The organism is Modestobacter roseus (genome assembly GCF_007994135.1).
Taxonomy (GTDB): Bacteria; Actinomycetota; Actinomycetes; order Mycobacteriales; family Geodermatophilaceae; genus Modestobacter; species Modestobacter roseus.
In genome coordinates, this window is record NZ_VLKF01000001.1 from 4,344,516 (window position 1) to 4,402,186 (window position 57,671).

Below are 57,671 nucleotides of genomic sequence, written 5' to 3' on the forward strand. Positions count from 1 at the left end.
GACGGCGACGGTGGTGACCGCCACGGTCGGCCCCAGGTGGGTGGCGCGGGCCATCGCCGCGGCGGTCGCGAGCGGGCCGGGGCGACGCCCGACGTCCTCCGACTGCACACCGACCACCTCCCTGTCAACCCCCGGCTGACCTCGACCAAGCCCCTGACCTGCACTTTTGTCGGACTCTGCCGAGCCGGACCGCATTCTCCCGTGGTAACCTGGTCAAGGCGAAAGGGGTCACATCCACATGGGCTTCACTGTTGGCGAGACCGTTGTCTACCCGCACCACGGCGCGGCGCTCATCGAGGCGATCGAGCAGCGCACCATCAAGGGCGTCGAGAAGTCGTACCTCGTGCTGAAGGTCGCCCAGGGCGACCTGACCGTCCGCGTGCCGGCCGACAACGCCGAGATCGTCGGAGTCCGCGACGTCGTGGGCCAGGAGGGTCTCAACCGGGTCTTCGAGGTGCTGCGCGCCCCGCACACCGAGGAGCCGACCAACTGGTCGCGCCGGTACAAGGCCAACCTCGAGAAGCTGGCCTCCGGTGACGTGAACAAGGTCGCCGAGGTCGTGCGTGACCTCTGGCGTCGCGACAAGGACCGTGGCCTCTCCGCCGGCGAGAAGCGGATGCTGTCCAAGGCCCGTCAGATCCTGGTCAGCGAGCTGGCGCTCGCCGAGGGCACCAACGAGGACAAGGCCGAGGTCCTCCTCGACGAGGTGCTGGCCTCCTGAGCCAGCTCCACCCCCGCACCACCACGACCACTCCCGTGCACGCTGTCGGCATCGTCGCAGCGGCCGGGAGTGGTCTGCGTCTGGGGGCAGAACTGCCGAAGGCGCTGGTCCCGCTCGGTGGCCGCCCGCTCGTCTGCTGGGCGGTCGACGCGCTCCGTGCGGGTGGGGTCGACGACGTCGTCGTGGCGGTGCCGGACCCGCAGCAGGCCGCCTTCACCGCCGTCCTCCCCGCGGACGTGCAGGTCGTCGTCGGCGGGGACACCCGGACCGCCTCGGTGCGTGCCGCGCTCGCCGCGGCGCGCGAGCAGGTGGACGCCGTGCTGGTGCACGACGCGGCCCGGCCGCTGACCCCGCCCGACGTCGTCGCCCGGGTGCTGGCCGCGCTGGCCGCCGGTGCCCGCGCCGTCGTCCCGGTGCTGCCGGTCGTCGACACCACGGTCGTGGTCGACGACGACGGCGTGGTCGCCGCCGACGTCCCGCGCCCGCCGCTGCGCCGGGTGCAGACGCCGCAGGGATTCGACCGGACCACGCTGGTACGTGCCTACGCGCAGGCCCCCGGGCCGGCCGTGGAGTTCACCGACGACGCCTCCGTGATGCGCGCCGCGGGCATCCCGGTGCACACCGTGGCCGGCGACGAGCGGGCCGCCAAGATCACCGTCGCGCACGACCTGCGGATGGCCGAGCTGCAGCTGCCCGGAGAGAGGAACCGGTGAACCCCGTGGACCTGCCCCGCGTCGGTGTGGGCACCGACGTGCACCCGATCGAGGCCGGTCGCCCGTGCTGGCTGGCCGGGCTCGAGTGGCCCGGCGTCCACGGCTGCGCCGGGCACTCCGACGGCGACGTCGTCGCCCATGCGCTCACCGACGCCGTCCTCTCCGCCGCCGGCCTGGGCGACATCGGCGGCCTGCTCGGCACCGACGACCCGCGCTGGGCCGGTGCCCGGGGCGTGGCGGTGCTCGAGCACGTGCGCGCGGTGCTCACCGAGGCCGGCTGGACGATCGGGAACGCCAGCGTGCAGCTGATCGGGAACACCCCGAAGGCCTCGCCGCGGCGGGCCGAGGCCGAGGCGGTGCTCTCCGCGGCGCTCGGTGCGCCGGTCAGCCTGACCGCCACCACCACCGACGGGCTGGGCCTCACCGGCCGCGGCGAGGGTCGGGCTGCGGTGGCCACCGCGCTCGTGGTCCGGAGCACGTCCGGTGCGGCCGTAGAATCCGCCCGGTGAGCCTCCGCCTGTACGACACGGCCGCGCGAGCCGTGCGCGACTTCACGCCCCTGCGTGCGGGACAGGTCTCCATGTACGTCTGTGGCCTGACCGTGCAGGGCCCGCCGCACATCGGCCACATCCGCTTCGCCGTCGCCTTCGACGTGCTGCGCCGCTGGCTGGAGCACCGGGGCAACGAGGTCACCTACGTCCGCAACGTCACCGACGTCGACGACAAGATCCTCGCCAAGGCGGCCGCGGCCGGCGTCCCGTGGTGGGCCTGGGCGTACGAGAACGAGCGGGCCGCCACCCGCGCCTACGAGGTGCTCGGCACGCTGCCGCCCACCTACGAGCCGCGGGCGACCGGGCACGTGCCGGAGATGGTCGAGCTCATCGAGCGGCTGATCGAGCGCGGGCACGCCTACGACGTCGACGGCGACGTGTACTTCGACGTCCGGTCCTTCGCCGGGTACGGCGAGCTGACCGGCCAGAAGCTCGGCGACCTGCAGCCGGCCGCGGACACCGAGACCGACGAGCGCAAGCGGGACCCCCGTGACTTCGCGCTCTGGAAGTCGGCGAAGGACGGCGACCCGGCCACCGCCTCCTGGCCCACGCCCTGGGGGCGCGGGCGCCCCGGCTGGCACCTGGAGTGCTCGGCGATGGCCGAGAAGTACCTGGGCGCGGAGTTCGACGTGCACGGCGGCGGGCTGGACCTGCGCTTCCCGCACCACGAGAACGAGCGCGCCCAGTCCCAGGCCGCCGGCGACGGGTTCGCCCGGTACTGGCTGCACAACGCCTGGGTGACCATGGGCGGGGAGAAGATGAGCAAGTCGCTGGGCAACACCGCGCTGGTCGACGAGGTCGTCCGGCGGGTGCGCCCGGTGGAGCTGCGCTACTACCTGGTCGCCCCGCACTACCGGTCCACGATCGAGTTCACCGACGCCGCGCTGGCCGACGCCGGGGTCGCCTACCGGCGGATCGAGTCCTTCGTCCGCAAGGCGGCCGAACGGGTGGGCCCGGACTCCGGCAAGCAGGAGCCGGCGCCGGAGTTCGCCGCCGCCATGGACGACGACCTGGGCACCCCCGCCGCCGTCGCGCACCTGCACGAGCAGGTGCGCGCGGGCAACACGGCCCTCGCCGACGGCGACGACGACCGGGTGGCGGAGCTGCTGGGCTCGGTCCGGGCCGGCCTCGCCGTGCTGGGCCTGGACCCGCTCGACCCGCAGTGGGCCGACGCCGGCGACCGGCGACTGGTCGAGGTCACCGACGGCCTCGTCCACCTCGCGCTCGAACAGCGCACCGCGGCCCGCGCCCGCAAGGACTACGCGGCCGCCGACACCATCCGTGACCAGCTCGGCGCCCTGGGCGTGCAGGTCGAGGACACCCCCCAGGGCACGCGATGGGAGCTGACGACCTGATGGCCGGCAACAGCCAACGACGAGGTCGCACGAGCGGCGCGAGCAAGAAGGGCGCCACCGCCGGCACCGGTGGCAAGAACCGCCGTTCACTGGCCGGTCGGGGGGCCACCCCGAAGGCCACCGACCGGCCGCACCACCCGGCGTACAAGGCGGCCAAGGCCGCGGCGGCCCGCCAGGACAACCGGCAGCGGGTCCAGCGCCGCAACGAGGAGGCGCCCGAGCTCCTGCTCGGCCGCAACCCGGTGCTGGAGGCGCTGCGCGCGCAGATCCCGGCGACCGCGCTCTACGTGGTCACCGGCGACTCGCGGGGCGGTGCGGCCACCGACGAGCGGATCGCCGAGTCGGTGCAGCTGGCCGCCGACCGCGGGCTGCCGCTGATGGAGGTGGGCCGTCCGGAGTTCGACCGGATGAGCGACGGGGCGTTGCACCAGGGCATCGGCCTGATGGTGCCGCCCTACGACTACGCGCACCCCGAGGACCTGCTCGACATCGCCCGGGACTCCGGCCGCCCGCCGCTGCTGGTCGCGCTGGACGGGGTGACCGACCCCCGCAACCTGGGCGCGATCATCCGCTCGGCGGCGGCCTTCGACGCGCACGGCGTGGTCATCCCGCAGCGCCGGGCGGTCGGGATGACCGGCTCCGCCTGGCGCACCAGCGCCGGCGCGGCGGCCCGGCTCAAGGTCGCCCGGGCGGTCAACCTGGCCCGCAGCCTCGCCTCCTACCAGGACGCCGGCCTGCAGACCGTGGGCCTGGCCGCCGACGGGGACATGGGCATCCACGAGTACGACGGGCTGGCCGACCCGGTCGCGCTGGTGGTGGGCGCCGAGGGCGCGGGCCTGTCCCGGCTGGTGCGCGAGCGCTGCGACGTCGTCCTCTCCATCCCGATCACCCGGGACACCGAGTCGCTCAACGTCAGCGTCGCCGCCTCCATCGCGCTGTTCGCCGCCGCCACTGCCCGGCGGTCCTGACGGACCGCACCGCGCCCAGGAGCCGTCCCGGCTGAGCTGAGCCGCCCCGTCCTTCGATCGCGGGACCCTCCGGGCCCCACTCCGCACGACCGTGCTGGTGGCGGGCAGGGGGAGTCAGCCCAGCAGCTGGGCCACCGTGTAGATGACCAGGCCGGCGAGGCCGCCGACGACGGTGCCGTTGACCCGGATCCACTGCAGGTCCCGGCCGACCTGCAGCTCGATGCGGCGGCTGGTCTCCTCGGTGTCCCAGCGGGCCACCGTGGTGCCGACCAGGTCCGCCGCGTCGCCGGCGAAGCGCTCCACCACGTAGCCGGCGGCGCGCACCGACTGGCGCTGCACGAGCTCGCGGACCGTCGGGTCGGTCTGCAGCACCCCGGCGCCGGAGCGGATCAGGCCGACCACCCGGGCCCGCAGCTCGGAGTCCGGGTCGGCAGCGGCCGTGACGACGGCGGTCTTCGCCGTCGTCCACAGCGACCCCGACCACGTGCGCACCGCCGGGTGGTCGAGCAGCTCCTCCTTGAACCGCTCCACCCGCGCCGCGGCCGCCGGGTCGGTGCGCAGGCGCGCCACGTACGCCCGCAGCCGGTGGTCGTAGCTGCGCCGCAGCTCGTGCCGCGGGTCGGCGCCGACCTCGGCGAGGAAGCCCTGCAGCAGGTCGAAGACCCGGTCGAACACCCGGTCGTCGACCCAGTCCGGGACCCAGGCCGGGGAGGCGTCACCGAGCCGGGCGCGGAACACCAGCCGGTTGTCGGCCAGGAAGTTCGCCAGCCCGGTCAGCGCCGCCGACAGCACCTCCTGGTGCCGGTCGCCGTCGACCATCAGCTCCAGGCCACGTGCCACCGCAGGAGCGGCGGGGGTCTCCCGGAGCTTGCGGTCGACCAGCGCCGCGACCGCCGGCTGCAGCTCGTCGTCCTTGAGCAGGTCGGTGAGCGCGCCCAGCGCGGCCCCGGCGTCCCCGGCGAGCCGCTCCGCGCGGCCGGGGGAGGCCAGGAAGGCGCCGAGCCGGCCGGGGACGTCGACGGTGGCCAGCCGCTCCTCGACCACCGTGCGGGTCAGGAAGTTCTCCTGCACGAAGGCGCCCAGGCTGGTGCCGATCTGGTCCTTCTTGCGCGGGATGATCGCGGTGTGCGGGATCGGCAGCCGCAGCGGGTGCCGGAACAGGGCGGTCACCGCGAACCAGTCGGCGAGCGCGCCCACCATCGACGCCTCCGCGGTCGCCCGCACGTAGCCGACCCACGCGCCTGCCTCCTCACCCACCAGCACGCAGGCCAGGAAGACGGCGGCGGCGAGGCCGAACAGCCCGGTGGCCAGGCGCTTCATCTTCTGCAGATCGGCCGCCCGTTGCGGGTCGTCCAGCGCCCCGGCGAGGGGGACGGCCAGGGGCGGGGACTGCTGGGGGCCTGGCACCCGCACGAGCCTAGGAGCAACGACGAGGACCCCGCAGCCGCGGGGGCGGCTGCGGGGTCCTCGGGGCTCAGCGGGTCAGCTGGTCTCGTCGAGGGTGACCTCGACCTGCTGGCTGTCCGTGCCGCGGCGCACGGTCAGCGTGACCGTCTCGCCCGGCTCCGCGCTGCGGATCGCCGCGGTGAGCTCGGTGGAGGTCGTGATCGGCCGGTTGCCCACGGCGGTGATCACGTCACCGGACCGGAGCTCGGCGTCGGCCGCCGGGCTGCCGGGGTTGACGTCCACCAGCTGGGCGCCGTTGCCGACCGCCGACCCGTCGTCCGCCGCGGTGCGGGCGGTGACGCCGAGCAGCGCGTGGCTGGCCGAGCCGGTGTCGATGATCTGCTCGGCGATCCGCTGGGCGGTGTTCGCCGGGATCGCGAAGCCCACCCCGATGTTGCCGCTCTGGCTCTCCTGGCCGGGGATGCCGCTGCTGGGCACGGTGGCGATGGCGACGTTGATGCCGATGACCTCGCCCGCCGCGTCGACCAGCGCACCGCCGGAGTTGCCGGGGTTGATCGCCGCGTCGGTCTGGATGGCGTCGATCACCGTGCTGTCGTCCTGCGTCGACCCGGTCTGCACCGCGCGGTTGGTGGCGCTGACGATGCCGTCGGTGACGGTGTTGGACAGCCCCAGCGGTGCGCCGATGGCCACCGCGAGGTCACCGACCTGGATGCTGTCGGAGTCGGCGAACCCGGCCGGGGTGAGCCCGCTGGCGTCGGCCAGCTTGACCACCGCCAGGTCGGAGGACGGGTCGGTGCCCACCACCGTGGCGTCGTAGAGGGTGCCGTCGCTGGTGCGCACCTGCACGGTCGGGGCGCCGCCGGCGCCGTCGAGGGCCACCACGTGGTTGTTGGTCAGCACGTAGCCGTCGTCGGAGAGGACGACGCCCGAACCGGACCCCGAGCCGCCCGCGGCGCTGACGTAGATGGTCACCACGCTCGGCGCGGCCTTGGCGGCCGCGGCGGTCGCCGTCGTCGCCCGCTCGGGGTCGGTGATCGTGACGCTCTGCGCGCTCGCCGTGCTCGGCGTCGACGAGCCGCCGTCGTCGGCCAGGGTCGCCACGCCGGCACCGGCGCCGCCGCCGATCAGCGCACCGGCGACGAGCCCGGCCAGGCCCATCTTCCAGCGGGCGGCGGGCTTGGCCGCCGCAGGCGGGGTGAACGCCGGCGGCAGGCCGCCGGCCGGCTGGCCGTACGCGGGCTGCTGCGGGCCCCAGCCGACCGGCGGCCAGGGGCGGTGGCCACCGGCGGGGGCGGCGAACTGCTGGGTCTGCTGCCGCTCGGCGCCGAACGGGGCGCCGGCGGCCGGTGCCTGCCAGCCGGCGGCCGGCGCCTGCCAGCCGGTGGCCGCGGCCTGGCCCGCGGGCTGGCCCGTGGGCTCGGCGGCGGGGCGGTCTGCGGGGCCGGACCCTGCGGAGCCGGTGCCGACCAGCCACCGGCGGTGCTGCCGGTGGTCGGGGTGCGGTCCGACGCGGTCTCGTCGGCCGGGCGGTTCTGCTCAGTCATCGTTGCTGGTCCTCCCACGTCGCAGCAGGACCTCCCCGCCGCGATGACACCACTGTGCGTCCTCGCGCTGGCCCGAGGCTGGTGGTGGGCTGTGAGTTCCCTGGAAGGGGCGGTCCAGTCCCGGCGACCGTGCGCGCGTGAACGACACCGGACCGGGGAAGTGCACGGGAACGGGTCGGCCCGTCCCCGCACTGTCCGTCCCCGCACTGCCCGTCCCCGCACTGCCCGTCCCCGCACTGTCCGTCCCGCACTGCCCGTCCCCGCACTGCCCGTCCCCCGGAGGTCCCCGGTGCCCCGTCGTGTCCTCGCCCGCATCGGGCTCGGCCTGCTGGTCGGTGTCGGCGCCGTGCTGGCGGCCGTCGGCGCCACCGGCCTGGGTGGCGCCGGCCTGTTCGCGGTGGTCCTCGCCGCCGTCGTCAGCGCCTGCGTGGCGATCGGCGTCGCGCGCGAGTCGGTGCCGCCGCGGCGCCAGGTGGCCGCGGCCGGCTGGCGGGCGGCCGCCGGCACGGTCGGCGCCCTGCTGGTGCTCAGCGGCAGCTCCGTCGTCGCCGGTGGCGCGATGACCACCGTGCTGGCCGGGTGCGGGCTCGCCTGGCTGGTGGTCCGGTGGCTGCTCACCTCGGGCCGGCGGGGCCGGGCCGGCAGTCGGCAGCGCGCGGGACGACGGGGCTCGCCGGCGTCGTCCCGCTCTCGTCCGGGGGTCCCGGGGGCGGGTCGACCGGTCCGGGGCCTGGGCGGGCGCGCTGAGCGTGCCGGAGCTGGGCCGGGAGTGGGTGCGTACCTCCGCGGCCCTGGGGCAGGTGCGCGAGCCGCGCGCCCGGCAGGAGCTGGTCCGGCGCCGGCAGGAGGCGCTGGACGAGCTGGAGCGCCGCGACCCGGCCGGGTTCGCCCGCTGGCTGGCCGAGGGGGCGACCGCCGACAGCGACCCGGCGGTCTACGTCTCCGGCGACCCGGCCGCCGGCTCCGACGCGGCCTGAGGGCCCCGGTCAGTCGCCGTCCGGCGCGAACCCCTCGATCAGCGCGCTGAGGTCGACCGCGCCGGGGTCGGGCAGCCGCTCGATCGCCCGCTCCATGACCGCCACCGCCGCGGCGTCGAACAGGTCGGGGACGCCCGCCAGCTGCAGCGCCGAGCGGATCAGCCGCGCGTCCTTGGTGGCGCCGGTCAGCCCGAAGCTGACCGGGTGCTCACCGGCGAGCATGTTGCCGGCCTTGAGCTTCGCGTACGGGGTGTCCATCGGGCCGCCGTCGACGGCGTCGAGGAACAGCTGCGGGTCGACGCCGAGCCCGCGGGCCAGCGCGACCGACTGGGCGGTGCCGACGCTGATGGACACCAGCCAGGCGTTGCAGGCCATCTTCAGCCGACTGCCCGCACCGGCCTCGCCCGCCCACACGGTCCTGCGCCCCATCGCGTCCAGCAGCGGGGCCAGCGGCTCCCGCTGCTCGTCCGGGCCCGAGGCGAGCATGACCAGCTGGCCCTGCTCGGCGGGCTGCCGGGTGCCCAGCACCGGGCAGTCGACGAGCACCAGCCCGAGCTCCTCGGCGACCTCGGCGATCCGGTCGGCGCCCGCGACGCCCACCGTGGAGCACTGCAGCCAGACCGTGCCGGCCGGCGCCTGGGCCTGCCGGACCACCTCGATCGCCGCGTCGGCGTCGAAGAGCATGGTGAGCACGACGTCGGCCCCGGCGACCGCCTCGGCGGGGGAGTCGAAGGCCTGCGCGCCGGTGCCGGTCAGCGCCCGGGCCTTGTCCCCGTTCCGGTTCCACATGCGCACCGGCACCTCCGCCCGGCGCAGCGACTGCACCATCCCCGCGCCCATCACGCCCGTACCGAGGACCGCCACCACCGGGTTCGTCATGGCCCGATCCTCTCCCCGGCCCGGCCGGACCGGCAGCGCGGGTGCCCGGGGGAGCAGGGGTGGCCGGTAACCTCGACGCCGGCCTCGCCCCGCGGCGACGCCTGCCTCGCCCCATTAGCTCAGTGGTAGAGCACCCGCCTTGTAAGCGGAAGGTCGTCCGTTCAATCCGGACATGGGGCTCCCCTCCCGCTCGCGGGGCGCCCGTCCGCGTGCCAGGGTCGGTGCGACCGCTGCCACCCGGGCAGCACCCCGCGAGGAGTCCGTCGTGAGCGACCACGTGTACCGGCTGAGCGAGATCGTCGGCAGCTCCACCACCAGCGTCGACGACGCCATCCGCACCGCGGTGCGGAAGGCCGCCGAGACGGTGCGCCACATCGAGTGGTTCCAGACCCAGGAGATCCGCGGCCAGGTCGTCGACGGCGACGTCGCCTACTTCCAGGTGACCATGAAGATCGGCTTCCGCGTCGAGGACTGAGGTCCGGGCGCGGGCCGCCGCTCAGCCCAGGACGACGTCCTCGCCGGACACCCGCACCGCCACCGGGGCGAGCGGCTCGGTGGCCGGCCCGGCCAGCGCCTCCCCGGTGAACGGGTCGAACTCCGAGCCGTGGCAGGGGCAGGCCAGCCGGTCGCCCTCGGCCGGCCGGACGGCGCAGCCCTGGTGCGTGCAGGCCGCGTCGAAGGCGACGACGACGTCGTCCGCCGGCCGGCTCAGCACCACCCGCTGCCCGTCCACCGACAGCTCGTAGCTGCCGCCGACCGGCACCTCGCCGAGCGCCACCAGCCGGCTGCCCGCGGCGGCGCCGGCGACCTCGGGGACTCCCGGGCCGGCGCAGGCGGTCAGCGCGGCGGCGCCGAGACCAGCGCCGCCGGCGACGAAGAGGGCGCGGCGGGAGAAGCAGGAGTGCACGCCGGACATCCTCCCCGGGCCGGTCGTGGGGTCCTCGCTCAGTCGAAGCTGCCGGCGCCACCGGACCGGTAGCGGGCCCGGCGTTCGACCCGCTCCCGCTCGACCCGCTCACCGCGCACCCGCGCCGTCGTGCCCGGCGCCCACCCGGCCTTGACCGCCCGGTGCTCGGTCGTCTCGGTCATGTAGGCGACGGCGAACATGCCCCCGATCACCAGCCCGCCGACCGCGGCGGTGACCCGGATGCCCAGGGGCACGGGCGGCACGATCAGGCACAGCACGAGCACCGGCGCGAGCTGGACCAGGGCCCGGACCAGGTGGCGGACCACCCAGCCGGGCCCGGTGGTGTCGGCCAGCACCCAGTCGGACAGGTGCGGCGGGAGCCCGCCGCCGTAGGCGTACCAGAGCCACTGGGCTGGGTTCGGGCGTCCCGCGGGCACGCGCCCACGGTAGGCCGGACCCGGCTCGGGGACGACCCGGGCGCCGCGGTACCGGAACCGGGAGGCGTGCCCGTTCGGGTTCCGAGTGAGCTTGACTCGACCCGCATGGGGCCGTAGGCACGATCTGCGCACAAGCGCCGGGTGAGGGAGGTCGCGATGTACGCCCAGGAGCGGCAGGAGCACATCCTGCGGGCGGCGCGCACGATCGGCCGCGTCGAGGTCGCCGAGCTGGCCGTGCAGCTCGACGTCGCCCCCGAGACGATCCGCAAGGACCTCACCGCGCTCGAACGGGGCGGCGTCCTCCGGCGCGTGCACGGCGGCGCGATCCCGGTGGAACGGCTGGGCTTCGAACCAGCGGTCGCCGCCCGCGACGTCGTCCTCACCGCGGAGAAGGAGCGGATCGCCAAGGCGGCCATCGCCGAGATCCCCGAGGACGGCGCGGTCCTCATCGACGCCGGCACCACCACCGCCCGGGTGGCCGACCTGATGCCCGGTGACCGCGAGCTGACCATCGTCACCAACGCGCTGCAGCTGGCCGGCAAGCTGGCCGCCTACCCCAACCTGAACGTCCTGCTCATCGGCGGGCGGGTGCGCAGCCGCACCCTCGCGTCGGTCGACGCGTGGGCGCAGCAGGCGCTGGCCGGCCTCTACGTCGACGTCTGCCTGCTGGCCACCAACGGCGTCTCGGTCGAGCGCGGCCTGACCACGCCCGACCCCACCGAGGCCGCGGTGAAGGCGGCGATGATCTCCGCCGCCCGCCGGGTCGTGCTGCTCGCCGACCACAGCAAGGTCGGCCACGACCACCTCGCCCGCTTCGGCGACCTCGAGGACGTCGACCTGCTGATCACCGACACCGGCCTCGACGAGCGCACCGCCGCGGAGCTCGCCGCCGCCGGACCCCGGGTGGTGCGGGTGTGAGCACCGTCCACCCACGGGTGGGCAGCGGGTCCTGATCGCGCCGCGGGCGGGCTCGCGGCGGCCCCGGCGTACGGTGCGCCGGTGGACGAACGCCGGGTCGGTGTGCTCGCCGGCCTCGGCGCCTACTGCCTGTGGGGCGTCTTCCCGCTGTACTTCCCGCTGCTGGAACCCGCCGGCGGGCTGGAGATCGTCGCCCACCGGGTCGCCTGGTCGCTGTTGTTCATCGGCCTGCTGCTGAGCGTGCGCCGCGGCTGGGGGCAGGTGCGGCGCGTCGTCGGCGACCGGCGGGCCCTGCTGGTGCTGGCCGTCGCCGCGCTGCTGATCGCGGTCAACTGGCTGGTGTACGTCTACGCCGTCAACTCCGGGCACGTGGTCGAGGCGTCGCTGGGCTACTTCATCAACCCGCTGGTCAGCGTCGTGCTGGGGGTGCTGGTCTTCCGGGAGCGGCTGCGCCGGCTGCAGTGGGTCGCCGTCGGCATCGCCGTGGTGGCGGTGGTGGTGCTCACCGTCGACTACGGGCACCCGCCGTGGATCGCGCTGGCGCTGGCGGCCAGCTTCGGTCTCTACGGCCTGATGAAGAAGGTGGTGCGGGTCGAGGCGGCGCCCGGGCTGTTCGTCGAGACGGCCGTGGTGTTCCTCCCGGCGCTGGCGGTGATGGGCTTCCTGGAGTCCGACGGGCAGGCCGCCTTCGGCCACGCCGGGGCCGGCCACGCCCTCCTGCTGGTGAGCTCCGGGCTGGCCACCGCCGTCCCGCTGCTGCTGTTCGCCGCCGCGACCCGGCGGGTGCCGCTGTCGACGGTCGGCCTGCTGCAGTACGTCACCCCGCTCATGCAGCTGTCGATCGGCGTCTTCGTCTACGCCGAGCCGATGCCGCCGGCCCGGTTGGCCGGGTTCGCCGTCGTCTGGGTGGCGCTGGCCGTCTTCTCCGCGGACACCCTGCGGGCCGCCCGCGCGGCGCGGCGCACGTCCGCCGAGCCGATGCCCGCCGGCCTCTGACCGGACGCGCCGGCACCTCCCGGCGCGCGCCGTGGGCTCCGCGGAACTGTCGGTGCCCGGCGCTAGCGTCGACGTCGATCGACCACCGGCGCCTCCGGGCGCCCGACTCCCCGGAGGCTGCACCGATGAGCACCGAGACCGCGTCCGCCGTCCCCCCGGCACCCACCGAGGTCGACGCCCGGGCGGGTGCGGGAGCGGGGGCGTCCGGTCTGACCGAGCGGGACCGCGAGGTGCTGGCCTTCGAGCGGCACTGGTGGCGCTACGCCGGGGCGAAGGAGGCCGCCATCCGCGAGCAGTTCGGCCTCTCGGCGACCCGGTACTACCAGGTGCTCAACGCGCTGGTCGACCGTCCGGAGGCGCTGGCCGCCGATCCGCTCCTGGTACGCCGGTTGCGCAGGATGCGTGCGGTGCGACAGCGCGCCCGTCACGGCGATGTCCTGGGCACCGAGGGCTGAGCCGTCTAGCCTCGTTCACTGTGGGGAGGCATGCGGCGCCAGGCGGTCACGGCAACCAACCGGAGACCGATGTCGCCCTGAGTCGCCGTCGCGCCGACGCGCGACGCGACTCCGCTGAACGCCCCGACGGCCCCGCCCGGTTCGACGCCCGGCGCGGACCGGGCGATCAGTCGGTGCCGAGCACCGACGGTGCCATGACCATGCCCCGGCAGAGCCGGGCCGAGCGACGCCGCGAGGGGCAGCTGCCCTCGGCCGAGGAGACCGCGGTGCGGCGCCCGCCGGCCCGCCCGGCCCCCGCGGCGCCGGTGGCCACCGGTCGACGGCGCAGCGACGCCATCCCGTCGGTCCAGACCGGACCGGCCACCGCGGTCGGTGGTGCCCCCGTGGTCGCCGGCCGCCCGGGCGTCCCGCCCACCCGCCGTGAGGCGCCTGCACCCGCCACCACTCAGGTCGCTGCCCCGCCGCCCGCCGCCTCCGGCCGGGCGTCCGCGCCGGTCCCGGCGGACGCCACCCCGCGGGTGGACGAGGGTGCACCCTCGGGCCGACCCGCGGCAGCCCCCGCGCCCGCCGACGCCACCCAGCGGGTCGACGCCGGCCGGCCCTCCCGCCGGCCCGCGGCCGGGCCGCCGGCCCAGGACGTCACCCAGCGGGTCTCCGGCGCCGCGCCGGCCGGTTCCGCCTGGGGCGCGACGTCCGCAGCGGCGCCCCCGGCGATGGCCCCGACGGCGGCCCCGGCACCCGCCGGGCCGGCCGGCGCGCCCGCTGCACCCGCGCGCCGGGCACCCGAGCCCGAGCCGGCCGGGATGGACCGGCTCACCGAGTCCCGCCGGCGCCGTGAGGCGCTGGAGGAGACCGGGGCCTCCGTGCCCGTACCCGAGGTCACGGGCACCTCCGGCGGGCGGGCGGCCCAGCGCGCCGAACGCCAGGCCGCCGACGCCGCGCGCCGCAAGGCCGAGAAGGTCGCCGGCGCGACCCGGGTCCCGGTCGAGACGAGCTCCGACAGGACCGGCGGCGCCGCTCGCCGGCTGCCCCGGCACATGGCGATGGGCGCGCTCGCCGTCGTCCTGGTCGCGCTCACCGTCCTCGGGGTCTGGTCCTTCACCTCACCGGAGACCCGGGAGACGTCCGCACAGTCGCCGGCGCCCAGTTCCGCGCCCCCCACCAGCGCGTCCGCGACGCCGGAGACGACGCCGGCGCAGGAGGTCGTCACCTCGCCCGTGGCCCCGCCCGGGCCGGTGCGCGCCCCGATCACCGTGCTCAACAGCACGAACATCAACGGCCTGGCCGGCGACCTCGGCGAGCAGTTCTCCGGCGGCGGCTGGGAGGTCATCGGCACCGACGCCTACCCGGGCTCGGACATCGCCGCGAGCACCGTCTACTTCACCGCCGGTGACCCGGTGCAGGAGGAGGCGGCCAGCCAGCTCATCGAGCAGTTCCCCGAGCTCACCGGCCCGGCCGCGCGCTTCTTCGAGGTCCCCGGTCAGCCGGCGCCCGGCCTGGTCGTCGTCGCCACCGGCAACTGGCGCCCCTGAGACACCCCGCGGGGAAACCCCGGGCGGCCGGAACCACTCGGGCCGCTCACGCGTTGCCGCCCACGTGCGCTCCGCTCCCGGGCCGGCGCGCCCCGGCCCGCGCTCCGGCGCGCGGCCGGTGGCGACCGCCCTCCCCACCGCTCTCCTCGTCGTCCTGCTGACCCTCGGCGCGGTGGTCGCCGTGCTGGCCGCCGGCGCCGGTCGCCCCGCGCGCGCGGCGGAGGACGTGCGCACCGAGGACGCCCGGATCGCCTCCGGCAGCGGGGCCGACGCCGTCGAGCTGGACACCACGCTCTACCTGCCGGCCTCGGCCACCGCCGAGGACCCCGCGCCGGCGGTGCTGCTGGCCCACGGCTTCGGCGGCAGCAAGCAGTCCGTCGCCGACGACGCCCGCGACCTCGCCGGCCGCGGGTACGTCGTGCTCGCCTGGTCCGCCCGCGGGTTCGGCGCCAGCACCGGGCAGATCGGCCTGGACGACCCGCGGTACGAGGTCGCCGACGTCAGCACCCTCCTCGACCGGCTGGCCGAGCGCGACGACGTGCTCCTGGACGGCCCCGGCGACCCCCGGGCGGGGGTGGCCGGCGCCTCCTACGGCGGGGCGCTCAGCCTGCTGGCCGCCGCCTACGACCAGCGGGTCGACGCGATCGCCCCGCAGATCACCTGGAACTCGCTGACCACCGCGCTCTTCCCGGACGACCAGGGCATCCTCGAGGACGCCGGCACACCCGCACCCACCCCGCGGACCGACGACGCCGGCGTCTTCAAGCGCCTGTGGGCCGGCCTCTTCTTCGGCATGGGCTCTGCTCCCAGCGGCCAGGCACCCACCGGTGACGGCCCGCCCGCCGGGAACGGGGCCCCGGGCGAGCAGGCCGGTGGGCCGGCCGGCGCCGACCCCTCCTCCGCCGACCCCTCCTCCGTCGACCCCTCCTCCGTCGACCAGGCCGCCGTCGCCCAGGCGCTCACCTGCGGCCGCTTCCGGCCCGAGATCTGCGCGGCCTACCAGGACGCCGCCAGCACCGGCACGCTCACGCCCGAGGTCGCCGCCGTCCTGGAGCGCAGCAGCCCGGCGGGCGTGCTCGACCGGATCACCGCGCCGACCCTGCTGATCCAGGGCACGCAGGACTCGCTGTTCGGCCTCGGCGAGGCCGACGCCAACGCCCGCGGCATCGCCGCCACCGGCACCCCGGTGCAGGTGGTCTGGTACGACGGCGGCCACGATGCCGGCGCCTCGGACCGGGTCACCGCCGACCTGCGCGACCAGGTGGCCGGCTGGTTCGACGCGCACCTGCGGAACGGCACCGTCGACCCCGTCGGCTTCCGGTACCCGGCGCCCACCGGGCTGGGCGGCGGCGTCGGCCGGGTGCAGGGTGGCTCCCGCGTCGTCGAGGCCGACGAGTACCCCGGGCTGGACGGCGACCCGGTCGCCCGGCTCGGTGTCGCGCTCGACGGGGGCACCCAGCCGGTGGTCACCCCGGCCGGGGGCAGCCCGGCGGCGCTCACCACGGTGCCCGGCCTGGGCGGCATCGGTGCCGCGCTCAGCGGCGGCACGCTCGAGGTGCCCGGTCAGTTCGCCGCCTTCGCCAGCCCCGAGCTCGACGAGGCGGTCGAGGTGGTCGGCGCCCCCCAGGTGCGCATCGCCGTCTCCTCGCCCACCGGCGAGGCCACGCTCTTCGCCAAGCTGTACGACGTCGGCCCCGACGGCACCACCACGCTGCCCGCCGGGCTGGTCTCGCCGCTCGCGCTGTCCGACGTGTCGACCGACCCGGCCACGCCCACGGAGGTGGCGGTCACCCTGCCCGGGATCGTGCACCGGTTCGAGGCCGGTCACACGATGCGCGTCGTCGTCTCCTCCACCGACCAGGGGTACGCGCTGCCGGCCGACGCCGCGGTGTACACCGTCGGCCTGGCCGACGGCGCGGAGCTGGCGGTGCCCGAGGTGGCCGGGGAGGTGCAGGCCACGGCCGGCACCGCCCGCTGGTGGGTGCTGCTCGGCGTGGTCGTCGCCCTCGGCCTGCTCGGCTGGCTCGTCGCGGTCCTGTGGGGCCGCCGCCGGCGCCGCGCGGACACCCCCGCCGCCGACGGCGAGGACGTCCCGCTCCGGTTCACCGGCGTGACCAAGGCCTACAAGGACGGCTTCGTCGCCGTCCGGGACCTCTCCTTCGAGGTGCGCCGCGGTCAGGTGCTGGGCCTGCTGGGCCCCAACGGCGCGGGCAAGACCACCTCGCTGCGGATGCTGATGGGCCTGATCCGGCCCACCGAGGGGCGGATCGAGGTGTTCGGCCACGACGCCGGCCCCGGCGCCCCGGTGCTGTCCCGGCTGGGCTCCTTCGTCGAGGGCACCGGGCTGCAGCCGCACCTGTCCGGCCGCGACAACCTGACCCTGTACTGGGCGGCCACCGGCCGGCCGGTGGCCGACGCGCACATGGACGAGGCGATCGAGGTCGCCGGTCTGGGCGCCGCGCTGGACAAGCCGGTGCGCAGCTACAGCCAGGGCATGCGCCAGCGGGTGGCGATCGCCCAGGCGATGCTCGGCCTGCCCGACCTGCTGGTGCTCGACGAGCCGACCAACGGGCTGGACCCGCCGCAGATCCACGCCATGCGCGACGTGCTGCGCTCCTACGCCGCGACCGGCCGCACGGTCATCGTCTCCAGCCACCTGCTGGCGGAGATCGAGCAGACCTGCAGCCACGTCGTCGTCATGGCGAAGGGGCGGAAGATCGTGCAGGGCACCGTCGAGGAGATCGTCGGCACCGGCGGGTCGGTGCTGATCGGCCTCGCCGACGACGCCGACGCCGAGCGCGCCGCGGAGGTGCTGGCCGGCCTGGCCGGTGCCGGGCCGGTCGAGCGGACCGACGAGGGCCTGGTGGTCGACCTCGGGCCGACCAGCCGCGCGGCCGCGCTGACCGCGCTGGTGCAGGCCGGCGTCGCGGTCGACCAGCTCACGCCGCGCCGCCGGCTGGAGGACGCGTTCCTGTCACTGGTGGGGGAGTCATGAGCAGCGCGACGGACACGAGGAGCTCGACGGGTGCGGCGCCGGGGTACCGGCCGGGGCGCACCCTGCGGCTCGGGGTGGAGCTGCGCCGCCAGTTCAAGCGCCGCCGCACCCTGGGCGTCGTCGCCCTGATGGCCGCCCTGCCGCTGATCCTGATCGGCGCGCTGCAGCTGGGCGGCACCGAGGAGGCGGCGGAGAACACCCGGGTCAACCTGGTCGACGTCGCCTCGGCCAGCGGGCTGAACCTGACGCTGTTCGTGCTGTTCGCGACCACCGGGTTCTTCCTGGTGGTGGTGTTCGCGCTCTTCTTCGGTGACACGGTGGCCAGCGAGGCGTCCTGGGGGTCGCTGCGGTACGCGCTGGCGACGCCGGTCCCGCGGATGCGGCTGCTCCGCCAGAAGTGGCTGGCCGCGCTGGTGCTGTCGGTGGGCTCGATGCTGCTGCTGGTCGTCGTGGCGGTGGTCGCCGGGGGGATCGCCTTCGGCTTCGGCGACGTGCAGACCCCGATCGGGGTCGCGCTGGACCAGGGGACGGCGTACCTACGGCTGGCCGGGATGCTCGGCTACCTGACCGTGCACCTGCTGGTCGTCGGGTCGCTGGCGTTCTGGCTGTCGACGGCGACCGACGCCCCGCTGGCCGCGGTCGGTGGGTCGGTGTTCACCACGATCGTCTTCGCCGTGCTGGAGCAGGTGGAGCAGCTCGGGGCAATCCGCGACTGGTTCCCCACCGCGTTCAACTACGCCTGGACCGACCTGCTGCAGACCCCGGTCGACTCCGGTGACCTGTTCCGCGGCGTCGTCCAGGGGCTGGTCTGGTCGGCCGTCTTCACCGCGCTGGCCTTCCGCCACTTCGCCCGCAAGGACGTCACCAGCTAGAGGCTGGCGAGCACCGCCTGGGCCCAGCCCTCGCCCATGGGGGCGTCGGTGACCGAGACGTTGGGCAGCGCGGCCAGCCGCTCGCCCATCCCGTCCACCGCGGCCCCGTTGGCCGTCACCCACAGCCTGCCGACGGCGGGGGCCATCTCCAGGTCGCTGACGCTGTCGCCGACGGCCACCGCGTCGTCGGCGGTGAGCCCGCGGCGGGCCAGGTCCCAGGTGATCGCCGCGCCCTTGGAGATGCCGCGGGGCATCAGGTGGTAGACGTGCGGCGGCAGCGCCGCCTCGTCCAGCCGCATCCGCGGGGCCGCGGGCACGGCCCCGTTGTCGTTCATCGTCAGCCAGCCCCAGCCGCGCTCGGCCAGCCACGCGTCGACGACGGCGGTGTCGACCCGGCCGCGCAGCAGGGCGTCGGCAGCGTGGGTGGTGTGCCAGGGCTCGTGCCACTCCAGCCGGCCGGGGTGCTCGGCGAGCAGCGCGTCGACGACGCCGAGCTCGGCGAGCACGTCCATCGGCGTCCGGCCGGCGTGCTCCGCGGGCAGCTCCCCGGCGAGGAGGTGGCTCTCCCGGCCGCCGGCCCAGCTGACCAGCGAGCCCAGCTCGGCGATGGCGCCGTCGGCGGCGAAGATGCGGGCGGCCTCCAGCAGCTGGGCCTGCGTCCGGCCGGAGACGAGGACCAGCGAGACCCCGGCGCGGTGCAGCTCCAGCAGCGCGCCGGCGGGGGAGGCGGTCAGGTCACGACCCGCGGTGTGCCAGAACGACCCCCGCGGGCCGACCATCGTGCCGTCCAGGTCGGTGTAGACGATGCGCGCTGCCACCGGCTCATCCTGGCGGTCCCGCCGTCCCCGCCGCCGCCCGGGTAGAGTCACCGGCGTTCCACTCATCCAGAGGGGCAGAGGGACACGGCCCGATGAAGCCCCGGCAACCGCTCGCCGCACTCGCGGCGAGGAGGTGCCAATTCCGTCCCGCGCGGCTCGACGGCCCGCCGCGGGGAAGATGAGGAGGTAGTCGTCGCATGACACTGACCGCTCCCGGCTCTCTGCAGGCCGACTCGTCGGCGGGTGGGCACATCGCCCCCAACCCCGCCAAGGGCCTGGTCTGCCGCAACTGCGGCGCCACGTTCGGGCTGATCGCCGAGCACGCCTGTGCCGAGTGCTTCGGCCCGCTCGAGGTCGACTACGACAAGGACCTGCTCGCCGCGGTCACCCGTGAGCAGATCGAGGCCGGCCCGCAGAACATCTGGCGCTACGCCGCGCTGCTGCCGGTCGGGCAGGACCCGGCGTCCCGGGTCACCCTCGACCCGGGGATGACGCCGCTGGTCCGCGCCGACCGGCTGGCCGCCGAGCTCGGCATCACCGGTGGGCTCTGGGTGAAGGACGACTCGGCCAACCCCACCCACTCGTTCAAGGACCGCGTGGTCAGCCTCGCCGCCACCGCCGCGAAGGGCTTCGGCTACACGAAGATCGCCTGCGCCTCCACCGGCAACCTGGCCAACTCCGTCGCCGCGCACGCGGCCCGCACGGGCTGGCCCTCGTTCGTCTTCATCCCCAGCGACCTGGAGCCGGGGAAGGTCGTCCAGTCGGCCGTCTACGGCCAGGCGCTGGTCTCCGTCGACGGCTCCTACGACGACGTCAACCGGCTGACCAGCGAGCTCGCCGAGACCGACGAGTTCGAGGACGCCGCCTTCGTCAACCAGAACGTCCGGCCCTACTACGCCGAGGGCTCCAAGACGATGGGCTACGAGATCGCCGAGCAGCTGGGCTGGCGGATCCCGGCCCAGGTCGTGATCCCGATGGCGTCGGGTTCGCTGCTGACCAAGGTCGACAAGGCCTGGCGGGAGCTGGTCGCGGCCGGCATCGTCGAGGACACCGGCTGGAAGGTCTTCGGCGCCCAGTCCGCCGGCTGCGACCCGATCGCCACCGCCTTCGACAACGGCTGGGACGTCGTCAAGCCGGTCAAGCCGACCGGCATCGCCAAGTCGCTGAACATCGGCAACCCCGCCGACGGCCCGTACGCGCTCGACGCCATCCGGCGCACCGGCGGCTCGGTCGGCCGGGTGGGCGACGAGGAGATCGTGCAGGGCATCCGGGACCTGGCCCGGACCACCGGCGTCTTCGCCGAGACCGCGGGCGGGGTGACGACGGCGGTGCTGCGCCGGCTGGTGGAGCAGGGGCTGCTCGACCCGGCGCAGGAGACCGTCGTGCTCAACACCGGGGAGGGGCTGAAGACCCTCGACCCGCTGCTGCCGGTGGTCGGCCCCTCGCACCGGGTGCAGCCGTCGTTGAAGTCGCTGCGCGAGGCCGGCCTCATCTCCTGAGACGGGCCGTCACCGAAGCGTTACCACACGCCGTTCCGGCCGGTGCGACGGACCGGTGACCTGCACGCTTCTGTCCTGTACCGTTCCGCGCGGTTCGAGTTCCACGTTCGTGTCCGCGGGCGGAAGAGCGAGACCCGACCCCCCGGACGCAGGGGGGTTGACCGCACGCACGAACGTGGGAGCACACGTGGCAGAAGGCACCGTGAAGTGGTTCAACGCCGAGAAGGGCTTCGGCTTCATCGCCGTCGACGGCGGCCAGGACGTCTTCGTCCACTACTCGGCGATCCAGATGGACGGCTACAAGAGCCTCGACGAGGGCCAGCGGGTCTCCTTCGAGGTCGTCCAGGGGGAGAAGGGCCCGCAGGCCGACGCGGTCCGCAGCGCCTGATCCACCCGGCACCCGAGGCCCGGTCCCCCCACGGGGGGACCGGGCCTCGCTCGTTCCCGGGTGGCCCGGGAACAGTGCGCGGACGACCCCCGTTCTTGCACTCGCACAGGTCGAGTGCCAGACTCCTGATTGGCACTCACGCCTGTCGAGTGCCAACCAGGTCGGGAACGGTGAGGCACCGGCGGTGGGCCGTAGGAGCGTCCACGTGCTGGTGTCGTCCGTCGCGGGCACCGGACCGGACCCTGCAGCGATTCGCTCGGAGGACATCACCACATGGCCAAGATGATCGCGTTCAACGAAGAGGCGCGCCGCGGCCTCGAGCGAGGGATGAACACCCTCGCCGACGCCGTCAAGGTGACCCTCGGCCCCCGTGGCCGGAACGTCGTGCTGGAGAAGAAGTGGGGCGCCCCCACGATCACCAACGACGGTGTCAGCATCGCGAAGGAGATCGAGCTCGAGGACCCGTGGGAGAAGATCGGGGCCGAGCTGGTCAAGGAGGTCGCGAAGAAGACCGACGACGTCGCGGGTGACGGCACCACCACCGCCACCGTGCTCGCCCAGGCCCTCGTCCGCGAGGGGCTGCGCAACGTCGCCGCCGGCGCCAACCCGATGGCCCTGAAGAAGGGCATCGAGAAGGCCGTCGCCTCGGTCTCGGAGTACCTCCTCTCGACCGCCAAGGACGTCGAGACCAAGGAGCAGATCGCGGCCACCGCCTCGATCTCCGCCGCCGACACCGCCATCGGTGAGCTCATCGCCGAGGCGATGGACAAGGTCGGCAAGGAAGGTGTCATCACCGTCGAGGAGAGCAACACCTTCGGGCTCGAGCTCGAGCTCACCGAGGGCATGCGCTTCGACAAGGGTCACCTGTCGGCCTACTTCGTCACCGACACCGACCGCATGGAGACCGTCCTCGACGACCCGTACATCCTGGTCGTCAACGGCAAGATCTCCTCGGTCAAGGACCTGCTCCCGCTGCTGGAGAAGGTCATGCAGTCCGGCAAGCCGCTGGCGATCATCGCCGAGGACGTCGAGGGCGAGGCCCTGGCGACCCTGGTGGTCAACAAGATCCGTGGCACCTTCAAGTCGGTCGCCGTCAAGGCCCCCGGCTTCGGTGACCGGCGCAAGGCCATGCTCGCCGACATCGCCATCCTCACCGGTGGTCAGGTCATCAGCGAGGAGGTCGGCCTCAAGCTCGACAACGCCGACGTCTCCCTGCTGGGCCGCGCCCGTCGCGTCGTCACCACCAAGGACGAGACGACGATCATCGAGGGCTCCGGCGACGCCGACCAGATCCAGGGTCGGGTCAACCAGATCCGCGCCGAGATCGAGAAGTCGGACTCCGACTACGACCGCGAGAAGCTGCAGGAGCGCCTGGCCAAGCTGGCCGGTGGCGTCGCCGTCATCAAGGCCGGCGCCGCGACCGAGGTCGAGCTCAAGGAGCGCAAGCACCGCATCGAGGACGCGGTGCGCAACGCCAAGGCCGCCGTCGAGGAGGGCATCGTCGCCGGTGGTGGCGTCGCCCTGGCGCAGGCCACCACCGTCGCGTTCGAGAAGCTCGACCTCGAGGGTGACGAGGCCACCGGTGCCAACATCGTGCGCGTCGCGCTCGAGGCCCCGCTGAAGCAGATCGCCGTCAACGCCGGCCTCGAGGGTGGCGTCGTGGCGGAGAAGGTCCGCAACTCCGAGACCGGCTGGGGCCTCAACGCCGCCACCGGGGAGTACGTGGACCTGGTCGCCGCCGGCATCATCGACCCGGCCAAGGTCACCCGCTCGGCGCTGCAGAACGCCGCCTCCATCGCGGCGCTCTTCCTCACCACCGAGGCCGTCATCGCCGACAAGCCGGAGAAGAACGCCCCGGCCATGCCCGGTGGCGACGGCGGCATGGGCGGCATGGACTTCTGAGTCCACCGCTCAGCGCCAGCTGAGCACAGCACCACCAGCACTGCCCGGCAGGGGCGGTCCCGCATCGCGGGGCCGCCCCTGTCGGCGTCCGGGCGCGGGCCTACCCGACGTCGATCACGGGCCCGTCGAGGTCGTCACTCCTGCTCCGGGGTGAAGCAGCAGAACTCGTTGGCCTCGGGGTCGGCGAGCACGTCCCAGTGCACCTCGTCGTCCCGCCGGCGCACCAGCGTCGCGCCCAGCGCCAGCAGCGCCGCGGTGTCGCCGACCACGTCGTGGTGCACCCGGTTCTTGACGGTCTTCGCCTCGGTCACCGGGTTCACCCAGATCCGTGGACCGGTGCCCGACGGGTCGACGATGAGGACCGGCCCGGCGACGTCCGGGTCACCGGGGTCGCGGCGGACGTAGCCCATCGCCGCGCACCACCAGTCGGCGACGGCCTGGTGGTCGCGGGCGTCCAGGCAGAGGTCCAGGAAGCGTGCGGGGGAGTCGCTCACGAGGGCAGGGTAGGGCCGCCGGGCCGCACGAGATCTGCGGTCTGGTGGCCTCCCGACGCGGGATGCCCCGTGATCGCAGATCTCGTGCGGCTGGTCCGCCACCCGGGCGGGGGAGCCTGCGGATGGGCAGGGGAGCAGCCGGGTAGGCGGCTGGGATGACGGTGGTGATCGGGACGTCGGGCTGGCAGTACCGCGACTGGCGCGGGCGCTTCTACCCGCCCACGCTGGCCCAGCGGCTGTGGCTGGAGCACCACGCCGAGCACTTCGCCACCGTCGAGAGCAACAACGCCTTCTACCGCTTGCCCGAGCGGCAGACCTTCGAGCGCTGGCGGGAACGCACCCCGCCCGACTACCGCTGGGCGGTGAAGGCCAGCCGGTTCCTCACCCACCTCAAGCGGCTGCGCGAGCCCGCCGAGCCGGTCGCCCGGTTGATGGACCGGGTCGCCGGCCTGGGCGACCGGCTGGACGCCGTCCTGCTGCAGCTGCCGCCCACCCTCAGGTGCGACGTCGACCTGCTCAACGAGTGCCTGGGCCAGTTCCCCGCCGGCACCCGGGTGGCCGTCGAGCCGCGGCACGAGAGCTGGTGGACCGACGAGGTGCGCGGGCTGCTGGAGCGGTACGGGGCGGCGCTGTGCTGGGCCGACCGGGCCGAGCAGCCGATCACCCCGCTGTGGCGCACCGCCGAATGGGGCTACCTCCGGCTGCACACCGGCCGCGACGGCTGGGACTACCGGCCCGAGACGCTGCACGCCTGGGCGCAGCGGCTGGGGGAGACGTACGGCGCCGACGACGTCCTCGTGTACTTCAACAACGACCCCGGCGGTGCGGCGACGCGCGACGCGGTCACCTTCGCCGGCGCCGTCCGGGCCGCCGGGGCACGCACACGCGGGTGCCGACGACGGACCAGGCCAGCGGCGCGGCCTGGCCGGCCCCGCCGCCGCCGAGGTCGTCCGAGAAGCCGCGTCAGAGGACGGCGCGGTCCTCGGCGAAGGCCACGCCGAGCTGACCGGCGGCCTGCTCCAGCACGTCCATCACGGCCAGGGTGTCGGCCAGCGGCATCACGCTGCTCTCGCCCCGCCCGGCGCGCACGCACTCGGTGACCTCGGCCAGCTCGTGGCTGTAGCCGGCGCCGGTCTGCGGGCGGGTGATCTCCTCGGGCTCCGCGCCGGCGCGGTGCAGCACGATGGTCTGCGGGTGGTGGAAGCGGGGGAGCACGTCGACCCAGCCCGCCGTCCCGAAGACCCGGGCCTGCCCGGGCAGCGCGTTGCGCAGCGAGGTGGTCAGTGTCGCCGAGCGGCCGTCGGCGTACCCGAGCAGCAGCGACGCCTCGGCGTCCACGCCGGTCTCGAACCGCGACCCGGTGGCGGCCACGGTGTCCGGCGCGCCGAGCAGGTGCTGGGCGAAGGAGACGACGTAGACCCCGAGGTCGAGCAGCGCACCGCCGCCGAGCTCGCGGGCGAACAGCCGGTCGGCGGGATCGAACTCGCGGGCCACGCCGAGGTCGGCCTGCACCGAGCGCACCTCACCGATCGCGCCGTCGGCGATCAGCTCGCGCAGGCGGACGACGGCCGGCTGGAACCGGGTCCACATCGCCTCCATGACGAACACGTCCGCGGCCCGGGCGGCGTCGACGACCTCGCGGGCGCCGGCGAGGGTCGCGGTGAACGCCTTCTCCACCAGCAGCGCCTTGCCCGCGGCGATCGCGCCGAGCGCGACCGCGTGGTGCTGCGGGTGCGGGGTGGCCACGTAGAGGACGTCGACTCCTGCGTCGGCGAGGATCTCCGCGTAGGAGCCGTGCGCGCGCTCCAGCCCGTGCCGGTGGGCGAAGTCGGTCGCCCGGTCCAGCGACCGCGAGGCGACCGCGACCGCCCGCGCGCCGTCGACGACGGCGAAGTCCTCGACCACCTTCTCCGCGATGCGGCCCGGCCCGACGACGCCCCAGCGGATCTCCTCAGTCACGCCCCGACCGTAGCCGGGGCACACTGACGCCGTGACCGTGCTCATCGACACCCCGGTCTGGCCGTGGCGGGGGCGGAAGTGGTCGCACCTGGTCAGCGACGTCGACTACGACGAGCTGCACGCCTTCGTCGCCGCGCACCTCGGCATCCCGCGCCGGGCCTTCCAGGGCGACCACTACGACGTCCCGGAGGACCTCTACGCCGAGGCGGTCGCCGCCGGCGCGGAGCCGGTGGGCAGCCGGGAGCTGCTCGAACGGCTGCTCGCCGCGGGCCTGCGCCGCCGGAAGACCCGGGCCTAGTAGGTCTCCTCCGTGGTGGACCGGCGGACCGGGCCGCCCTCGTAGCCGTCGGTGCGCACGACGCGGCGGCGGCGCGGCGCCCAGACGGCCAGCTCGACGATCACACCCAGTGCGCCGACGGCCATCAGGATCCAGCCGACGACGTCGAGGTCGACGCCGCTGACCTGCGCCGTCACCGCGAAGGTGAGGACGGCGCCGAGCGCGAGCAGGAAGATGCCGGTTCCGAGCCGCACGGGAACTCCTCGTGTCCGGCGACCGGTCCCCGGAGGGCGCCACCGGACGGTGGCGGGTCGCCGGGCAACTGTCGGTCACCGTCCGGTCGCGCGCGACCCGATGATCACCCGTGCGGGTCAGCTGACCCGATCGCGGAGCAGCCCCAGCTCGGCGGTCAGGTTCGCCCGCGCGCGGGGCTCCCAGACCACGGCCACCTCCGGCAGCCGGTACAGCGCGGGCAGCTCCAGCAGGTGCTCGAGCACCGCGATCCGCCCGGCGGTGAACTCCGCGTCGCCGAGGTGGCCGTACTCCTCGCGGACCGCGGAGGCGTACGCGGCGTAGGCCTCCGGCGGGCTGGCCAGCACGGCGAGATCGGCGTCGCACAGCACGGCGCCGTTCGCGTCGTCGTCGGCCGGGTCGTGGCCGGCGGTGAGCAGCACCAGCCGCTCGACCTCCGCGACGGTCTCCTCCGGCACCAGCCCGAGCAGGCCGATCCGGGCCCGCGCCGCGCTGACTGCCTCGTTGTCGTCGCGGGTGGGGTCGTAGGCGACGTCGTGGTACCAGGCGGCCAGCCGGACGGCGACGGGGTCGGCGGCGTGCGGTGCCAGCTGGTCGACGATGCCGAGGACGGCGGTCAGGTGGGTCAGCGCGTGGTACCTGCGGTGCGGTTCACCCCAGGCGCCGACGACCGCAGCCCACTCGGTGCGCGAGGTGGGGGAGTCCCCGGCCAGCGCCGCCCACTCGTCGAACCCGATGCCCGCCACGTCCCGCAGTCTGTCAGCGGCGGGGACCGGGGGCTCGACCGCGCTCGCAACACCACCGACCCACGGACGCCACAGGCGGCGACTAGAACGGGCCGGGCAGTGCCCGACCACGCTCCCGGGAGAGGACCCCACATGACCGCGACACCGGACATCCCGCTCATCGACGTGGGCCGGTGGCGCACCGGCGATTCGGCCGCGCGGGCGGAGCTGGCCGCGCGGCTGGACCGGGCCATGCAGGACTCGGGTTTCTTCCTGGTGTCCGGCCACGGCATCGCCCCGGAGCTGCGGGACCGGCTGCGGACCGCGGCCCGGGAGTTCTTCGCGCTGCCGGGCGTGGCCAAGGAGCCCTACCGGTGCGCACCGGGGGGCCGGGGGTGGATCGCCAAGGGGATGGAGGCCAACGCCTTCTACGGCGAGGTGCCCGACGCCGCCCGGGCCGACCTCAAGGAGAGCTTCACGTCCGGCCGCGTGCACCGCACCGGTGACCCGCACCTGGACGCCGAGTGGTTCCCGGCGAACGTGTGGCCGGAGCAGGTGCCCGAGCTCGCGGCGCTGTGCGCGGAGTACACCGCCGCGACCTGGGAGCTGTTCACCGACCTGCTGCAGATGTGCGCGGTGGCGCTGGGTCTGGAGCCGACCTGGTTCACCGACCGCTCGGCGGACGCGCCCTTCACCTTCAACATCAACCGCTACCCCTCGCTGGCCGACAGCGGCACCCCGCTGCCCGGCCAGTACCGGGTCGGGCCGCACACCGACTGGGGCATCCTCACCATCCTGGACCGGCAGCCCGGCTACGGCGGCCTGCAGGTGCAGGGCCTGGACGGCGAGTGGTCCGACGCACCGTTCGTGCCGGACGCCTTCACCGTCAACATCGCCGACCTGCTGGCCCGCTGGACGGGTGACCGCTGGCGCTCGACCCGGCACCGGGTGCTCCCGCCGTCCGCGGACGCGCCTCGTGAGGAGCTGATCTCGCTGATCATGTTCTTCGAGACCGACGTGACCAGCGTGGTCGAGCCGTTCGAGCCCCCGGTCGGAGGGGGCGCCTGGTACGAGCCGGTGACCGCGGCGGACTACCTGCTGGAGCGGGAACGCGCCGCCACGGTGGCCTGACGCGGCCGCCCGCGGGGCCGGCGGGCAGGATCGGCACCGTGCCCGAGACCGACCCCGCCGGCGAGCTCGACCCCGATGAGCTGGGCTCGATCGTGGGCGCGCGCGTCCGGGAGCGGCGGCGGGCCCGCGGGCTGACCATGGTGCAGCTCGCCGACCTGGCGGGGCTGTCGCAGCCCTTCCTCAGCCAGGTGGAGCGGGGCCGCGCCCGACCGAGCATGGGCTCGCTGCACCGCATCGCCCGCGCGCTGGGCACCACCACCCCGGCACTCCTGACCGGGGCGGGGCAGGGTGCGCCCGGACTGGTCAGCCTGGTCCGGGCCGGTGCCGGGACCACCGTCGCCCACGACGGGGGCACCACGCGGACGCTGGTCGAGGGCACCCCGGCGCTGCTCCCGCTGGAGTTCCGGGTGGCCCACCGCGACTTCCCGGACTACTTCGAGCACCCCGCGGCGGAGTTCCTCTACGTGGTCAGCGGCCGGATCGAGGTGGACCTGGCGGCGGAAAGTGTGCACCAGCTCGGTCCGGCCGACACCCTCTACTACGCCGGCGACGTGCCGCACCGCTTCCGGCTGCTGGGCCGCTCGCCGGCGACCGTGCTGGTGGTGCAGGCGGCTGCCCCGGAGGTGGGCCCGCCGGGCTGACCCCTCCGCGCCGGGATGGAACGGACAACTGACGCCGTGGCAACCCGGTGGAAACACCCGGCCCCGATATTGCTCACGTCAATGTCGTAGCGAGCGACCGGAGGTGGGGCATGACCTCGACGGAGGTGGTCGACCGAGCGGCCGGCACCGAGTCCCCGCAGGCCGGTGGCGGCCCGGTGACCCCGGCCCGACGCTCGGACGGCGGTCGGCGGCACCCCGCCGGGCCCCGCACGGGCACGGCCGTCCGGGTCGTCGTCCCGGCGCTGCTCGGCCTGGTCGTCGTCGGCCTGTGGTACCTGGTCAGCCTGGTCGTGCTGGAGCCGCGCCGGCAGTTCATCCTGCCGCCGCCGCACGAGGTGTTCCTCGAGGCGTTCCTGGACGGTGACTCCCTGCTGGAGCTCCTCGGTCCGCTGGGGACCACGGCCCGGGTCGCGCTCACCGGGCTGGCGTTGGCGGCCGCGCTCGGACTGACCCTGGCGATGGTGATGAGCCAGTCGCGCTGGGTCGAGGTCGCCGTCTACCCGTACGCGGTGGCCCTGCAGAGCATCCCGATCCTGGCCCTGGTCCCGCTGATCGCCTTCGCGCTCGGCTACGGGTTCGGCAGCCGACTGGTCGTCGTCGTGCTGATCTGCCTCTTCCCGATCATCACCAACACGCTGTTCGGCCTGCAGTCGGCCAGCGAGGAGATGCACGACCTCTTCAGCCTGCACGGGGCCGGCCGGGTCGTGCGGCTGCGGAAGCTGCAGGTGCCGGCCGCGCTGCCGGCCACCTTCGCCGGGCTGCGCATCTCCGCCGGGATGGCGGTCGTCGGCTCGATCGTCGCCGACTTCTTCTTCCGGCAGGGGGCGCCGGGCATCGGGCTGCAGATCGACGTCTACCGCAACAACCTCGACGGCGAGATGTTGTACGGCGCCATCCTGCTGGCCTCCTTCTTCGGGCTGCTCGTCTTCTGGGCCTTCGGCTGGCTCGCCCACCTCGTCACCGGCGCCTGGTACCGCCCGCCGCGCCGCTGACGTCACCCGTTCCCCTCCCGGCCGGCGACCCGCCGGTCGGCCCCCTCCCGTGAGGAGCTTCTCTGCCATGTCCGCTCACCGGCGTTCCCCTCGTCGACCCGCCCGGCCGCTCGGCCCCGGCGCCGCTCTGCTGACCGCCTCCCTCGTGCTGGCCGCCTGCGGCGGGTCGAGCGACGACGACGCTGCCGCGGCCGTCGGTGGCGACGGCGCCCTCGCCGACTGCCCGGCGACCGTCGTGCTGCAGACCAACTGGTTCCCCGAGCCCGAGCACGCCGCCGCCTACCAGCTCATCGACCCGGCCGAGGCCACGATCGACGCCGAGGCGGGCATCTACTCCGGGCCGGCCGTCGCCGACGGCAACGTGACCATCGAGATCCGGGCGGGCGGGCCGTTCATCGGATTCCAGAGCAACACCGCCCTGCTCTACACCGACGACGACGTCATGCTCGGCATGGTCGACACCGACGAGTCGGTGCGGCTGTCGGCCGAGCAGCCGACCACGGCCGTGGTCACGCCGCTGGAGCTCAACCCCCAGGTGCTGCTCTGGGACCCGGACAAGTACGACTTCACCTCCTTCGCCGACATCGGGGAGAGCGACGCGACCGTCCTCTACTTCCAGGGCGCCACCTACATGGACTACCTGCGGCAGCAGGGCTTCGTCCGCGCCGAGCAGCTCGACGGTTCCTTCGACGGCTCGCTCACCCGCATCGTCGCCGGGGAGGACGTGGTCATCCAGGGCTACGTCACCCAGGAGCCGTGGCGGCTGGAGAACGAGTTCACCGACTTCGGCAAGGAGCCGGGCTACCTGACCCTCGGCGACGCCGGGTACGACACCTACGGCTCTGCCTGGGCCGGGACGCCGGAGGCGGTGGAGGCCAACAGCGCCTGCCTGAGCCAGCTGGTGCCGCTGCTCCAGCAGGGCCAGGTCGACTACATGTACGACCCGCAGCCGGTCAACGAGGCCATCTCCGCCTACCTGGAGGAGATCGGCCAGTTCTTCCAGATCACGCCGGAGCGGGCCGCGGCGATCACCGACTCGCTGCACGAGGACGGCATCGTCGCCAACGCGCCGGACGGCACCCTGGGCGCCTTCGACGACGAGCGGATGGAGCGGATGACCGAGCTGCTCATCGGGGTGTTCGACGACCTGGACACCGAGCTGGCCGACGGGCTGACCGCCGACGACATCTACACCAACGAGTTCATCGACCCCTCGATCAGCTACGACCCCTCCCGGTACACGCTGCAGAGCGGGTCGTGAGCCGGCGACCGGGGGCAGGAGGTCGACGGTGAAGATCACCGGGATCACGGCACACCCGCTGCTCATGCGCAGCACCAACCAGCCGATGACCTTCTTCGTCGTCGCGGTGACCACCGACGACGGCCGCGTGGGGCTGGGGGAGGCGTGCGACTGCTTCGGGGTCTCCCACCCCACGGTGCTGGCCCGGATCGTCGAGGACGTGTTCGCCCCGGCGCTGATGGGCAGCGAGGTGGGCGCCGGCGGCCCGGCCGTGGACGCCGTCCTGCACGCCACCCGCCGCACGCTCGGGGCGGGCACGGTCGCCGCCCAGGCCCGCAGCGCGGTGGCGATCGCGCTCACCGACCTGGCGGCGCAGGAGGCCGGCCGCTCGGTCAGCGAGGGTTTCGGGCGGGTGCGCGACAGCGTGCGGGTCTACGTCGGCAGCAGTCCCTTCCTCGAGTCGAGCGGCGCTGCGGCGCACCTGGACCGGCTCGCGCCCGCCCTGGACCGGGGCGTGGACATGGTCAAGATGCGGATCGGGCCCGACTGGCGGCGGGCCCTGCGGTCGCTGGCCGACCTGCGGGCGCTGCTCGGTGAGGCGGTGGAGGTCGCCGTCGACGCCAGCGAGTTCTTCCACCTGGCCGACGCGCTGCGCATCGCCGACGGGCTGGCCGACCTGGACGTGGCGTGGCTGGAGGAACCGTTGCCGTACGAGCAGCGGCCGGCCATCGCCGAGCTGGCCCGGCGCACCCGGGTGCCGCTGGCCTACGGGGAGCACCTGTTCACCCTCGGCGAGGCCGCGGAGGCGATCGCCGGCGGGGTGACGGTGGTGCAGCCGGACGCGGCCATCTGCGGCGGGGTGGAGCCGGCCCGGGCGGTGGCCGCGCTGGCCGCCGCGCAGGGGGCGCGCGTGGTGGGGCACCACCACGGCGGCGTGGTCTCGATGGCGGCCAACCTGCACGTCGCGGCCTCCTCCCCGGCGCTGGACCTGCTGGAGTTCCCGGTGCACCTGGACCCGCTGCTGCACGACTCGGCGGGGCTGGACCTCGGGCTGTCGGCGCTCGTCGACGGCCGGCTGCCGGTGCCCACCGGCCCGGGACTGGGGGTGACCCTGGCCCCGGACCTCCTCGACCGGTACGCCCTGCCGTCGTGAGGGTGCTGGTCACCGGCAGCCGCGGCCAGGTGGGGCGGGCCGTCGTCGCCCGGCTGCTGGCCGCCGGGCACGAGGTCCGCGGCACCGACCTCGGGGCACCGGACTACGCCGGCGGGGAGGCGGTGCCCTACGTGCGGGCCGACCTCACCGACGCCGGGCAGGCGGCCGCCGTCGTCCGGGACGTCGACGCCGTGGTGCACACCGCGGCGCTGCCCCGCCCCGGGCTGGACCCCGACCACGTGGTCTTCGGCGTCAACACCGCGGCGGCCTTCGCCGTCGTCGACGCCGCCGCGCGGTCCGGGGTGCGCCGGTTCGTGGCGTTGTCCTCCGACAGCGTCGCGGGGATCACCTGGGCTGCGGTGCCCGGGCCACCGGCGTTCCTGCCCATCGACGAGGACCACCCCGACCGGCCGGAGGACCCCTACGCGCTGAGCAAGCAGGTGGGGGAGCTGCTCTGCGACGCGCTGGTGCGCCGGGCGGCGTGCACCGCGGTGTCGGTGCGGGCGACCTGGGTGATGACGCCGGGGACCTACGCCGGCAACCTCGGTCCGTTCCTGCGCGACCGGTCGGTGCCCAGCCCGATGTTCTGGTCCTACGTCGACGTCGCGGACCTCGCCGACCTGCTGGTGCTGGCCGTCGAGGCGGACACCCCCGGGCACGAGGTGGTCTACGCGGCTGCGGCGGACAACGCCGGCGGCCGGGACCTGCGGGCCGAGGCGCTCGCCGTCCACCCCGGCCTGGAGGTGCGGCCGCTGGACCGGCCGGACGCCAGTGCGATCAGCAGCGCCAAGGCCGAGCGGCTGTTCGGCTGGACGCCACGCCGCAGCTGGCGGGACCACCTGACCGAGGACGGCCGGCCGCGGCAGCTACCGTCCGGCGCGTGACGCAGCCGCCCCCGCCGCCGGGCTGGTACGACGACCCGGCCGGTGGTGGTGGCTTGCGCTGGTGGGACGGCGGCAGCTGGACCCCGGGTGTGCGGCAGCGGTCGGTGCTGCTGGAGCAGCCGGTGCTCGTCGTCCGGCAGCGCACGAAGCTGGTGGAGCTGACCAACGAGTACGTGGTGCTCGACGGCGCCGGCCAGCAGGTCGGCGCCGTCGCCCAGGTGGGCCAGAGCGGTCTGCGCAAGGCGTTCCGGGCGCTGTCGCGCTGGGACCAGTTCCTCACCCACACCCTCGAGGTGCGCGACCCGGCCGGCCCGGTCCTGCTGCTCACCCGCCCGGCGAAGCTGCTCCGCTCGAGGGTGCTGGTCGCCCGGCCCGACGGCACGCCGGTGGGGGAGATCGTCCAGGTGAACGTGGTCGGGCACATCCGGTTCGACCTGGTGGTGGCCGACCGGCTGGTGGGCGCGATCCAGGCGGAGAACTGGCGGGCCTGGGACTTCGCGGTCACCGACGCCGCGGGCGCCGAGGTCGCCCGGATCACCAAGACCTGGGAGGGGCTGGCCCGCACGCTCTTCACCACCGCCGACGACTACCTGGTGCAGGTGCACCAGCGGCTGCCCGACCCGCTGGCGAGCCTGGTGCTGGCCAGCGCGCTGACCGTGGACACCGCGCTCAAGCAGGACGCGCGCGGGCTCAACTGACGAAGCACCCCGCCGCCCCCCGCCCCTCGCAGGCTCGCGGCGGGCCCCTGCGGCGGGGCCGCTCCAGCACGTCACCGGGGGTACAGTGCTGGATGTCCGGGCCGGGCGACCTGTGTCCCCGGGCTCCACTTGATAACTGCCGCTGGGGACTACCGCTCCGACCTCGGTCGGGGGTCTGGAGCCTCAGATGTGCAAAACGCCGCGAGGCGACCAGCGTCCGGTCCGGACCCCACGCAGCACCACCCGAGAACGCAGCACCACCCGAGAACAGCACGGCCCCCGACCACGTGGTCGGGGGCCGTTCTGCGGTGTTGCTCAGTCCTCCGTCTGGCCCAGCAGCCAGCCGTGCTCGCCGGCCAGCCGGTTGGCCTCGACCGGACCCCACGAGTCGGGCGCGTAGCGGTGCACCTCGGGCCGGTCGTCGAGCACCGGCTGGAGTGCCCGCCAGGTCTGGGCCAGCCCCTCGCTGGTGGTGAACAGCGACCGGTCGCCGACCAGCACGTCGTGGATCAGCGAGACGTAGGGCGGCAGCGGCTCGCCGCCGGGGATCGCCGACAGGTCCAGCGACACCCGCGCCGGCGCCATCGCCAGGTCCGGGCCGGGCTTCTTGGCCATCACGTCGATGTCCACCGAGCCGGCGCCGGCCAGCGACAGGGAGATGACGTTGCCGTTGGCCGGGACGTCGTCCACCGGGCCCTTCGGGCGGTGCAGGATGAGGCTGACCCGCTGCTGCTTGGCCGCCAGCCGCTTGCCGGTGCGCAGCAGGAACGGCACCCCGCGCCAGCGGCCGGAGTCGATGCACAGCCGGGCGGCGACGAACGTGTCGGTGTCGCTGTCGTCGGGGACGCCGTCCAGGTCGCGGTAGCCGTCGAACTGCCCGAGGACGACGTCGTCGGGCTCCAGCGGCCGGAACTTGGACAGCACCGACTCGCGGGCGGCGAGGATGTCGTGGGCGGCGAAGCTGACCGGTGGCTCCATCGCGACCTCGGCGGCGACCTGGAACAGGTGGGTCACCAGCATGTCCAGCGTCGCGCCGGTGGCGTCGTAGAAGTCGGCGCGGTCGGCGACGTCGAGGTCCTCGGGGACGTCGATCTGCACCTGGGCGACGTGCTCGCGGCTCCACACGTGCTCGAACAGGCCGTTGGCGAACCGCAGGGCGTGCAGGTCCTGGGTGCCCTCCTTGCCCAGGAAGTGGTCGATCCGGAAGACCTGCTCCTCGTCGAAGACCGAGTGCACGACGCCGTCCAGCTCGCGGAAGCCCTCGGGGGAGTCGCCGAAGGGCTTCTCGTAGACGATCCGGGCGGCCTCGGCCAGCCCGTGTGCGCCGATCGCCTTCGTGTACCCGGTGAACGCCTTCGGCGGCAGCGAGAGGTAGTGGACGACCTGCGCGTCCTCGCCGATCTCGGCGCGGGCCTTGGCCACCACGTCGAGCAGCTGGCCCGGGTCGTCGACGGTGAACCCGCCGCCGGCGAAGCGGAGCCGGGGGGCGAACTCGTCCCACGGGCCCTCGTCGGGGGAGGGGCCGAACTCGGTCAGCGAGTCGCGGACGTGGTCGACGAACTCCTCGTCGCTCCGCTCACCGCGGCCACTGCCGATCAGCCGCCACTCGTCGGGCAGCAGGCCGTGCTGGGCGAGCTGGAAGAACGCCGGGAGCACCATCCGGCGGGCCAGGTCGCCGGTCGCGCCGTACAGCACGAACACGGTCGGGGTCAGGTCGTTCGCGCCGTTCTCGGGCACTGTCGTCCTCTCACACACGTCGTCCGGCCGGGTCCCCCACGGGGCCGGCTCTCGGGGGATGCTGCCCACGACGGCGGGGGTGCACCGAGCTCTCCGGGGCAACCGCCCGGTGCCCGGCAGTCTTCCCCATCCCCGCGGGGACGCGCGCGTCGATCGCGGTGTGTGCGCCGCAGCCGGGAGTGGGCAGTCACAGGGCATGAGACGACCTGCGCTGCTCGCCCTGCCCGCTGCCGCCGTCCTCGCCCTGACCGCCTGCGGTGGGGACACCGAGGAGGACCCGACCCCCGCCGTCGGCACGACGTTCGCCGACGAGGACGAGCCGGACTCGGCTGCCCCGACCGAGACCGGCCGGGCCTCGGGCGCGCTGATCTCCGAGCTGGAGTTCGAGGACCAGTCCGGCGACGGCAGCTCGGCCACCGTCGCCCGGGTGGCGCTGACCGTCGACGGCTTCGTCGCGGTCTTCCCCGACGACGCGGACGACGACAGCGCGGAGGGCCTGCTCGGCTCCACCGCCGTCGAGGCCGGGGAGGCGACCGACGTCGAGGTGCCGTTGTCGCCGGCGCTGACCGAGGACGCCGAGCTGGAGGCCGTCCTCTACGGCGACACCGACGAGGACGGCGAGTTCGACCCGACGATCGACCAGCGCATCCCCGACACCGACGACCCGGAGGACGACGTCACCGAGGACGCCTCGTACACGGTGCAGTGACGCCGGCTGAGGCCCCTCGGCCGCGCGACTGAGGGGCCTCAGGACGCCGGGATCCCGCAGGACTGCCCGATCACCCGATGCCCGCCCCGCCGCCTCACGACGACCGTCCTTCTCGTCCACCACCGGACGACACGAGGAGACGGTCATGGCGCACTACCCCAACCCCGCCCTGGAGGCCGAGCTGGCCTACCGCCGGGAGCTGGTCGAGCGGTCCTTCGCCCGGGGCAGCCGGCGCGGGTCCTGGACGGCGCGCCGGCGGCGGGCGCACTGAAGCGCGGAGCCGCCGTCGCGTCGGTGGCCCGTGCCACGATCGGCGGCGTGCCGCGCTGGGACGAGGGTCCGCTGGTCGGCCGGGCGAGCGAGCTCGCCCGGCTGCTGGCGCACGTCGACGCGGCCGCCGCGGGGCGCCCCTCCGGGGTGCTGGTCGCCGGCGACGCGGGGGCGGGCAAGACGCGGTTGCTCGACGAGCTGTCCCGGCGGGCCGCGGAACGCGGCGTGCGGGTGCTCACCGGGCACTGCATCGACCTGGGCGACGTCGGGCTGCCGTACCTGCCCTTCGTCGACCTGCTGCGGCCGGTGGCCGCCGACCCCGAGCTGGCGCCGGTGCTGGCCCGCCGGCCCGTGCTGGCCGGCCTGCTCGGCGGCGGCTCGGTGCCCGAGCGGCCCGGCCCGGAGCTCGGCCCGCCGTCGCCGCACCGCACCCTGAGCCCCCCGGACGACGACGGCCGGCTCCAGCTGTTCGAGTCCGTGGCGGGGCTGCTGGGCGAGCTGGCCACGGAGCAGCCGGTGCTCGTGGTGCTGGAGGACCTGCACTGGGCCGACCGCTCCAGCCGCGACCTGCTGCGCTACCTGCTGGCCCGGCTGGTCGACGAGCGGGTCGCCGTCGTCGCCTCCTACCGCGCCGACGACCTGCACCGCCGGCACCCGCTGCGCCCACTGCTCGCCGAGCTGGTGCGGCTGCCCGGGGTCGAGCGGCTGGCCCTGGAGCCGCTGCCGGACGCCGACGTGCAGGTGCTGGTGCGCCGGCTCGGCTCCGGCCTGCCGGGGTCGACCGTCGAGGACGTCGTGGCCCGCGCGGAGGGCAACGCCTTCTACGCGGAGGAGCTGGTCGCCGCGGGGCTGACGGGGGAGGCGCTGCCCGGTGCGCTGTCCGACGTGCTCCTGGCCCGCGTCGAGCAGCTCGGCCCCACCGCGCAGCAGGTGCTGCGGGTGGCCGCCGTCGCCGGTCGCTCGGTGCGGCACGAGCTGGTCGCCGCTGTCGGCGGGCAGGCGCCGGCCGAGCTCGAGGCGGCGCTGGCCGAGGCGGTGCACCGGCACCTGCTGGTGGTCTCCGACGACGGCCGCTACCGGTTCCGGCACGCGCTGCTGCGGGAGGCGGTGCTCGCCGACCTGCTGCCGGGCGAGCGGGTGCGCCTGCACGCTGCGGTGGCGGCGCAGCTGGCCGCCCGGCCGGAGACGGGGACGGCGGCCGAGCGCGCCCACCACCTGCGCGAGAGCAACGACCTGCCCGGCGCGCTGACCGCGTCGCTGGAGGCGGCGAATGCGGCGCGCCGGGTGGGGGCACCGGCCGAGCAGCTGCAGCACCTGGAGGCGGTGCTCGCGCTCTGGGCCGCGGTGCCCGACGCGGCCGAGCGCGCCGGTCGCCCGCAGGAGGCGGTGCTGCTCGACACGGCGGCCGCGGCCCGGGCGGTCGGCGACCTGCACCGCGCGGTGGCGCTGCTGCACGCGGCCGGGGAGCTGCTCGGCGCCGACGGCGACCGGGAGGCCCGCGCGCGGGTGCACTACACGCTGGCCCAGCTGTTGAGCCGGATCGAGGAGGCGGCCGACGCGCACCGCGAGAGCAGCGCCGCGCTGGCGCTGGTGCCGGCCCAGCCGCCCTCGGTGGTGCGCACCTGGGCGGCGGCGACGCACGCGCGCACCAGCTTCGCCCTCGGCCGGGTGCCGGAGGCGACCGCGGCGGCGGAGGAGGCGCTCGCGGCGGCCGACGCCCTCGGGCTGGACAGCGCGTGGGCCGACACTGCCGTCTCCTTGGCCCGGGGCCCGGCGGGCGGGGACGCGGCGGTGGTGCGGGCGCGGCTGGAGGAGGCCCGGGCGCGGGCCGAGCGGTCCGGCGACGCCGACGTCGAGACGCGGGTGTGGTTCAGCCTGGCGATCACCGCCCACGACTGCGGGGAGGTCGAGGAGGCGCTCGGGTACGCGACGGCGGGCCTGGCCCGGGCGCGGGAGCTGAACGTCGAGTGGTCGTTCTACGGCGCGGAGCTGCGGCACCTGGAGGTGCTGACCCGGCACGCCCTGGGCGACTGGGACGGTGCACTGGCCGCGGCCGATGTGCTGGCCCGGGTGCCGGAGATGGCCGCCCACGTGCGCGCCGACGGGCTGCTGGTGCTCGTCGGCCGGGGCGACCCGGCGGCCGCGGAACGGCTGGAGTGGGCCCGCGGCCTGGCCGCGCGCTGGGACACCCACGTGCTGCTGCTGGTGGCGATCACCACGGCCGAGCTGGAGCTGGCCGTGCGGGACGGCGACCCGGAGACCGCGGTCGAACGCGCACGGACGGCGGACCGGCGGCTGCAGGAGCTCTGGGGACCCGACCGGCCGGTGTCGCTGCGGCTGATGGCGACCGCGCTGGCCGCGGTCGCCGATGCGGCGGCGGGAGCCCGGCGGGCCGGGGACACCGCAGGCGAGGCCCGCTGGGTGGCCGAGGCCGAGGAGCTGGCCGCGCTCGGCCGGGCGGCGGGTGCGGCGGCGGTCGCGGCGTACGGGCCGTTGGGGCGGGAGGGCCGGGCGTGGACCACCCGGCTGTCCGCCGAACTGGCGCGGGCGCAGGGCGCGCCCGCTGCGGAGCTGTGGCGGCAGGCGGTCGCGGAGTTCGGGTACGGGCACGTGTACGAGCAGGCCCGGTCCCGGCTGCGGCTGGCCGAGGCGCTGCTCGCCGGCGACGACCGCGCGGGCGCGGCGGCCGAGCTGGCCGCCGCCCACGAGGTGGCGGTCCGGCTGGGCGCCGGGCCGCTGCGGACGGCGGTGGAGGCGCTGGCCCGCCGCGGCCGGCTGGACCTGCCCGGCGTGCGTGCCGTCGAGGCCGACGCCGTGTTCACCCCGCGGGAGACGGAGGTGCTCGCGCTGGTCGCGCAGGGGCGCACCAACCGGCAGATCGGGGCGGAGTTGTTCATCAGCGAGAAGACCGCCAGCGTGCACGTGAGCAACATCCTGGCCAAGCTCGGCGCCGCCAGCCGGGCGGAGGCGGTCGCCCTCGCCGCCGCCCGCGGCCTGCTCAGCGGCGGATGACCGCCCGGCGCAGCTTCTCGACCCACTCGTCCAGCACGTTCGTGCGGTCGTCGGGCGTGGCGGGGGCGGTGGGCATCAACAGCCACAGCGCCAGGTAGAGCCAGAACCCGGCGCCGCCGGCGACGACCAGCGCGACGAACCCGAGCCGCCACAGCAGTGCGTCGATGCCGGTGTGCGCGGCCAGTCCGGCGGCGACGCCACCGACCACCAGGTGGCTGCGGTCCCGCCGCAACGGCGGTCGCTCGGCGTCGGGGCTCTCGCCGCGCGGCGCCTCCGCCTGCGGGAGCTCAGTGGACGGGGTGGCGTTGGTGCCGGTCTCGGTCATGACTCGAGCCTGCGCGCGGCGACGTCGCCGTGGCATCGGGGAAGTCCCGGATCCGCCCCTGGTCTCGCAGCTCAGAGGCCGACTCGGGGTACCCGGAGTAGTTCGGGCAACGAAGCGGACCAAGTCAGGTGGCGGAGTCGGCTGAGCCCGACTTCTGAGGCGCCTCTGACTGCTGGTAACGAAGTGGCAACTGATTGCAGTCAGGGGTCTTGCGGACCATGATCGTCCGCTGTCACTGTGTGCGCGCTGAACGCCCCGGACGGTCACCTCGACGCCTGGATCTGCTCCCTGAACTGGTGAAAGAGGTCCACCGTGCGCCATCGGCACGCCTTCGCTCCTGTCGTCCGCTGGCGCTCTCGTGGCCCCGTGGGCGTGGTACTTGCGGCCACCCTGGTGATGACCATCCTCCAGGGCGCTCCCGCCCAGGCAGCACCCGCTCAATCAGCAGCACGGTTGCCCCAGAGCGCCGTCGAGGGCGTGTCCGATGATCGGGTGCCCGCCGAGTCGCGAAGTGCCCGCGCCGGCGACCGCTGACCTGTCGGTTCAGCCGCCGCTCGTCGATGAACTCCCGCAGGTCGATCTGCCGGAGATGCCCGACGAGTTCGCGCCGGACGTGGAAGCAGCGTTCGAGGAGGCGCTTGCCCTGGGCATGGCGGCCGAAACGGGAAACCCGACCGAGATCGCCTCCGCCACGACCGAGTCGACCATCAAGTTCGCGATGCCTGACGGCACAGTCCGGGTGGAGACCAGCGCTGGCCCGGTGCGCACGATCGTCGACGGCGAATGGGTACCGGTAGACACCACACTGCGGTTCACCGATGCGGGAGTGCAGCCCACGGCGGTGGCTGGCGGTGACATCACCTTCTCGGACGGGACCGCCGGTGCACCGATGTCTGCGCTCGGAGACGGTGAGTCCAGCGCTCTGCGAGTTCACTGGGACGGCGATCTGCCCAGGCCGGAACTGAGCGGCGACACGGCGACGTACCGAGATGTCTTGCCCGATGTCGACCTGGTGCTGACCGCGACACGAATTGGCTTCACCCAACAGTTGGTGGTCAACGAGCGCCCACGACCGGACACGCTGCGCGCGCTCAGCCAGCTTGAGTTTCCGTTGGATGCGCGCGGCGCGGAGCTGGTGCAGAGGGAGTCCGGCGAACTGGAGCTGTCAGACGGCGATGAGGTGGTCGTCCGGGCCGCCGCACCCGTGATGTGGGACGCGCGGATCGATCCGGAGAGCGGCGAGGCGGCCGTTGTGGAGGCCATCCCGATGGAGCTCGACGAGTCGGGCGAGCCACAGACGGATGCAACGCTGGTGCTGACGCCGGATGTCGACTTCCTCACCGACCCCGCGACCGTCTATCCCGTCACGATCGACCCCACGCAGACCCTCTACCTGTACGAGGACACCTACGTCCAGAACAACATCCGCATCGACCAGCAGTACTGGCAGCCCAACCTGCTTGTGGGCACCTACAACGGTGGGGGACAGGTCAACCGCTCGCTGATGATGTTCGACGTCGACAACGCGGTGAACAGGGTCATCACCTCTGCGACGCTCGGATTGTGGGAGAACTGGTCGAGTTCCTGTTCCCCGCGCTGGGTAGACATTCGTGAGGCAGGCTGGTTCGACCCCTGGTCGGTCATCTGGCCGGGACCGCCGCTCGGTGCGCTCGTGGCCAATGCGAACGTCGCGAAGGGGTACAACGCGTCTTGCCCGGCTGGGTGGGTCGACTTCAACATGACCAATTGGACGGCGTTCTTCGCCAACCTCGCGAACAACAAGGGCTCGGAGATGGCCTTGGCGGTCGTCGCGAGCAGCGAGGTGGACAGCGCTGGCTGGAAGAAGTTCAACTCGGCCAATGCGGCGAACAACTGGCCGACGCTCTACTTCAGCTACGACGGCAACTGTGACCAGTACTGGGGCAACACCATCTGTGGCCCCGTGCGGGACAGGTGGTTGGCCATGGGCGGACCGAACTCCTACCTGGGTTACCCCACGACGGCGCAGGTCTGCGGGCTTCGCAACGGAGGCTGCTTCAACCACTTCGAAGGTGGCTCCATCTACTGGACGCAGGCCACCGGCGCTGTCGACATCGACGTCGACCTGCGGAACCGTTGGTCGGCGTTGGGCTGGGAGGGTTCTTACCTGGGTTACCCGACGACTCCTACGACGTGTGGTCTGAAGGGCGGTGGGTGCTTCAACCACTTCCAGGGTGGGTCGATCTACTGGACGCCTGGCACGGGCCCGGTCGACATCAGGACCGACCTGCGGAACCGCTGGTCGGCGTTGGGCTGGGAGGGTTCTTACCTGGGTTACCCGACGACTCCTACGACGTGTGGTCTGAAGGGCGGTGGGTGCTTCAACCACTTCCAGGGTGGGTCGATCTACTGGACGCCTGGCACGGGCCCGGTCGACATCAGGACCGACCTGCGGAACCGCTGGTCGGCGTTGGGCTGGGAGGGTTCTTACCTGGGTTACCCGACGACTCCTACGACGTGTGGTCTGAAGGACGGCGGCTGTTTCAACCACTTCCAAGGCGGCTCCATCTACTGGACGCAAGCCACGGGAGCACGCGATGTCCGCGGGCCCACCCGAGATGCCTGGGCCGCGCTTGGTTGGGAGCGCAGTTGGCTGGGCTATCCGACAGGCGACCCGCAGCCGGTCGCGGGCGGTATCCGCCAGGAGTTCCAAGGCGGCAACATCGTCTGGGACGAGCGCTCGAACACCACCATCGTCGGTGCGGGCATGCTGAGGCACCCGACGCAGTTCCAGCGGGTCACTCAGGCGCGGACTCAGTTGAAGGCCACGGCGAAGACCCCGGCCGGAGCGGGCTCCTACGACGGCGTGCGGTTCGAGTGGCGCCCCTACAGCCTTGCGCCAAGCGACCCATGGGCGTCGGTCAACCCCTCGACGCTGCGTCTGCCCGACGAGAGCGGGGTGTCGGGCACCTGGCTGCCGCTGGTCGACGAGGATGGCGGCAAGGCGTCGGCGACCTACACCTGGAACGCCACCACGAGCATCCCGGCCGACGGGTTGTTCCAGGTCCGTGCCTGCCTGCGACTGGTCGGTGGAGGCGCCGACCGGTGCACCGGGGTCACTCAGATCACCGTCGACCGCGCGGGCCTGACCGGCGCCAACGCCACCGCCGACGCCGGACCGGGCACCGTCAGCCTGCTCACCGGCGCCTACGCGGTGACCGGTCGCGACGCCGAGGTGACCGCGCCGCACGGTGGTCTGGCCGCGGTGCGGAACTTCGCCAGCAACGCCCCCGCCCGTCCCGGTCCGCTGGGACCAGGCTGGCGCCTCTCCCTCGCGGTGGACGAGGCCGGTGCCGACTACGAGAGCCTGACCGACCGGACGAGCACGGTGCTCATCACCCGCGGCGACGGCACCCAGCTGCCTTTTGTCCGCAAGTCCTCGGCGCCGGGCGACGTGAACAACTACGTGGCCGAGGGAGAGGCGAGCACCGAGGGCTCGACCCTGACCTTCGAGCCGGGGCCGGCGGGCACCGCGAGCACATACGTCTTGAAGGACCTGGACGGTGACAAGGTGACCTTCCGCCGGGCCGACGGCGGGAACGGCCACCTCGACGACGCCCTCTTCCGCGTCGAGAAGGTCGAGGCGATCCGGGGCAAGGCCGGCAGCACCGATCTCGCCCCTGCCGTCACCAATGTCGTCTACACCGCTGCGGGCAACCCGCGGCTCCTGCTGGCGCCCACCGACGCCGGTGCGGCGTGCGGTGACCCGGCGACGACCCAACCCGCCGGCTGTCGCGCCCTGGAGTTCGTCTACAGCGGCTCGGGCACGGGGGAGCGGTTGCAGGAGATCCGGCTGCGGGCCACCGGGGCTGCGCCCGGGGCCGACGGTCTCGTCACCGGGTCGTCCCCGGTGCAGGCACAGACGATCACCCTCGCCGTCTACTCCTACGACGCGAACGGTCGTCTGGCCGGTGTCACGGACCCGCGGACCAGTGCGGCAGTGAGCTACGGCTACCGCAGCGATGGTCGATTGTCCGCGATCACCCCGGTCGGCGGAACGGCCACCTGGTCGTTGGGTTACGACGGCGAGGCGTACCCGCGTCTGTCGACCGCGGTCATCGACGATCAGCCCGGCGCGGGTCTGCCGGCCCAGCAGACGAGCATCCGCTACGACGTCCCGCGGAACGGCAGCGCCGGGCTGCCGACGTTGACCGCCAATGAGGTGGCCCGGTGGGGGCAGAAGTCCACCCCCACCGACCTGACGGCCGTCTTCGACGCGGCGACCGTCCCCGATGCGGCACCGACGGAGTCGCAGTGGCGCGGGGCGACCCTGTACGCCCTCGACGTCAACGGCCGCGTGGTCAACACGGCCAACTACGGCGGCACGGCCCACCAGGACACCGGCGAGGACCAGGCGCCCGCCTGGCGGATCAGCACGACCGAGTACGACACCGACGGGAAGGGCAACGTCGTCCGCTCGCTGACGGCGGGCAACCGTGACCGGGCGCTGGCCGCCGGCGATGGCAGCGCGGTGCAGGCGAAGCTGCTGGACACCGTCAATGTCTACTCGGTCGACGGCCTGGACCTGCTGCGCGCCTACGGCCCCGCACGTCCGGTCGTGGTGGCCGACGGATCACGGCTGGTCAGCGCCCGCACGCGGACGACCACCGAGTACGACACGAAGGCGAACCACCCGGAGTTCGAGCAGAGCCTGCACCTGCCCGTGCGCACGGTGACCGACGCGGTGGAGATCCACACCGGGCTGCCCGCGGGGTCCACCGGTACGGAGCCGGGGCTGCCGGCGCTGGACAACGGCAGCCGGGTGACCACGCTGGAATACGGATCGCCCAACGCCTGGAAGTTCGGGACGCCGACCGCGACCCGGGTGGCGCCCGGAGGCGGAGCGGCGGAGGTCATCACCCGGCAGGTCGTCGACGAGCAGGGGCGGACGACGTCCCGCACCCTCCCGTCGGGTGGCACCGTCACGAACACCGCGGCGACGACGATCAAGATCTACTACGCAGCGACGAACGCCGACCCGCAGTGCGTGAACCAGGCGTGGGCAGGGTGGCTGTGCAAGAGCCTGCCCGGCGGGGCGCCGTCGGCCGGCGCGCCCATCCCGACGAGCCACGTGGTCGGCTACGACGTCTACGGCAACCCGACGCGGACGGTGGAGACCGGCCAGGGGGTCAGCCGCACCACCGACGTCAGCTACGACGCCGCCGGCAGGTCCCGGCGGTCGGTGACCACGGGCACCGGTCCGGAGGTCGGGCAGCTGCGCCCGGTGACCGAGACCCTCTACAACGCCGCCGGTCTGGTCGAGCGCACCCAGCTGCTCAACCCTGGCGGCGGGGTCGGCGGCAACGCCGCCGACGGCACGGCGCCGATCACCCGCACCTACGACGCCTACGGCCGCCTGGTCACCTACACCGACGGCACCGGCCTGGTGAGCTCCTACTCCTACGACGCGGTCGGCCGGCTCACCACGCTGGCCAACGACCACGGCACCCGGACGGTGGGCTACGACGGCAACGGTGAGCGCGGCAGCCTGCCGACCACGGTGGAGGTGTCCGGCGTCGGGAGGTTCACGGCTCGGTACGGCGCTGACGGGTCGTTGGTGCGGGAGGACCTTCCTGGTGGGTTCAGTGCGACGACGATCCGCGACGCCGGCGGGGACGCGGTCAGCCTGACCTACCGCAAGGCTGCGGCGGACGGGTCGGTGAGTGAGTGGCTGCGGTCGACGGCGAGCGTCAACGCGTTCGACCAGGTGGACACCTACCGGACGGTGACCGCGCAGGGCACCGGTCGGGCCACCCGGTACAGCTACGACGGGCTGGGTCGGCTGGTCACGGCGACGGACACGACGGCGCTGAATGCGGCCGGGTTCCCGACCGGGCCGTCGTGCACTCGGCGGTACACCTTCGACGTCAACAGCAACCGGACGGCGCTGAGCCAGGTTGGGAGTGCAGGCGCGCCGCCGGAGGCGTGTGCGAGCAGCGTGCCGGCCGCGGACAGCTACGCCTATGACTCGGCGGACCGGTTGCAGCCGGCGGGTGCGCGGGGCGCGTTGCGGTATGACGCGTTGGGTCGTACGCGGGTGCTGCCGTCGGTGGACACCGCCGACCTGGGTGCCGAGGTCGGGCTGGACTACTACGTCGATGACCTGGTCGCGAACATGGTGCAGGGCACCCGGACCAGCATCTTCGGGTTGGACGCTGCCGCTCGGCGAACGGTGCGCAGTGACACCGACACCACCACGCCCGGGGTGACCCGGCGGCAGGTCAGCTACTACACCGGGGACGACGACAACCCTGACGTGGTCAAGGAGACCGACAACAGCTTCACGCGCAACGTGCTGTCCTTCGGTGGGCTGACCGCGACGGTCGGCTCCGCCGGGACCGCGGGCGCGACGGTGACGCTGCAGCTGGCCAACCTGCACGGCGATGTCGCCGCCACCGTGCCGGTCACGGCGACCAGCCCGAGCGACATGCGGGTCACCGAGACCACCGAATACGGGGAGCCACGCACCCAGCCGACGGCCGGTACGACCGCACCGCGGTACGGCTGGCTGGGCACCCACCAGCGCGACGCCAGCACCCCCGGCGGCATCACCCTCATGGGCGTCCGCCTGTATTCGGCCGACCTCGGCCGCTTCCTCAGCGTCGACCCCGTCGAAGGCGGCAGTGCCAACGCTTACGACTACGTGAACGCCGACCCAATCAACGTGCAAGATATTGATGGGCGGTGTCCGTGGTGCGTGGTTGGGGCAATACTGGTACGAGCTGCGCTCAAAGCCCTCGCGAAGAAGGCCGCGGCGCGTGCTGCACAGCAAGCGGCTGCCAGGGCACTGTCAGCATCCCTGCGCCACAACCTGCAAAAGCGAGTCCTCGACCATGTCTTTGTTCCTAAACATAACTTTGGAACATTGGTTTCGCGACTCGGGTCTCGGGAGGCTGTTATGAATCGAATAGTGTCCAGTATCGGCCAGGTGAAGCCTGGCGTCTACGGTAGCAGGAACCCCATTGATCGAACGATCATGGGGCAGCGAGTGACCATTCGCGGACGCATGGGCACTGATGGTGTCTTCAAAATCGGCACGGCGTTCATTCCATGACAACAGGCCACGCGACTGATGATGAGTTGAAAGCAATTGCTCGGATCAAGCGAGAGTACGCCGCGAGCGGTGATGTCGAGCGCGCCATCGATTTGGCACAGCTGTACCTCGACCCACTCCATGACGAGGAGCTGGCGGGGTCGATTCTGACCGACGTGCTGGCTCGGGATCCGAAGAATGAGCGGGCGAGATTCTGGATGACTTACTACAAAATACACGGTGAATATACCGATGAAGCAGTTCTTGAGGGTCGCGAACTGGCGCGTAAGCTCCGGTCGGCAGTATTCCCGTGGAATGCTGCAGCGCTACTGTTGGAAGTTGATGCTGAGGAATGGCTGTCCGTGGACGGAGATCCGGTCGTCCGTGCTGCCCTGCTACAGCAATCTGTCGAGCTTGCTCCTGATTGGGTGGCGAACCGACGCGCCTTGTCGGCCTATCTCGCGCGGTTGGGTCGGAGGCGAGAGGCGATCGAGCATCTTGAGGCGGCTATAGTGAACCTAGCCAATGCCAGCCCTCCCCTCGATGTAGTCGACGAGTATTTTCATGTGGATGTGACTGGGTTGGTCGAAGATCGGGCCACCTTATTGGAAGAGCTTCGCGACTTGAAGGAGCATCCGTAGGGAAGCGCTAAGCCCCCGGTTGCGCCACTTGAACTGACGGGCGAAGCAGACGACTGGGGCTCGATTCAGAGCATCGTGCGAAGGCGTTCGCGGCGGGCGCGGAGGACGTCGACCGAGGCGGACGCCGACGGGGGCTGGGCTCCGACTGGCACAGCTGGGTGTGCAGCGCGGCCTGGGGCTGGAGTGCGGGATGCCCACCTGAAATGGCAGTCAATGCGCGAGGAGATAGGGACGGAGCCGTGGTGAGTGATGTCCGATTCCCGGGCTCATCACGTGAGGAGGGTTCTCCAACGGTGCTCGGCCGGTGGGGCATGCCGATGCTCGCCTTCCTCGTGTTCGCGACCATCGCGGCCTTCGTCGCCGCGTGAGCCTGGATCGCGCCGCCCCCGAGCGCGCCCGTGGGGGATCTCCTCAGCGTCACGACGCCGCTCGGGTTCCTGGAGATGAGCTTCTACCTGCTGGCAACCTGCATGATCGTGGGTGACCGCACGGGCCACATCGACGTCATCGGTCCTCTACTGGTGCGCCGTATACCGGCGACCGCCATCGCCGACGTCGACTCGAGTCAGGGTCTGCGCATCACGCTGCATTCAGGGCGGACCATCAGGTCCGTGGCCCACGGGCAGTCCCTGCTCGGTGATTGGGCGAAGTACCCTCGCTCCGCCCGGGCGGCGGCACGCATTGCGGAGTTCCGGAGTCGCTTCCCGGATCCAGCTGCCGAAGACGAGGCGAGCGTGGTGACCCACCTGCGCGTCGCAGGCCTCACGGTGGCGCTGGCGCTCGGTGCGCTGCTCCTGGCCGGCACCTTCGTGATCAACCACCTGTGACTGTGCCGCCTAGCCGCTAATGCTCGGCTGCGCAGGCGGCGGGCTGAGCGTTAGAGCATGGTGCGGAGGCGCTCGCGGCGGGCGCGGAGGACGTCGACCGACGCGGACGCCGACGGGGGACCGGGCACCGACTGGCGCAGCTGGGTGTGCACCACGGCCTGCGGCTGTGAGGTCTTCGCCGCGATCCGGTTGACCAGGCGGTTGATCTCCCGGCGCAGGTCGGTGGCGTCGCGCCAGGAGCGGCCGGCCTCCTCTTCCTCCGGGTGGTCCTCGACGACCATGAAGCCGTCGTCGTCCCCGTTGCGGTGCGAGGCGGCGATCCGGGCGCGGAGTTCGTCGTCCCGCTTGGCGAGCAGCTCGGCGGTCTGCGCGGCGGTGAGCAGGCCGGGGATGCCGAGGAAGTCCTCCGCCTCGGCCTCGAGCGGCTCCACCACAGCAGTGCCTGCGCCGGTGTGCGCCGTCCCGCTGGACAGCACGTGCGCGAACCGCGCGTCGGCCTCCAGCGCCTCCCACTGCTGCATCTCGCCCTCCCGCGGCTCGCGCGGCGGCAGGTCGAGCGCCTCCAGCTCCTCGTCGGGCTGGCTCTTCGGCGGCGGCATGACGTGGTTGCGCTGCTCTTCCATGGAGGCGGCCAGCGACAGCAGCGGGCGCACCGCGGGGAGGAACACCGTCGCCGACTCGTGCGGCGTCCGGGCGCGGACGACGCGACCGACGGCCTGGGCGAAGAACAGCGGCGTCCGGTAGGAGGTCATCCAGGCCAGGACGGCGGCGCGGGGCACGTCGACGCCCTCGGAGACCATCCGCACGCAGACCGCGATCCGGGCGCCGCCCTTGTTGAACTTCTCGATCTTCTTCGACGCCTTCGGGTCGTCGGAGAGGATCAGCTCCGGCGCCTTCCCGGTCACCCGGCGCACGATCTTGGCGTACTCGCGGGCGTCGTCCTGGTCGCTGGCCAGCACCAGCCCGGCGGCGTCGGGCATGCCGCCCTCCTCGCGGAGGTGGGTGATCCGGTCGTCCATCGCGGCGATCACGTGCGGCACCCACTGGCCCTTGGGGTCCAGCGCGGTGCGCCAGGCCTGCATCTCAACCGAGCGGGTGCCGGCCTCGGACAGCGACGCGGCGACCACCTCGCCGGCGGAGTTCCGCCAGCGGGACGTGCCGGTGTACGCGGCGAACACGACGGGCCGGACGACGTTGTCGGCCAGCGCTTCCTTGTAGCCGTAGGTGAAGTCGGCCGTCGACATCAGGCCGCCCTGGCCCTCGAAGCCGTCCTCCACGTACTTCACGAACGGGATGCGCTCGTCGGCCTTGGTGCGGAACGGCGTCCCGGTCAGGCAGAGCCGGCGGGCCGCGCGGCCGTAGGCCTCCTCGACCGCCTCGCCCCAGGAGAGGCCGTCGCCGGCGTGGTGCACCTCGTCCAGGATCACCAGCGTCTTGACCGTGGTGGCCCGGGCCGCGTGCAGCATCGGCTTGCCGGCCACCTGTGCGTAGGTGGTCACGTAGCCCTGGGTGCCGGCGCGCACCGGGCCGACGGCGTTGGTCAGGTTGGGGTCGAGCACGATGCCCATCGCGTCGGCCGCGTCGGCCCACTGCAGGCGCAGGTGGTCGGTCGGGCAGACCACGATCACCCGGGCGACCTCGCGCTTGGCGAGCAGCCGGGCGGCCAGGGTCAGCGCGAAGGTGGTCTTCCCCGCGCCCGGGGTCGCGGTGACCAGGAAGTCCTTCGGGGACTCCTCCTCGTACTTGCCGAGAGCGGCCTGCTGCCAGGCCCGGAGCGGTCGGCTGGTCGTCTGCGGGGCCCGGGCCGCCGCCTGTGTTGCAGTCGCCATGTCGGGAGTCATTCTGGACGGCGGTCGGGCAACACGCCCAACGGGGTGCCTCCGGCGCGCCACCGCCGCCCCGACGTATACGCGCCGGTCCTCAGCCCGCTGACCTGCACGTTCATCCTGTCAAGGGCCCAAGGTGTGGTCATCCTCATCCCCGGGGCGGACCCTCCCGTCACACCGCTCCCACCCGGGGTCAGGGGCGGCCGCCTCGTCCCTCGGCAGAGGCCCGGGGGAGCGCGCTCGCGGACGAGTTCCCCGCGCGAGTGCCCGGTCGATCCGGCTCGGCGAAGCCGCTGCGTCGTGCAACCACGCCGACGCGGCCGCTCCGCGCGACGTACGCTGGTGGACGGCCCCTCGACCAGGAGGCCCGATCGGCCCGGTCCCCAGCGGGACACCCCCCGCTGTTCGGCGCTGCCCATCCCCATCCCGTGTTGCCTCCTGGAGTCCTCGTGTCCGCTGCCGTCCTGTCCCGCACCCTGCCGCCGCTGGCCCAGCGGCTCACCGGGGTCGCCAGCTCCCCGGTCCGCGAGCTGCTCGCGCTGCTCGACCGGCCGGGCGTCATCTCCTTCGCCGGGGGCCTGCCCGCGCCCGAGCTGTTCGACCTCGACGGCGTCCGGGCCGCCTACGACAGCGTGCTGTGGGGTCCGTACGCCCGCCGTGCGCTGCAGTACGCCCCGACGGAGGGCGACCGCCAGCTGCGCGCGCGGGTGGCCGCCCGGCTGACCGCCCGCGGGATGCTCAGCTCGGTCGACGACCTGCTGGTCACCTCGGGGTCGCAGCAGGCGCTGAACCTGGTGGCCGCGGCGCTGCTCGACCCCGGCGCCGTCGTGCTGGTCGAGGACCCGACCTACCTGGCCGCGCTGCAGTGCTTCCAGCTGGCCGGGGCCCGGGTGGTCCCGGTCGCCACCGACGAGCACGGCATGGACCCGGCGGCGCTGGCGGAGACGATCCGGCGGGAGCAGCCGGCGCTGGTCTACCTGGTGCCCACCTTCGCCAACCCGACCGGCCGCACGATGCCCGAGCACCGCCGCGCCGAGGTCGTCGAGCTGACGGCCCGGCACGGCGTCTGGCTGGTGGAGGACGACCCCTACGGGGAGCTGCGGTACCGGGGTGCGGACGTTCCGCCGCTGGCCGCCCAGCCGGGGGCCGACGAGCACGTCGTCCACCTGGGCAGCTTCTCGAAGATCGCCGCTCCCGGGCTGCGGTTGGGCTGGCTCCGGGCGCCGTCACGGCTGCTGCCGGCGCTGACCGTGGCCAAGCAGGCGGCCGACCTGCACACCTCGACGGTCGACCAGGCGGCCGCGGCGGCCTGGTTCGCCGCCGCCGACGTCGAGACGCACCTGCAGACGCTGCGCCGGGCGTACCGGCAGCGCCGGGACGCGATGGTGGCCGCGCTGCCGGGCACGCTGCCGGCGGGAAGCAGCTGGAACGAGCCGGACGGCGGGATGTTCGTCTGGGCGCGGCTGCCCGGCGACGTGGACACCGCCGAGCTGCTGCCGTCGGCGCTCGCCGCCGACGTCGCCTTCGTGCCCGGGGCGGCGTTCTACGCCGGGACGCCGGACCGGTCGACGCTCCGGCTGTCGTTCACCACGCACACCCCGGAGCGGATCGCCGAGGGCATGGCCCGGCTGGCCGGCGTGCTCCGGAGCTGACGCCGGGTCAGTGGGCGTGCCCGTCGACCGGGTCGGGCGCGTCCGGCTCCTCCTGGTCGCGGGCCCAAGCATGGGCCGGGTCCAGCAGGTCCAGCAGCACGAACGGTGGGAGGTCCACGGCCGGGGCGGTGGGCAGCAGCGGCGCCTCGATCCCGGGCACACGGACGACGACGGCCGCCCCGTGGCCGAGCCCGCCGTGCACCGAGAGCTGTGTCCCCGGCCGCAGCCGCGTCACGGCGTCGTGCGGCAGTGGCCGGGCCAGCGGGACGGCGGTGAACTCCGTCGGAACCACCAGCGGATCGGTGAGCAGCAGCAACGGGTCGCCGTCGGCGTCGGCCGTGAGGAGGCCGAGGGCTGGCCGGGGCGCCGTGTCCGCGGCCTGCCGCACCCGCCGCCGCCAGCGGGCCAGCGTGTGGACGCGCCACCCCGCCGTTCCCAGCGTGGCGACCGACGCGAGTGCCGCGACCGCCGCGCCGGTGTCCAGGTCGTCTGCCTCCCCGTCCAGCCGGGCCCAGCGAGGGGACTCGACGGCGTACCGGACGCGCACCTGCTCGCCGTCGGGGAGGTCTGACCCGGTCGTCACGTCCGCCCGTTGCTCCGTGCCGTCGGGCAGCCGGAAGGTGACGGTCACCTCGCCCGGGAACGGCCCGGCGGGGTCGGTGGCGATCCGGCCGGTGCTGGTGGCGGCGACGGGGGCCGTCTCGGAGGTCTGCAGCACCAGCCAGCGGTAGGGCCAGGGCCAGGTCAGCGCGAGCACGAACGCGAGGACCAGGGCCGGGACCCAGATGCGCGCGAGGAAGCGGCTGGCCGGCACGGGCGTCCGGGCGCCGTCCGGTGCGTCCGGCCGGGACCAGGCGCTGGGCGGCACCTGGAGGGCCGCGTACGGGGCCAGCCTGGTCAGCACCTCGACCGCTGCCCGGCCGGGCCCGGGGTGGACGTCCTGCTCGGTGAGGGCGGCGAGCGGCATGACCGCCGGCGCGCGCGTGTCGGCGGGTGCGCTGGTGGCCAGCAGCCACTCGCGCCGACGGCTCCGCAGGTATCCGAGGCGAGCGACCCCGGCCGCGCCGGCCGGGACGGCGAACATCAGCGCGATCGTGACGAACAGGCCGGGCGTGGTCGGGTCACCCGGGTCCGGCCAGCCGGTGACCCGGACGTCCAGGGTGGTGCCGGCCGGCTCGTCCGCACAGTCGGCCTCGCCCTGCTGTGGTCGCCCCGAGGGGTCTCCCCACACGACGTCGCAGAAGCCCTCGCCGTCGCCCCCGGTCACGGTGACCGTCGTGGAGTAGCCGGTGAGGAACATGGAGGCGCAGTACGCGAGCCACAGGGCGGCTGCCCCGACCAGGGCCCACCCCCACCAGGCGCGGCCCGGCGGGCGGAGGGCCGGTTCGGGCACGTCGTCCGGCGGCTCCAGGAGCGGCGGCGCCGCCCGGTCGCCTGCGGGTGGGGTCAGGAGCGCGTCGAGGAGGACGTCGGCGAGGTCGCCGTCCATCCGCACCTCGACGGTGCCGCCACGGTGCAGGCTCAGCCGCACCACGACGTCCCCGAACCGCGCCTGCCAGCCGGTGGCCTCCGCCACGGACAGCAGGTGGGCGCCGGTGAGGTCGATCCGCGTCCCGCCCCGACGAGCGGTCCACGTCGCCTGGCCGGCGGTTAGGAGGACGCGGCCGGCGCGCGGCCGTCCCCCCTCACGGGTCACACGGGCAGGAAGGGAACTGACGCCCTGTTCGTGCAGCTGGGTCGTGGCGCGACGAGCGCGCCAGCCCTGCCACCACGCCACCGCGATGCCGAACACGATGCACCCGGCCATCTGCACGAGGAACTGCGTCACCTGGTGCTGATCGGCACCGGGCGGGCCGGGTCAAGGCCAGTGGGACGGGTGCGCCGGCCCGCCGCTCCTCAATCGGCGGGCTGGTCGGCCCAGTCGGGTCCGTTGACCTCACCCGGGCCGGCCAGGTCGGCGGCGTCGACGATCGTGTACGCGTAGCCCTGCTCGGCGAGGAAGCGCTGCCGGTGGGCGGCGTACTCGCTGTCGAGGGTGTCGCGGCTGACCACGGTGTAGAAGTGCGCCTGCCGGCCGTCGGCCTTGGGACGCAGCACCCGGCCGAGGCGCTGGGCCTCCTCCTGCCGTGACCCGAAGGTGCCCGACACCTGGACGGCGACGGCGGCCTCGGGCAGGTCGATGGAGAAGTTCGCGACCTTGGAGACGACCAGGGTCTTGATCTCGCCGGTGCGGAACGCCTGGAACAGCCGCTCGCGTTCCTTGTTGGTCGTCGACCCCTGGATCACCGGGGCGTCGAGCGCCGCGCCCAGTTCGTCGAGCTGGTCGAGGTAGGCGCCGATGACGAGCTTCTGCTCGTCGGGGTGCCGCTCGAGGACCCGGCGGATCACCGGCAGCTTCGAGTGGGCGGTGGCCGCGATCCGGTACCGCTCCTCGGGCTCGGCGACCGCGTAGGTCATCCGCTCCTCGTCGTCGAGGCTGACCCGCACCTCGATGCACTCGGCCGGGGCGATGTAGCCCTGCGCCTCGATGTCCCGCCACGGGGCGTCGTACCGCTTGGGGCCGATCAAGGAGAAGACGTCGTCCTCCCGGCCGTCCTCGCGGACCAGCGTGGCGGTGAGCCCCAGCCGGCGGCGGGACTGCAGGTCGGCGGTGAGCCGGAAGATGGGCGCGGGGAGCAGGTGGACCTCGTCGTACACGATCAGGCCCCAGTCCTGTGCGTCGAAGAGGTCCAGGTGCCGGTACTCGCCGTTCCGGCGGGTGGTGATCACCTGGTAGGTGGCGATGGTGACCGGCCGGATCTCCTTGCGCTCGCCGGAGTACTCGCCGATCTCCTCCTCGGTCAGCGAGGTGCGGGCGATCAGCTCGCGCTTCCACTGCCGGCCGGAGACGGTGTTGGTGACCAGGATCAGCGTGGTCGCCTTCGCCTCGGCCATCGCCGCGGCACCGACCAGCGTCTTGCCGGCGCCACAGGGCAGGACGACGACGCCCGAGCCGCCGGCCCAGAAGCCCTCGACGGCCTCCTGCTGGTAGTCGCGGAGGTTCCAGCCGTCCTGGTCGAGGAAGATCGGGTGCGCCTGGCCGTCGACGTAGCCGGCGAGGTCCTCGGCCGGCCAGCCGACCTTGAGCAGGGCCTGCTTGAGCCGGCCGCGCTCGGAGGGGTGGACGACGATGGAGTCGGCGTCGATGCGCTGGCCGAGCATCGGGGCGACCCGCTTGCTGCGGACGACCTCCTCCAGCACGGCCTTGTCGGTGCTGGTGAGCACGAGCCCGTGCACCGGGTTGTTGGCCAGCGTCAGGCGGCCGTAGCGGTCCATCGTGTCGGCGATGTCGACCAGCAGGGCGTGTGGCACCGGGTAGCGCGAGTACCGGACCAGCGCATCCACGACCTGCTCGGCGTCGTGGCCGGCGGCGCGGGCGTTCCACAGCGCCAGCGGGGTGACCCGGTAGGTGTGCACGTGCTCGGGGGAGCGCTCGAGCTCGGCGAACGGCGCGATCGCCGCCCGGCACTCCTTCGCCAGCGCGTGGTCGACCTCCAGCAGCAGGGTCTTGTCCGACTGGACGATGAGGGGGCCGTCGCTCACGCGGGGGTTCCTTTGCTCGGAGACAGCGGCGCAGCACGCACGCCGGACTGACCACGGTAACGCCGGTCGGGGGCAGGCCCTTCCGGCTCGAGCGCTCCCGGCCGGAGTGATCTGCGTCGACACGGCGACAGCTCGACATGGCGACCTGTGGTGTCGCCGTGTCGGCTGTGCTCGTGGTCAGAAGGGCGGTGGGTCGTCGGCCGGTTCGGGTGGAGGAGGTTCGGCTTCGGCGCGTGGCGGTTCGCCGGGCGGGCGCGCCGGGGGTGGTCGCACCCCGGGTGGTCGGGTGGTGCGGGTGACGCCGGACGGGGTGGTGACCTGCAGGGTGCCGTCGGGGGCCATGACGAACCGCCAGCCGCGGGCGTGGGTCTTGAGTCGGTGATGGCTGCGGCACAGGCAGCAGAGGTTGGCGCAGTCGGTGGCCCCGCCGCAGGCGTGGGCGATGACGTGGTCGATGTCGTTGGCGCCGACGCGTTGCCCGCAGTTGGGGAACCGGCAGCGCCGGTCCCGGGCGGTGACGAACGCCCGCTGCCGCTCGGTGGGCCGGTACCTGTCGGTCGCCGGCGGCGGGCCGGTCAGTGCACAACCGCAGTCGCCCGCCGGGTGCTCGGAGCAGCCACGCTTCGCGAGCCGCGCCAGTTCGGCGGGGGTCAACGTGGCCAGCAACTCGCCGTCCGGGCCGGTGATCGCATAGGTCAGCGACCCGCCGTCGGGCGCAGTGAGGCCGAGGGCCCCGAGGCGGGCCAGCAGGTCACGCAGGTGCGCGGCGGTGATCACCAGCCCGTTGACCTCACCCGGCGTGCTCCCGCCCTCCAGGGCTTCCAGCGCGGCGGTGATCGTCAGGTTCGCCGCCACCAGCGGCAGCCCGTTGTCGGCCGGGTGGAGGACCAGCGCGGTGTGCACGAGCGTGCGCAGCTGGCCGATGGGCCGCTCGTCCCCGTCGGCCTTGAGCATCTGCGCGAGCTGGTCGATGAGGTCGTGGCTGGCGGCGGCCACCTCAGCGGGCAGGTCCACCGCCAGCACCGCATGCCCGTCGACGGCAGAGGGATACAGGTGCACATCAGCGGTCTTCGTCGCCTCCGCCCGTGCCTCCTCGGCGGCTGCGGCGTCGAAGCGCAGCAGGAGTTCGGTGGCCCGCTTGCCCAGCCCGGTCACCGACACGTCCCTGGCCTCGCCGAGCAGCGCGTCCTCGACCCGGCCGGCGACGTCGGCGGGCGCGTGCTCCAGCTTCTCCGCCAGCTCGGCCGCCCGGCGTTCGTCCAGCTCCCCGGCCTTCAGCGCGGCGAAGGTCGCCGGCAGCTTGTCCCGCCACACCAGCGCCCGCGTGAGCCGCTTCGCCGCGGTGCCGCGGCCCACGTTGAGCACGGTGGCCAGCTCCGCGGTGCAGAACTCACTCACCTCACCGTCGCCCGGCTGCGCCGTCCACCCCGCCCGCCGGGCACCCGGGTGATCCGGCGCCGGATCCGCCGCGGCGGGCCGCTGCCCGGCCAGCGCCAGGATCAGCTCCGCCTCCTCCGCGGCGGCGATCGCCCGTTGCCGCTGCACACCCTGCAACCGGGCAGCCAGCTGCTCATCCGACCAGGACGACAGCTCTCGGGGCCGCTCAGCGCCGACCCAGACGATGTCCAGCCGCGACGGCGACCACGGCAACCCGAGCGGGGGTGGCTCCGCGGTCGCCGTCGTCATGCACCCGAACATACGTACGAGGTACGACAGTTCCGGAGCGGCCGTGCGGAGAGCCTGCCAAGCGGGCGGTCTGCGGCGCTACGGTCCCGGCCATGCTCGACCACCTGGGGATCCAGGTCGCCGACGTCGAGGCGGCCGCGGCGTTCTACGTGCGGGCGTTCGCGCCCATCGGCCTGCGCGAGGCGGTGCGCTTCCCGGCCGGGGAGTCGGCGGTCGTCGGCCTGTGCGGGCCCGACGGGGTGCCGGACCTCTGGCTGAGCCCCGCGCCCGCGGGCGAGACCCGGGAGGCGCACATCGCCCTGCGTGCGCCCGACCGGAGCGCCGTCGACGCGGTGCACGAGGCCGCCGTCGCCGCCGGGGTCGAGGTGCTGCACGCCCCGCGTGAGTGGCCCGAGTACCACCCCGGCTACTACGCGGTCTTCCTGCGCGACCTCGACGGGCACAACGTGGAGGCCGTCCACCACGGGTGACCGGGACGGCGCCGGGCACCACGGCTGACCGGGTCAGGCGCGCGGCCGCCAGCGCTTCCAGTGCGCGACGCCGGCGGCTCGCGGCCTGCCGTCCCACACCAGCTCGACGTCGACGGTCATCGCCGCCTCGTCCGCGCCGGTGACCACCGCCCGCAGCGTCACCGGCTCGGCGAGCGGCGCCGGGCGCAGGAAGCGGACGTCGAGGCCGGCGGTGACGTAGGGCAGCGTCGCTCCGGGCAGCGGCCCCCAGCCACGCAGGTCGGCCTCGTGCAGCACCGCGGCCGCGCTGTGGCAGTCCAGCAGCGTCGAGATGATGCCGCCGTTGAGGTACCCGAGCCCGTTGTCGTGCTCCGGCCAGGGCGTGAACTCGGCGACGACGCCGTCGCCGGTGGCGAAGCTGGCCAGCCGGAGCCCGCGCGGGTTGGCCGGGCCGCAGCCGAAGCAGGTCAGCTCGGGCACCAGCCGCTGCTGGATGCTCGGGCCGGGCCCCGGCACGCCCTCAGACCCAGTCGGTGCGGCGCAGCGGCGGCTCGGCGCCGCCGGGCTTCTGCACGAGCACCT

52 protein-coding genes, 1 tRNA gene, 1 pseudogene and 1 riboswitch (2 of these 55 cut by a window edge) are annotated in these 57,671 nt (G+C 74.0%); of the genes and pseudogenes, 35 read left to right on the forward strand and 19 right to left on the reverse strand.

What is annotated here, in order from left to right; translation table 11 throughout:
* Positions 1-108 carry the 5' portion of a UbiA family prenyltransferase gene (locus tag JD78_RS20795; protein ID WP_243731099.1) on the reverse strand. It extends 753 nt beyond the left edge of the window, so the window shows 108 of its 861 coding nt (coding positions 1-108); the start codon lies at positions 106-108; its stop codon lies off the left edge, out of view.
* Positions 109-238: 130 nt separating this feature from the next.
* On the opposite strand from JD78_RS20795, the gene JD78_RS20800 reads away from it, so the two are divergent.
* From JD78_RS20800 to rlmB, 5 genes are read left to right on the forward strand one after another with little or no spacing between them, the layout of a single operon-like run.
* Complete coding sequence (locus JD78_RS20800; protein ID WP_153362320.1) at positions 239-721, forward strand: CarD family transcriptional regulator; 483 nt, start codon at positions 239-241, stop codon at positions 719-721.
* Between the two features lie 35 nt (positions 722-756).
* A complete protein-coding gene (ispD, locus tag JD78_RS20805; RefSeq protein WP_153362319.1) occupies positions 757-1,434 on the forward strand; it encodes a 2-C-methyl-D-erythritol 4-phosphate cytidylyltransferase in 678 nt (225 codons plus the stop codon).
* A gap of 5 nt (positions 1,435-1,439) precedes the next feature.
* Complete coding sequence (ispF, locus tag JD78_RS20810; RefSeq protein WP_166521373.1) at positions 1,440-1,943, forward strand: 2-C-methyl-D-erythritol 2,4-cyclodiphosphate synthase; 504 nt, start codon at positions 1,440-1,442, stop codon at positions 1,941-1,943.
* Positions 1,940-3,340, forward strand: coding sequence for a cysteine--tRNA ligase (cysS, locus tag JD78_RS20815; protein ID WP_166521374.1), 1,401 nt, complete (start codon positions 1,940-1,942; stop codon positions 3,338-3,340). Before ispF ends, cysS begins: the two co-directional genes overlap by 4 nt.
* Positions 3,322-4,308 (forward strand): 23S rRNA (guanosine(2251)-2'-O)-methyltransferase RlmB, encoded by a 987-nt coding sequence (gene rlmB / locus JD78_RS20820; protein ID WP_228395424.1) that lies wholly within the window; start codon positions 3,322-3,324, stop codon positions 4,306-4,308. The genes cysS and rlmB overlap by 19 nt, the downstream gene beginning before the upstream one ends.
* A 114-nt stretch (positions 4,309-4,422) precedes the next feature.
* Here rlmB and JD78_RS20825 read toward each other — a convergent pair whose 3' ends face one another.
* Both JD78_RS20825 and JD78_RS20830 read right to left on the reverse strand, forming a co-directional pair.
* A complete protein-coding gene (locus tag JD78_RS20825; protein ID WP_153362318.1) occupies positions 4,423-5,715 on the reverse strand; it encodes a DUF445 domain-containing protein in 1,293 nt (430 codons plus the stop codon).
* A gap of 75 nt (positions 5,716-5,790) precedes the next feature.
* Positions 5,791-6,873: a S1C family serine protease gene (locus JD78_RS20830; protein WP_153362317.1), complete on the reverse strand. Its 1,083-nt coding sequence runs from the start codon at positions 6,871-6,873 to the stop codon at positions 5,791-5,793.
* Positions 6,874-8,032: 1,159 nt separating this feature from the next.
* Here JD78_RS20830 and JD78_RS20835 point away from each other — a divergent pair.
* A complete protein-coding gene (locus JD78_RS20835; RefSeq protein WP_166521375.1) occupies positions 8,033-8,236 on the forward strand; it encodes a hypothetical protein in 204 nt (67 codons plus the stop codon).
* Between the two features lie 9 nt (positions 8,237-8,245).
* Here JD78_RS20835 and JD78_RS20840 read toward each other — a convergent pair whose 3' ends face one another.
* The gene (locus JD78_RS20840) at positions 8,246-9,115 is read right to left on the reverse strand and encodes an NAD(P)-dependent oxidoreductase (protein WP_153362315.1); all 870 of its coding nucleotides are present in this window, start codon (positions 9,113-9,115) and stop codon (positions 8,246-8,248) included.
* A 108-nt stretch (positions 9,116-9,223) separates the two neighbouring features.
* On the opposite strand from JD78_RS20840, the gene JD78_RS20845 reads away from it, so the two are divergent.
* A tRNA-Thr gene (locus tag JD78_RS20845) sits at positions 9,224-9,295 on the forward strand.
* 85 nt (positions 9,296-9,380) lie between these two features.
* The gene (locus JD78_RS20850; protein WP_153362314.1) at positions 9,381-9,590 is read left to right on the forward strand and encodes a dodecin; all 210 of its coding nucleotides are present in this window, start codon (positions 9,381-9,383) and stop codon (positions 9,588-9,590) included.
* A gap of 21 nt (positions 9,591-9,611) precedes the next feature.
* Here the strand turns inward: JD78_RS20850 and JD78_RS20855 are convergent, their stop codons facing one another.
* Positions 9,612-10,022, reverse strand: a complete 411-nt coding sequence (locus JD78_RS20855; protein ID WP_208104173.1) for a Rieske (2Fe-2S) protein — start codon at positions 10,020-10,022, stop codon at positions 9,612-9,614.
* A gap of 38 nt (positions 10,023-10,060) precedes the next feature.
* Positions 10,061-10,459, reverse strand: coding sequence for a DUF5313 family protein (locus JD78_RS20860; RefSeq protein WP_166521376.1), 399 nt, complete (start codon positions 10,457-10,459; stop codon positions 10,061-10,063).
* A 141-nt stretch (positions 10,460-10,600) separates the two neighbouring features.
* Between JD78_RS20860 and JD78_RS20865 the strand changes: the two genes are divergently transcribed.
* The 6 genes from JD78_RS20865 to JD78_RS20890 all read left to right on the forward strand — a co-directional run bounded on the left by JD78_RS20865 (position 10,601) and on the right by JD78_RS20890 (position 18,227).
* Positions 10,601-11,377 (forward strand): DeoR/GlpR family DNA-binding transcription regulator, encoded by a 777-nt coding sequence (locus JD78_RS20865; RefSeq protein WP_243731100.1) that lies wholly within the window; start codon positions 10,601-10,603, stop codon positions 11,375-11,377.
* An 81-nt stretch (positions 11,378-11,458) separates the two neighbouring features.
* On the forward strand, positions 11,459-12,373 hold the full coding sequence (gene rarD, locus JD78_RS20870; protein WP_153362312.1) for an EamA family transporter RarD: 915 nt from the start codon (positions 11,459-11,461) through the stop codon (positions 12,371-12,373).
* A gap of 125 nt (positions 12,374-12,498) precedes the next feature.
* Positions 12,499-12,828, forward strand: a complete 330-nt coding sequence (locus JD78_RS20875) for a DUF3263 domain-containing protein (protein WP_153362311.1) — start codon at positions 12,499-12,501, stop codon at positions 12,826-12,828.
* A gap of 194 nt (positions 12,829-13,022) precedes the next feature.
* On the forward strand, positions 13,023-14,360 hold the full coding sequence (locus JD78_RS20880; RefSeq protein ID WP_166521377.1) for a LytR C-terminal domain-containing protein: 1,338 nt from the start codon (positions 13,023-13,025) through the stop codon (positions 14,358-14,360).
* 118 nt (positions 14,361-14,478) lie between these two features.
* Positions 14,479-17,355, forward strand: coding sequence for an alpha/beta fold hydrolase (locus JD78_RS20885; protein ID WP_243731101.1), 2,877 nt, complete (start codon positions 14,479-14,481; stop codon positions 17,353-17,355).
* Positions 17,352-18,227, forward strand: a complete 876-nt coding sequence (locus tag JD78_RS20890; RefSeq protein WP_153362424.1) for an ABC transporter permease — start codon at positions 17,352-17,354, stop codon at positions 18,225-18,227. Before JD78_RS20885 ends, JD78_RS20890 begins: the two co-directional genes overlap by 4 nt.
* On the opposite strand, the gene JD78_RS20895 is transcribed toward JD78_RS20890, so the two are convergent.
* A complete protein-coding gene (locus JD78_RS20895) occupies positions 18,224-19,045 on the reverse strand; it encodes an HAD family hydrolase (RefSeq protein WP_166521379.1) in 822 nt (273 codons plus the stop codon). The two genes, JD78_RS20890 and JD78_RS20895, sit on opposite strands and share 4 nt — an antisense overlap.
* A 59-nt stretch (positions 19,046-19,104) precedes the next feature.
* Positions 19,105-19,230: riboswitch (SAM riboswitch) on the forward strand.
* 12 nt (positions 19,231-19,242) lie between these two features.
* Here JD78_RS20895 and thrC point away from each other — a divergent pair.
* From thrC to groL, 3 genes are all read left to right on the forward strand, one after another.
* A complete protein-coding gene (gene thrC, locus JD78_RS20900) occupies positions 19,243-20,544 on the forward strand; it encodes a threonine synthase (protein ID WP_166521380.1) in 1,302 nt (433 codons plus the stop codon).
* A gap of 187 nt (positions 20,545-20,731) precedes the next feature.
* Positions 20,732-20,932 carry a cold-shock protein gene (locus JD78_RS20905; RefSeq protein WP_153362423.1) on the forward strand — a complete coding sequence of 67 codons (201 nt, stop codon included), beginning with the start codon at positions 20,732-20,734 and terminating at the stop codon, positions 20,930-20,932.
* A gap of 273 nt (positions 20,933-21,205) precedes the next feature.
* Positions 21,206-22,834 carry a chaperonin GroEL gene (gene groL / locus JD78_RS20910; protein WP_153362422.1) on the forward strand — a complete coding sequence of 543 codons (1,629 nt, stop codon included), beginning with the start codon at positions 21,206-21,208 and terminating at the stop codon, positions 22,832-22,834.
* Positions 22,835-22,968: 134 nt separating this feature from the next.
* Here the strand turns inward: groL and JD78_RS20915 are convergent, their stop codons facing one another.
* Positions 22,969-23,328 carry a VOC family protein gene (locus tag JD78_RS20915; protein ID WP_153362778.1) on the reverse strand — a complete coding sequence of 120 codons (360 nt, stop codon included), beginning with the start codon at positions 23,326-23,328 and terminating at the stop codon, positions 22,969-22,971.
* A 155-nt stretch (positions 23,329-23,483) separates the two neighbouring features.
* On the opposite strand from JD78_RS20915, the pseudogene JD78_RS20920 reads away from it, so the two are divergent.
* Positions 23,484-24,122, forward strand: a pseudogene (locus JD78_RS20920) (DUF72 domain-containing protein); the annotation flags it as partial.
* A gap of 169 nt (positions 24,123-24,291) precedes the next feature.
* On the opposite strand, the gene JD78_RS20925 reads toward JD78_RS20920, so the two are convergent.
* On the reverse strand, positions 24,292-25,287 hold the full coding sequence (locus JD78_RS20925; RefSeq protein ID WP_153362479.1) for a Gfo/Idh/MocA family protein: 996 nt from the start codon (positions 25,285-25,287) through the stop codon (positions 24,292-24,294).
* A 31-nt stretch (positions 25,288-25,318) separates the two neighbouring features.
* Here JD78_RS20925 and JD78_RS20930 point away from each other — a divergent pair, with 31 nt between their 5' ends.
* Positions 25,319-25,585 carry a DUF4031 domain-containing protein gene (locus JD78_RS20930; protein ID WP_153362478.1) on the forward strand — a complete coding sequence of 89 codons (267 nt, stop codon included), beginning with the start codon at positions 25,319-25,321 and terminating at the stop codon, positions 25,583-25,585.
* On the opposite strand, the gene JD78_RS20935 is transcribed toward JD78_RS20930, so the two are convergent.
* Positions 25,582-25,818, reverse strand: a complete 237-nt coding sequence (locus JD78_RS20935) for a DUF6458 family protein (protein WP_153362477.1) — start codon at positions 25,816-25,818, stop codon at positions 25,582-25,584. The two genes, JD78_RS20930 and JD78_RS20935, sit on opposite strands and share 4 nt — an antisense overlap.
* Positions 25,819-25,935: 117 nt before the next feature.
* Positions 25,936-26,562, reverse strand: coding sequence for an HD domain-containing protein (locus JD78_RS20940; protein ID WP_153362476.1), 627 nt, complete (start codon positions 26,560-26,562; stop codon positions 25,936-25,938).
* A 132-nt stretch (positions 26,563-26,694) separates the two neighbouring features.
* Here JD78_RS20940 and JD78_RS20945 point away from each other — a divergent pair, with 132 nt between their 5' ends.
* The 7 genes from JD78_RS20945 (at position 26,695) to JD78_RS20975 (ending at position 33,301) form a co-directional block, all read left to right on the forward strand.
* Positions 26,695-27,672 (forward strand): isopenicillin N synthase family dioxygenase, encoded by a 978-nt coding sequence (locus JD78_RS20945; protein WP_166521381.1) that lies wholly within the window; start codon positions 26,695-26,697, stop codon positions 27,670-27,672.
* A gap of 38 nt (positions 27,673-27,710) precedes the next feature.
* Positions 27,711-28,313 carry a helix-turn-helix domain-containing protein gene (locus JD78_RS20950; protein WP_208104174.1) on the forward strand — a complete coding sequence of 201 codons (603 nt, stop codon included), beginning with the start codon at positions 27,711-27,713 and terminating at the stop codon, positions 28,311-28,313.
* A 110-nt stretch (positions 28,314-28,423) separates the two neighbouring features.
* Positions 28,424-29,326, forward strand: coding sequence for an ABC transporter permease (locus JD78_RS20955; RefSeq protein WP_153362475.1), 903 nt, complete (start codon positions 28,424-28,426; stop codon positions 29,324-29,326).
* Positions 29,327-29,393: 67 nt separating this feature from the next.
* On the forward strand, positions 29,394-30,587 hold the full coding sequence (locus tag JD78_RS20960; protein WP_166521382.1) for a substrate-binding domain-containing protein: 1,194 nt from the start codon (positions 29,394-29,396) through the stop codon (positions 30,585-30,587).
* 28 nt (positions 30,588-30,615) lie between these two features.
* The gene (locus JD78_RS20965) at positions 30,616-31,719 is read left to right on the forward strand and encodes a mandelate racemase/muconate lactonizing enzyme family protein (protein WP_166521383.1); all 1,104 of its coding nucleotides are present in this window, start codon (positions 30,616-30,618) and stop codon (positions 31,717-31,719) included.
* On the forward strand, positions 31,716-32,603 hold the full coding sequence (locus tag JD78_RS20970) for an NAD-dependent epimerase/dehydratase family protein (RefSeq protein ID WP_153362650.1): 888 nt from the start codon (positions 31,716-31,718) through the stop codon (positions 32,601-32,603). Before JD78_RS20965 ends, JD78_RS20970 begins: the two co-directional genes overlap by 4 nt.
* Complete coding sequence (locus JD78_RS20975) at positions 32,600-33,301, forward strand: phospholipid scramblase-related protein (protein ID WP_166521384.1); 702 nt, start codon at positions 32,600-32,602, stop codon at positions 33,299-33,301. Before JD78_RS20970 ends, JD78_RS20975 begins: the two co-directional genes overlap by 4 nt.
* A 315-nt stretch (positions 33,302-33,616) precedes the next feature.
* Here the strand turns inward: JD78_RS20975 and JD78_RS20980 are convergent, their stop codons facing one another.
* Positions 33,617-35,038 carry a glucose-6-phosphate dehydrogenase gene (locus JD78_RS20980; RefSeq protein ID WP_243731102.1) on the reverse strand — a complete coding sequence of 474 codons (1,422 nt, stop codon included), beginning with the start codon at positions 35,036-35,038 and terminating at the stop codon, positions 33,617-33,619.
* Positions 35,039-35,234: 196 nt separating this feature from the next.
* On the opposite strand from JD78_RS20980, the gene JD78_RS20985 reads away from it, so the two are divergent.
* The 3 genes from JD78_RS20985 (at position 35,235) to JD78_RS20990 (ending at position 39,029) form a co-directional block, all read left to right on the forward strand.
* Positions 35,235-35,747, forward strand: a complete 513-nt coding sequence (locus JD78_RS20985; protein ID WP_153362654.1) for a DUF7282 domain-containing protein — start codon at positions 35,235-35,237, stop codon at positions 35,745-35,747.
* Between the two features lie 145 nt (positions 35,748-35,892).
* Positions 35,893-36,018, forward strand: a complete 126-nt coding sequence (locus JD78_RS22725) for a hypothetical protein (RefSeq protein ID WP_267128592.1) — start codon at positions 35,893-35,895, stop codon at positions 36,016-36,018.
* 23 nt (positions 36,019-36,041) lie between these two features.
* A complete protein-coding gene (locus JD78_RS20990) occupies positions 36,042-39,029 on the forward strand; it encodes a helix-turn-helix transcriptional regulator (RefSeq protein WP_243731103.1) in 2,988 nt (995 codons plus the stop codon).
* On the opposite strand, the gene JD78_RS20995 is transcribed toward JD78_RS20990, so the two are convergent.
* Positions 39,016-39,354 carry a PspC domain-containing protein gene (locus JD78_RS20995; protein ID WP_153362226.1) on the reverse strand — a complete coding sequence of 113 codons (339 nt, stop codon included), beginning with the start codon at positions 39,352-39,354 and terminating at the stop codon, positions 39,016-39,018. The two genes, JD78_RS20990 and JD78_RS20995, sit on opposite strands and share 14 nt — an antisense overlap.
* A 511-nt stretch (positions 39,355-39,865) precedes the next feature.
* Between JD78_RS20995 and JD78_RS21000 the strand changes: the two genes are divergently transcribed.
* From JD78_RS21000 to JD78_RS21010, 4 genes are all read left to right on the forward strand, one after another.
* Positions 39,866-46,447: a DNRLRE domain-containing protein gene (locus tag JD78_RS21000; protein ID WP_166521385.1), complete on the forward strand. Its 6,582-nt coding sequence runs from the start codon at positions 39,866-39,868 to the stop codon at positions 46,445-46,447.
* Positions 46,444-47,067, forward strand: coding sequence for a tetratricopeptide repeat protein (locus tag JD78_RS21005; protein ID WP_153362228.1), 624 nt, complete (start codon positions 46,444-46,446; stop codon positions 47,065-47,067). The genes JD78_RS21000 and JD78_RS21005 overlap by 4 nt, the downstream gene beginning before the upstream one ends.
* A 242-nt stretch (positions 47,068-47,309) precedes the next feature.
* A complete protein-coding gene (locus JD78_RS22730; RefSeq protein WP_267128579.1) occupies positions 47,310-47,435 on the forward strand; it encodes a hypothetical protein in 126 nt (41 codons plus the stop codon).
* Positions 47,436-47,510: 75 nt separating this feature from the next.
* Complete coding sequence (locus JD78_RS21010) at positions 47,511-47,894, forward strand: hypothetical protein (RefSeq protein WP_153362229.1); 384 nt, start codon at positions 47,511-47,513, stop codon at positions 47,892-47,894.
* Positions 47,895-47,944: 50 nt separating this feature from the next.
* Here JD78_RS21010 and JD78_RS21015 read toward each other — a convergent pair whose 3' ends face one another.
* Positions 47,945-49,723, reverse strand: a complete 1,779-nt coding sequence (locus JD78_RS21015) for a DEAD/DEAH box helicase (RefSeq protein WP_153362230.1) — start codon at positions 49,721-49,723, stop codon at positions 47,945-47,947.
* A 446-nt stretch (positions 49,724-50,169) separates the two neighbouring features.
* On the opposite strand from JD78_RS21015, the gene JD78_RS21020 reads away from it, so the two are divergent.
* On the forward strand, positions 50,170-51,372 hold the full coding sequence (locus JD78_RS21020; RefSeq protein WP_153362231.1) for an aminotransferase-like domain-containing protein: 1,203 nt from the start codon (positions 50,170-50,172) through the stop codon (positions 51,370-51,372).
* A 7-nt stretch (positions 51,373-51,379) separates the two neighbouring features.
* Here the strand turns inward: JD78_RS21020 and JD78_RS21025 are convergent, their stop codons facing one another.
* From JD78_RS21025 to JD78_RS21035, 3 genes are all read right to left on the reverse strand, one after another.
* On the reverse strand, positions 51,380-53,200 hold the full coding sequence (locus tag JD78_RS21025) for a hypothetical protein (RefSeq protein ID WP_153362232.1): 1,821 nt from the start codon (positions 53,198-53,200) through the stop codon (positions 51,380-51,382).
* A gap of 68 nt (positions 53,201-53,268) precedes the next feature.
* Positions 53,269-54,954, reverse strand: a complete 1,686-nt coding sequence (locus tag JD78_RS21030) for a DNA repair helicase XPB (RefSeq protein WP_153362233.1) — start codon at positions 54,952-54,954, stop codon at positions 53,269-53,271.
* Positions 54,955-55,131: 177 nt separating this feature from the next.
* The gene (locus tag JD78_RS21035) at positions 55,132-56,640 is read right to left on the reverse strand and encodes an HNH endonuclease signature motif containing protein (protein ID WP_166521386.1); all 1,509 of its coding nucleotides are present in this window, start codon (positions 56,638-56,640) and stop codon (positions 55,132-55,134) included.
* Between the two features lie 92 nt (positions 56,641-56,732).
* Between JD78_RS21035 and JD78_RS21040 the strand changes: the two genes are divergently transcribed.
* Positions 56,733-57,110 carry a VOC family protein gene (locus JD78_RS21040; RefSeq protein WP_153362634.1) on the forward strand — a complete coding sequence of 126 codons (378 nt, stop codon included), beginning with the start codon at positions 56,733-56,735 and terminating at the stop codon, positions 57,108-57,110.
* 33 nt (positions 57,111-57,143) lie between these two features.
* Here the strand turns inward: JD78_RS21040 and JD78_RS21045 are convergent, their stop codons facing one another.
* On the reverse strand, positions 57,144-57,605 hold the full coding sequence (locus JD78_RS21045) for a PaaI family thioesterase (RefSeq protein ID WP_166521387.1): 462 nt from the start codon (positions 57,603-57,605) through the stop codon (positions 57,144-57,146).
* 4 nt (positions 57,606-57,609) lie between these two features.
* Positions 57,610-57,671 carry the 3' portion of an SAM-dependent methyltransferase gene (locus JD78_RS21050; protein WP_166521388.1) on the reverse strand. Its footprint extends 1,234 nt past the window's final position, so only the last 62 of its 1,296 coding nucleotides appear in the window; the start codon falls outside the window, past its right edge; the stop codon is at positions 57,610-57,612.

Bases quoted from the DNA above. Each gene is read 5' to 3' on its own strand.
- JD78_RS20800 (WP_153362320.1), top strand. From the start codon at position 239: ATGGGCTTCACTGTTGGCGAGACCGTTGTCTACCCGCACCACGGCGCG.
- rlmB (WP_228395424.1), top strand. From the start codon at position 3,322: ATGGGAGCTGACGACCTGATGGCCGGCAACAGCCAACGACGAGGTCGC.
- JD78_RS20830 (WP_153362317.1), bottom strand. From the start codon at position 6,873: ATGGGCCTGGCCGGGCTCGTCGCCGGTGCGCTGATCGGCGGCGGCGCC.
- JD78_RS20840 (WP_153362315.1), bottom strand. From the start codon at position 9,115: ATGACGAACCCGGTGGTGGCGGTCCTCGGTACGGGCGTGATGGGCGCG.
- JD78_RS20875 (WP_153362311.1), top strand. From the start codon at position 12,499: ATGAGCACCGAGACCGCGTCCGCCGTCCCCCCGGCACCCACCGAGGTC.
- JD78_RS20880 (WP_166521377.1), top strand. From the start codon at position 13,023: ATGACCATGCCCCGGCAGAGCCGGGCCGAGCGACGCCGCGAGGGGCAG.
- JD78_RS20890 (WP_153362424.1), top strand. From the start codon at position 17,352: ATGAGCAGCGCGACGGACACGAGGAGCTCGACGGGTGCGGCGCCGGGG.
- thrC (WP_166521380.1), top strand. From the start codon at position 19,243: ATGACACTGACCGCTCCCGGCTCTCTGCAGGCCGACTCGTCGGCGGGT.
- groL (WP_153362422.1), top strand. From the start codon at position 21,206: ATGGCCAAGATGATCGCGTTCAACGAAGAGGCGCGCCGCGGCCTCGAG.
- JD78_RS20945 (WP_166521381.1), top strand. From the start codon at position 26,695: ATGACCGCGACACCGGACATCCCGCTCATCGACGTGGGCCGGTGGCGC.
- JD78_RS20955 (WP_153362475.1), top strand. From the start codon at position 28,424: ATGACCTCGACGGAGGTGGTCGACCGAGCGGCCGGCACCGAGTCCCCG.
- JD78_RS20960 (WP_166521382.1), top strand. From the start codon at position 29,394: ATGTCCGCTCACCGGCGTTCCCCTCGTCGACCCGCCCGGCCGCTCGGC.
- JD78_RS20985 (WP_153362654.1), top strand. From the start codon at position 35,235: ATGAGACGACCTGCGCTGCTCGCCCTGCCCGCTGCCGCCGTCCTCGCC.
- JD78_RS22725 (WP_267128592.1), top strand. From the start codon at position 35,893: ATGGCGCACTACCCCAACCCCGCCCTGGAGGCCGAGCTGGCCTACCGC.
- JD78_RS20995 (WP_153362226.1), bottom strand. From the start codon at position 39,354: ATGACCGAGACCGGCACCAACGCCACCCCGTCCACTGAGCTCCCGCAG.
- JD78_RS21005 (WP_153362228.1), top strand. From the start codon at position 46,444: ATGACAACAGGCCACGCGACTGATGATGAGTTGAAAGCAATTGCTCGG.
- JD78_RS21010 (WP_153362229.1), top strand. From the start codon at position 47,511: ATGAGCTTCTACCTGCTGGCAACCTGCATGATCGTGGGTGACCGCACG.
- JD78_RS21015 (WP_153362230.1), bottom strand. From the start codon at position 49,723: ATGGCGACTGCAACACAGGCGGCGGCCCGGGCCCCGCAGACGACCAGC.
- JD78_RS21035 (WP_166521386.1), bottom strand. From the start codon at position 56,640: ATGACGACGGCGACCGCGGAGCCACCCCCGCTCGGGTTGCCGTGGTCG.
- JD78_RS21040 (WP_153362634.1), top strand. From the start codon at position 56,733: ATGCTCGACCACCTGGGGATCCAGGTCGCCGACGTCGAGGCGGCCGCG.